This window comes from Corynebacterium sp. HMSC074C04, assembly GCF_001838295.1.
GTDB classification, from domain to species: Bacteria; Actinomycetota; Actinomycetes; order Mycobacteriales; family Mycobacteriaceae; genus Corynebacterium; species Corynebacterium amycolatum.
The window spans coordinates 52,308-94,187 of sequence record NZ_KV836264.1 but is presented as its reverse complement, the minus strand read 5'-3'; the positions used below and the strand labels follow the sequence as shown (position 1 = coordinate 94,187).

Annotated in this window: 36 protein-coding genes; 11 read left to right on the top strand and 25 right to left on the bottom strand. The window is 59.7% G+C overall.

Features of this window, described 5'->3' with window-relative positions; all coding sequences use genetic code 11:
* The coding region (locus HMPREF3011_RS00420; RefSeq protein ID WP_141764733.1) for a MarR family winged helix-turn-helix transcriptional regulator at positions 1–543 on the top strand (543 nt) is incomplete at its 5' end.
* Positions 544–585: 42 nt separating this feature from the next.
* Positions 586–903: a hypothetical protein gene (locus HMPREF3011_RS00415; protein ID WP_172954624.1), complete on the top strand. Its 318-nt coding sequence runs from the start codon at positions 586–588 to the stop codon at positions 901–903.
* 37 nt (positions 904–940) lie between these two features.
* Here the strand turns inward: HMPREF3011_RS00415 and HMPREF3011_RS00410 are convergent, their stop codons facing one another.
* Complete coding sequence (locus HMPREF3011_RS00410) at positions 941–1,444, bottom strand: NUDIX domain-containing protein (protein ID WP_038626710.1); 504 nt, start codon at positions 1,442–1,444, stop codon at positions 941–943.
* 135 nt (positions 1,445–1,579) lie between these two features.
* On the opposite strand from HMPREF3011_RS00410, the gene HMPREF3011_RS00405 reads away from it, so the two are divergent.
* The 4 genes from HMPREF3011_RS00405 (at position 1,580) to HMPREF3011_RS00390 (ending at position 7,741) form a co-directional block, all read left to right on the top strand.
* Complete coding sequence (locus HMPREF3011_RS00405) at positions 1,580–3,238, top strand: hypothetical protein (protein WP_070840966.1); 1,659 nt, start codon at positions 1,580–1,582, stop codon at positions 3,236–3,238.
* Positions 3,235–4,314 (top strand): glutamate ABC transporter substrate-binding protein, encoded by a 1,080-nt coding sequence (locus HMPREF3011_RS00400; RefSeq protein WP_070840965.1) that lies wholly within the window; start codon positions 3,235–3,237, stop codon positions 4,312–4,314. Before HMPREF3011_RS00405 ends, HMPREF3011_RS00400 begins: the two co-directional genes overlap by 4 nt.
* On the top strand, positions 4,311–6,776 hold the full coding sequence (locus HMPREF3011_RS00395; RefSeq protein WP_070840964.1) for a serine/threonine protein kinase: 2,466 nt from the start codon (positions 4,311–4,313) through the stop codon (positions 6,774–6,776). The genes HMPREF3011_RS00400 and HMPREF3011_RS00395 overlap by 4 nt, the downstream gene beginning before the upstream one ends.
* A gap of 113 nt (positions 6,777–6,889) precedes the next feature.
* On the top strand, positions 6,890–7,741 hold the full coding sequence (locus tag HMPREF3011_RS00390) for a L,D-transpeptidase (RefSeq protein ID WP_070840963.1): 852 nt from the start codon (positions 6,890–6,892) through the stop codon (positions 7,739–7,741).
* A 241-nt stretch (positions 7,742–7,982) separates the two neighbouring features.
* On the opposite strand, the gene HMPREF3011_RS00385 is transcribed toward HMPREF3011_RS00390, so the two are convergent.
* Both HMPREF3011_RS00385 and pta read right to left on the bottom strand, forming a co-directional pair.
* Positions 7,983–9,179 carry an acetate kinase gene (locus HMPREF3011_RS00385; RefSeq protein WP_038626720.1) on the bottom strand — a complete coding sequence of 399 codons (1,197 nt, stop codon included), beginning with the start codon at positions 9,177–9,179 and terminating at the stop codon, positions 7,983–7,985.
* Between the two features lie 5 nt (positions 9,180–9,184).
* A complete protein-coding gene (pta, locus tag HMPREF3011_RS00380) occupies positions 9,185–10,510 on the bottom strand; it encodes a phosphate acetyltransferase (RefSeq protein ID WP_235191282.1) in 1,326 nt (441 codons plus the stop codon).
* Between the two features lie 715 nt (positions 10,511–11,225).
* On the opposite strand from pta, the gene HMPREF3011_RS00375 reads away from it, so the two are divergent.
* Entirely contained in the window at positions 11,226–12,614 is a 1,389-nt protein-coding gene (locus HMPREF3011_RS00375; protein ID WP_038626724.1) for an FAD-dependent oxidoreductase, read from the top strand.
* A gap of 33 nt (positions 12,615–12,647) precedes the next feature.
* Here HMPREF3011_RS00375 and HMPREF3011_RS00370 read toward each other — a convergent pair whose 3' ends face one another.
* The 6 genes from HMPREF3011_RS00370 to HMPREF3011_RS00345 form a co-directional block, all read right to left on the bottom strand.
* A complete protein-coding gene (locus HMPREF3011_RS00370) occupies positions 12,648–13,418 on the bottom strand; it encodes a sirohydrochlorin chelatase (protein ID WP_038626726.1) in 771 nt (256 codons plus the stop codon).
* 55 nt (positions 13,419–13,473) lie between these two features.
* Positions 13,474–14,775: a sulfate adenylyltransferase subunit 1 gene (locus tag HMPREF3011_RS00365; protein ID WP_038626728.1), complete on the bottom strand. Its 1,302-nt coding sequence runs from the start codon at positions 14,773–14,775 to the stop codon at positions 13,474–13,476.
* A complete protein-coding gene (gene cysD, locus HMPREF3011_RS00360; protein ID WP_038626730.1) occupies positions 14,775–15,701 on the bottom strand; it encodes a sulfate adenylyltransferase subunit CysD in 927 nt (308 codons plus the stop codon). Before cysD ends, HMPREF3011_RS00365 begins: the two co-directional genes overlap by 1 nt.
* A gap of 152 nt (positions 15,702–15,853) precedes the next feature.
* Positions 15,854–16,618, bottom strand: coding sequence for a phosphoadenylyl-sulfate reductase (locus HMPREF3011_RS00355; RefSeq protein ID WP_038626732.1), 765 nt, complete (start codon positions 16,616–16,618; stop codon positions 15,854–15,856).
* Positions 16,619–16,868: 250 nt separating this feature from the next.
* Complete coding sequence (locus HMPREF3011_RS00350; RefSeq protein ID WP_038626734.1) at positions 16,869–18,575, bottom strand: nitrite/sulfite reductase; 1,707 nt, start codon at positions 18,573–18,575, stop codon at positions 16,869–16,871.
* Positions 18,576–18,748: 173 nt separating this feature from the next.
* Positions 18,749–19,774: a sulfite exporter TauE/SafE family protein gene (locus HMPREF3011_RS00345; RefSeq protein WP_070840962.1), complete on the bottom strand. Its 1,026-nt coding sequence runs from the start codon at positions 19,772–19,774 to the stop codon at positions 18,749–18,751.
* A gap of 252 nt (positions 19,775–20,026) precedes the next feature.
* On the opposite strand from HMPREF3011_RS00345, the gene HMPREF3011_RS00340 reads away from it, so the two are divergent.
* Together HMPREF3011_RS00340 and HMPREF3011_RS00335 are read left to right on the top strand one after the other, a co-directional pair.
* Positions 20,027–21,532, top strand: a complete 1,506-nt coding sequence (locus HMPREF3011_RS00340; RefSeq protein WP_070840961.1) for an FAD-dependent oxidoreductase — start codon at positions 20,027–20,029, stop codon at positions 21,530–21,532.
* Positions 21,533–21,596: 64 nt separating this feature from the next.
* A complete protein-coding gene (locus HMPREF3011_RS00335; RefSeq protein ID WP_038626740.1) occupies positions 21,597–22,100 on the top strand; it encodes a phosphoribosyltransferase in 504 nt (167 codons plus the stop codon).
* 90 nt (positions 22,101–22,190) lie between these two features.
* Here the strand turns inward: HMPREF3011_RS00335 and purT are convergent, their stop codons facing one another.
* The 7 genes from purT to HMPREF3011_RS00305 form a co-directional block, all read right to left on the bottom strand.
* Positions 22,191–23,411, bottom strand: coding sequence for a formate-dependent phosphoribosylglycinamide formyltransferase (gene purT, locus HMPREF3011_RS00330; protein ID WP_049181106.1), 1,221 nt, complete (start codon positions 23,409–23,411; stop codon positions 22,191–22,193).
* A 116-nt stretch (positions 23,412–23,527) separates the two neighbouring features.
* Positions 23,528–24,148, bottom strand: a complete 621-nt coding sequence (locus HMPREF3011_RS11560; protein WP_371440754.1) for a nucleoside hydrolase — start codon at positions 24,146–24,148, stop codon at positions 23,528–23,530.
* A complete protein-coding gene (locus HMPREF3011_RS11555; protein ID WP_256381045.1) occupies positions 24,145–24,558 on the bottom strand; it encodes a nucleoside hydrolase in 414 nt (137 codons plus the stop codon). Before HMPREF3011_RS11555 ends, HMPREF3011_RS11560 begins: the two co-directional genes overlap by 4 nt.
* A 96-nt stretch (positions 24,559–24,654) precedes the next feature.
* Complete coding sequence (locus HMPREF3011_RS00320) at positions 24,655–25,911, bottom strand: glycerophosphodiester phosphodiesterase family protein (protein WP_038626746.1); 1,257 nt, start codon at positions 25,909–25,911, stop codon at positions 24,655–24,657.
* A gap of 192 nt (positions 25,912–26,103) precedes the next feature.
* Positions 26,104–26,742: an LppP/LprE family lipoprotein gene (locus tag HMPREF3011_RS00315; protein ID WP_049181104.1), complete on the bottom strand. Its 639-nt coding sequence runs from the start codon at positions 26,740–26,742 to the stop codon at positions 26,104–26,106.
* 163 nt (positions 26,743–26,905) lie between these two features.
* Positions 26,906–27,490: an LppP/LprE family lipoprotein gene (locus tag HMPREF3011_RS00310; RefSeq protein ID WP_070840998.1), complete on the bottom strand. Its 585-nt coding sequence runs from the start codon at positions 27,488–27,490 to the stop codon at positions 26,906–26,908.
* A 257-nt stretch (positions 27,491–27,747) separates the two neighbouring features.
* Complete coding sequence (locus HMPREF3011_RS00305; RefSeq protein WP_016421542.1) at positions 27,748–29,037, bottom strand: adenylosuccinate synthase; 1,290 nt, start codon at positions 29,035–29,037, stop codon at positions 27,748–27,750.
* Positions 29,038–29,088: 51 nt separating this feature from the next.
* Between HMPREF3011_RS00305 and HMPREF3011_RS00300 the strand changes: the two genes are divergently transcribed.
* Both HMPREF3011_RS00300 and HMPREF3011_RS00295 read left to right on the top strand, forming a co-directional pair.
* Positions 29,089–30,033 (top strand): hypothetical protein, encoded by a 945-nt coding sequence (locus HMPREF3011_RS00300; protein ID WP_246821367.1) that lies wholly within the window; start codon positions 29,089–29,091, stop codon positions 30,031–30,033.
* Positions 30,034–30,162: 129 nt separating this feature from the next.
* Positions 30,163–30,855, top strand: coding sequence for a DUF1707 SHOCT-like domain-containing protein (locus tag HMPREF3011_RS00295; protein WP_038626755.1), 693 nt, complete (start codon positions 30,163–30,165; stop codon positions 30,853–30,855).
* A gap of 87 nt (positions 30,856–30,942) precedes the next feature.
* Here HMPREF3011_RS00295 and HMPREF3011_RS00290 read toward each other — a convergent pair whose 3' ends face one another.
* The 9 genes from HMPREF3011_RS00290 to HMPREF3011_RS00250 all read right to left on the bottom strand — a co-directional run bounded on the left by HMPREF3011_RS00290 (position 30,943) and on the right by HMPREF3011_RS00250 (position 41,555).
* The gene (locus tag HMPREF3011_RS00290) at positions 30,943–32,346 is read right to left on the bottom strand and encodes an FUSC family protein (protein WP_070840996.1); all 1,404 of its coding nucleotides are present in this window, start codon (positions 32,344–32,346) and stop codon (positions 30,943–30,945) included.
* 97 nt (positions 32,347–32,443) lie between these two features.
* Positions 32,444–32,854, bottom strand: a complete 411-nt coding sequence (locus HMPREF3011_RS00285) for a DUF3151 domain-containing protein (RefSeq protein ID WP_038626757.1) — start codon at positions 32,852–32,854, stop codon at positions 32,444–32,446.
* Positions 32,855–32,987: 133 nt separating this feature from the next.
* Positions 32,988–34,205, bottom strand: coding sequence for a glycoside hydrolase family 76 protein (locus HMPREF3011_RS00280; RefSeq protein WP_005510131.1), 1,218 nt, complete (start codon positions 34,203–34,205; stop codon positions 32,988–32,990).
* 70 nt (positions 34,206–34,275) lie between these two features.
* Positions 34,276–34,947 carry a TrmH family RNA methyltransferase gene (locus tag HMPREF3011_RS00275; protein ID WP_038626765.1) on the bottom strand — a complete coding sequence of 224 codons (672 nt, stop codon included), beginning with the start codon at positions 34,945–34,947 and terminating at the stop codon, positions 34,276–34,278.
* Complete coding sequence (locus HMPREF3011_RS00270; protein WP_049181101.1) at positions 34,934–35,779, bottom strand: lysoplasmalogenase family protein; 846 nt, start codon at positions 35,777–35,779, stop codon at positions 34,934–34,936. The genes HMPREF3011_RS00275 and HMPREF3011_RS00270 overlap by 14 nt, the downstream gene beginning before the upstream one ends.
* A gap of 100 nt (positions 35,780–35,879) precedes the next feature.
* On the bottom strand, positions 35,880–36,440 hold the full coding sequence (gene pyrE, locus HMPREF3011_RS00265) for an orotate phosphoribosyltransferase (RefSeq protein ID WP_070560416.1): 561 nt from the start codon (positions 36,438–36,440) through the stop codon (positions 35,880–35,882).
* 51 nt (positions 36,441–36,491) lie between these two features.
* Complete coding sequence (locus HMPREF3011_RS00260; RefSeq protein ID WP_070840960.1) at positions 36,492–38,531, bottom strand: hypothetical protein; 2,040 nt, start codon at positions 38,529–38,531, stop codon at positions 36,492–36,494.
* A gap of 206 nt (positions 38,532–38,737) precedes the next feature.
* Entirely contained in the window at positions 38,738–39,568 is an 831-nt protein-coding gene (locus HMPREF3011_RS00255) for a sulfurtransferase (protein ID WP_070840959.1), read from the bottom strand.
* Positions 39,569–40,016: 448 nt separating this feature from the next.
* A complete protein-coding gene (locus HMPREF3011_RS00250; protein WP_049181098.1) occupies positions 40,017–41,555 on the bottom strand; it encodes an HNH endonuclease signature motif containing protein in 1,539 nt (512 codons plus the stop codon).
* Positions 41,556–41,880 lie beyond the last annotated feature (325 nt).

Sequence of the window (41,880 nt, the reverse complement as noted above, 5' to 3'; positions counted from 1 at the left end):
CAGCGCACCACTACCCCGGAGCCAGCGAGCGGCTTCCCCACCGCGGATGACTCGACTGAGTCCGATGAATCCCTGCGCGAAAGCGTGCAGAAGATTTCCATCGGCCTGTATGACTTCCTTGCGTCGACTCGCCGCCTCGGTGAGCGCCCGAATGCCAGGATGGCCATTTCCCAGTCGGAAATGGAAGTACTGCACTTTATTTCAACCCACCCGGGCTGCGGCGTATCCGACATTGCACGCCTGCGTTTCCTACGCCCATCCAACGTTTCGGCAACAGTTCGCCGTCTACTCGACAACGGACTGATTGAACGCGAGAACAATGCAAAGGATCGCCGTGCGCAGAACCTCTATGTCTCCAGCGATGGCGAGACGCTGCTGGAGCAACTTATCGACCACTGGGGTGCGCTGGTGTACGAAATTGTGCGGACAATGTCGCAAAAGGACGTTCGTGCGCTAATTAAGGCACTGCCTTCGCTACTGAAGCTGGCGGAGCACTCGGAAAGCTATGTTGAGGAGCACCAGCGCCGCCAGGAGCCGTTCTAAAAGCGCGCCGCCAAGCCCTTCTTACTAGGTACGATGATGCTTATGGCTATTACTTTGAAGAAGGCAAAAGACGTAAAGACCGCTCCGCTCGTGGCCACTGGCCTCATCGGCGGCTGGCTCACCGCTCGCGAAACAGGCATTCGTCCGCTCGGTGGCGTCATCTTGGGTGCCGCCGGCGCATACGCAGCACGCACCTGGAACGCAAAGACCGGCGCCCTGGGAGCCGCTGGCCTAGTGGCCGCCTACCTCGGCGCTTTCGGCCTCTCACACCCGCTGGCTAAGAAGATTGGCGCATGGCCGTCCGTCCTAACCGTCACCGCGCTGGCCGCTGGCGCGGCAGCAGTTGCCGACTCCAAGTAGTCGACGCAGGGAGCGCCGGTAGGTGCGAAGCCGACACCTAGTCAAGGGCCTCCAGCAGTTTCTCGAGGTGCGCGCGCACCCGGGGCCACGATTCCACAAAAGGCGGCAGCAGATCGAGGCTGTCGACGTCGTCAAGCGGAACCCAGCGCAACTCTAGGGACTCCTCGTTCGGATTCGTCTCCAGCTCTTCGGCAGCTAGTGCGTAGACCGTGTGGTATTTCCAGCCGCCGGCGAGCTCGGGGCGATCCGGATCGGCCGGGAAGGGACCGGTGGTGACCTGCGTGTCGAGGATGCGAAGCTGATGCTCCAGCAGCCCAGTTTCCTCAGCCGTTTCACGCAGCGCGGTCGCCTCAGGAGTCTCATGAGAATCACAAGCCCCACCAGGAACACCCCACGTTAGGGGGAACGATGTCCAGTCAGCTCGATGCTGCATAAGCACAGTGCGCTGAGGGCTCACAATCAGCAGCCCTGCAGCTCCGAAGCGTCCCCAGCAGCGCGTACCGCTGGGGCCGGCTGCCCAACCATTTCCATCCTGAAGCATGTCTCCACCCTACGCCAGATACCCTTGTGTTTTCCGTCACAAGCCCGAGCGACTAAGATTTGCAAGGAACTAACGTTGCTCTGAGCGGAGAGATTGTCGCAGGCGACTTCGGTCACGTCGGAAGGACACGTGCACATGGGTGAAACCACTTCAAGTGCGCCTCATTCCCGTGCCCACGACAAAAACCGAAACCCATTCCACCGCAAGAATCGTGCTCCACGCCGAACTCGTTTCAGCGGTCGCACCACTCCCGGTGGCGAAAGCTTAGACACACACACTGCAGCTCAGGCGGCAAAGGAATCGAAAGATACTCCCGACACCACCCCGGCTACCGAGAGTGCGGCACCATCAACTGCTCTGGAAACTACAGAGTCCTCGGCTAATGCCCCAGCAACGGCCGCAACCCCAACAGCCCTAGCAGATTCTCCGCGTGATACCGACCTGCGCGTGGATGCCCTGGAAATTGGCCCGCGCAACCGGAGATTGACACGTTTTCTCGGTGAGCGTCTCTATGACAAGCTCGGCCCGTCGGCCACGTATGTGCGCCGGTCAGCGTCATTTTTGATGACGTCGCCGGGCCGATTGACCACAGTCGCCCTCATCCTCATCGTCGCTATTCTGGCCGCCGGCCTATCCATGTGGCAAACAACCTCGCAACGCCAGCAGCAGCTCACCCGAATTTCGCAGCTGAGCGAGCCGATGGCCAATGCCTCGCAGAATCTCTATGCCTCGCTGACGATTGCCGATGCGTCGGCCAACACCGCCTTTTCCCGCGGCACACTCAACAGCAGCCAGGACTTGGTCAGCAACTTCGACGATGTCATCGCACAAGCGTCCATGTCCGCTACCCGCGCAGCTACGGGCATTGAAAACGTCGATGCCCCAGAGATGAAGAATATCGCGACTGTACAGCGGCTGTTGCCGGTCTACACCGGCATGGTCGAGACAGCTCGCGCGAATGCGCGCCAGGGCAATCCCGTCAGTGTCGCGTACCTCGCCTCTGCCTCAAACTTGATGCAGGTCCAGATTCTGCCAGCTGCAAAATCGCTCTACGAACGCACCAGTACCACCACTAATGATGAGCAGCGCCAACTATCAAAGCCGCCTCTTTTTCCGATGTCAGGCCTGGCAGCGGCAATTTTGATGCTGCTAATCACGCAGTGGTGGCTGACTCGCCGCACCGGTCGACTATTCAACGTCGGCCTGTTTGGTGCAACCATGCTGATGGCCATCGCGCTTGTCGGTGTGGGAATTGCCACCACTCAGCCGTGGCAGTCCAACTCTCTCTTCGGAGAGCAGCGCCCGGATGTTCATGCCCTAACCGAAGTGCGCATTGATGCCCAGCAGCTACGCGCCAGCGAAACCCTCGGCTTAGTGCGCCGTCAGCCCGCGGATGCGGAGTCCTTCTCGCAGTCGGTGCGCACCCTGGTCGGCGAGCTGGAAAGAGTGGACGCCAATGCGCCGGACGACGATGTCAGAGCCGCCATCCACGGTATCTACAGCTGGGAGTCCGGTCACAACCTGATGATGGAGCACTTGAGTTCAGGCGACTACGCCGGTGCGGTTCGCATCGCGACCGATGTGGATAATGCCAGCTCGTCGGCGGCTGCGTTCAACCAGGTCGATGAGTCGCTACAGAATTCCATCGCCGAGTCCCGCTTGACCGCCCGTGAGAACCTCGACCGATCCCGTCGCGCTATCGCGGCACTGTCCCTCGCCACGGTTACACTGACCGTCATCGCGGCAGTTCTGGTTGTTTTCGGCTTCCGACACCGGCTTCTGGAGTTCCTATGATCGTTCCGTTCTCCCCATCACTCCGCGGTCTCGCCGGCTGGCGGCGCAGAGCCGTCCTTGGCGCACTCGCCGTCGCGGGCCTCACCGTCTGTGCCTGCGCGACCGATTCGCTTGCCGACGATCCCTACTCGCGCACGATCCTGGAGGCCACCGGTGACTTTCCCCTGCCACCGGGCGCGTTCTACGACAAAGCCTCCTCGAGGAAGCCTGCGACAGAAGCCAACACGCCAGATCTGTCCACACTCGCCCCCGATGACCAAACGCCGGAAGAGCGAATCCCGGAGATTTACCAGCGCGGTCGCATCATCGTTGGTGTTGACCAATCATTGAACCTGCTCAGCTTCCGCGACTTCAGCACCGGAGAGCTTTCGGGGTTTGAGGTATCCCTGGCACAGGAGATTGCCCGGGACATCTTTGACAATCCCGATGCTGTCGAGTTTCGGTTCGTCGACAGCAACGAACGCACCGCCGCACTCGAAGACGGCACCGTCGATGTCGTTTTGCGCACTATGACGGTCACCGATGCCCGGCGCGAAAAGGTGCTGTTCTCCGCACCGTATTTGACAGCACGAGCTGGAGTTCTCGTCTCTTCACCGGGTGGCGATGCTTCCCCCGAGGACGTCAAGGACGGTCGCATCTGCGTCTCCCGGGGATCTACTACCGAGGATTTGATTCGACGGCTCTCGCCGAACAATACGCTGCTGTTGGTCGGCAACTGGTCGGATTGCCTCATTTCACTTCAAAACAGCCAGGCAGAGATTGTCGTTGCCGATGACACCATCCTCGCTGGTATCAACGACCAAGATCCGGCCACCGCGATTGTCCAGCGGGGCTTGAACGAGGAAAGCTACGCGGCCGGTGTATCCCAGGGGAACCCAGGCCTAGTTCGCCAAATCAACGCGACCCTGGAGCGTATGGCAACCGATGGCACCTGGCAGTCCCTCTACGACACCTGGTTCGGCCCCTTCCTACCAAGTGGTACACAGCCATCGCCACAGTACGGCGACGACGAAGACATACTTGGAATCTCCCCCACACCGGAAGCTGCTCCAGAAGGCGAGGTGGATAACCGATGAGCGATGAAAACCAGTACTCCGAGCAAGCCCAGCAAGCCCAGCATCCGCAATACACGCCAGCGCCCCAGGAGGATGCTCACGCAGAGGCAGAGGCAGCTGCCACTCAGGCCGTCGCCTTCGACCCATTCGCCGATGAAGACGACGAACAAGCGCCCGGCACTGCCGCTGTCGCCTTCGACCCTTTTGCGGACGATGATGACGATGACGAAGAGTTCGATATCGCCGAATTGTTGGGGCGCGGGGGCTCGTCGTCAAGCGTGACGACCGAACCCGGCACCCAGGCACCAGATCCGTCGATGGCCTCGCACCGGAAAGCGTTGGAGGACTTTCGCCGGAAGCGATCGACTGCGCCCCGTGGACGCACCGTCGCCGACGGCATGGTGCACCTGCCGTACATCACAACGCAGGATCCGCGCGATGCAGTAATGAGTGATGAGAAGATTCGCGCGACGAATAAGCCGGCGCCGAGCCTGAAACCCGGCGATATCGTGGCGGATCAGTACGAAATTGTGGGCCCGATTGCCCACGGCGGTCTCGGCTGGATTTATCTGGCGATTGACCACAATGTCTCGGATCGCTGGGTCGTGCTCAAGGGCATGATGGCAGCGAAAAATGAGAAGGATTTCGCCGTAGTCCAGGCAGAACGCGAGTTCCTCGCGGAAATCTCGCATCCGGGAATTGTGAAGATCATCAACTTCATCGATGAGACGGACGCCAACAGCGCCACCGGCTTCATTGTGATGGAGTACGTCGGCGGCCCGTCGTTACGCAAACAGCGACGGAGCTACCCAGACGGCGTCATGCCCTGTGACCTGGCAATTGGCTACATCCTGGAGCTGCTACCGGCGCTGGATTACCTGCACTCGCGCGGCGTTGTCTATAACGATTTGAAGCCGGACAACGTGCTGCTCAGCGAAGACCATGTCACGCTTATCGACGTTGGCGCGGTCACCGGCATCGGCGCCTACGGCCATATCTACGGCACGCCCGGATTCCAGGCGCCGGAGATTGCTACGACGGGACCGACGATTGCCAGTGATATCTACACTGTCGGCCGCACGCTGGCCTCGCTGATTCTGAAGTTGCCGGCGACCAACGGCGTCTACGATCCGGGACTGCCCTCACCTGTCGAAGAGCCTCTGTTCCGCCGTTTTTACTCGCTCTACCGCTTTCTACTGCGCGCTTGCCACGAAGATCCGGAGGCTCGCTTCGGTTCTGCCGAAGAGATGAGTGTGCAGCTCATCGGCGTATTGCGCGAGATTCTGGCGGTGCGCGACGGCGTGCAATTCCCACAGGCGGTGTCGAATTTCTCGCCGCAGCGTTCCACGTACGGCACCAAGCACCTGGTGTTCCGCACCGACCAGCTTGTCGACGGCATCACCCGCGGCGTGGAAATCACTCCGCAAGAAGTGACCTTCGCGCTGCCTGTGCCACTGATTAACCCGACAGATCCGGGTGCGCGCATCCTGAGTGCCTCGTCGTTTACGGAACCCAACGAACTAATCGAAACACTGACCAACGCGCTGTCCGAACCCGAGTATGGTTCTTCGGTGGAAATTCCGCTGGGCATCGTGCGTGCGAAACTGGACCTCGGATTAATTGATGAGGCCCGCGACAGCCTCTGCGATGTCTCTGAACGCTTGCAGCGCGATTGGCGTTACCACTGGTACGAGGGCGTGACTTATTTGCTTCTCGACCAATTCAACGATGCCCTCACCTCGTTCCACCACGTGCTGACAATGCTTCCCGGTGAGCCCGCCCCGAAGTTGGCGCTGGCAGCGACTCTCGAGTTGATTCAACAGCGCTTGGGCATCGCCAACGCATCTCTCCTCGAGCCCTCTGTCGCCCGCGCCGCCGCGAACTTGAGCAGCGCGCTGGATAATGTCGCTGCCGATACGCCCGAAATCTTCTCCCCCGCCTGGGCCAGCGAGTCCCTGTCGCCTCAGACGATTCGTTTCAACACCCTGCGTCTCTACGCCGTCGTGTGGGCGGCCAACCCGACGACGGTATCCTCCGCCTTCGGGCTAGCTCGTCAGCTGGCCTCTGAGCGCCAACACGAAATGGCTATCTCCCAGCTTGACCGCGTTCCCGGTAACTCCCGCCACCATCGCATGGCACGTTTGACGACGATTCTGATGCTCACCTCCGGGATGCCCTCCGAGTTGACCGAATCGAGAATTCGCCGTGCTGCGCGTCGCCTGGTGGAGCTACCAACAAATGAACCGCGCATGCCGCAGCTGCGCATCGCCGTGATGGCGTCCGCGCTGAACTGGTTGCGCAGCTCGAACCTCGACCATGCAGCTAGCTCCAATGGTCTTTTCGATGCGCCCTTTACCGTGGCTGGCCTGCGTGAAGGACTGGAAAAAGACTTACGGATGCTGGCGCGCTCTTCACAGTTTCCGCGACACCGCTACAACTTGGTGGATATCGCAAATCTCATTCGGCCACGAACTTGGCGTTAGCTCTGTACCAGCTCTTTACTGAACCTGGTCAAACATGCGGTTGTGGGCGTGAGCGCCACCCCAGAATTGGTGAATAAAGAGAGAATTGCCGTTCGTGGTTTAAGATGTCCTCTATGTTTGCCTCTTCGAAATCCTCTCTCCGCAGCGCTAAGCGTGTCATTATCAGCGCTGCAGCTCTCACCACCGCCTTTGGTATTGGGGCCGGCACTGCCGTTGCCCTGCCGGTTTCCCCGGACCTGCAGTCGCTCAGCCAGAGTGTTCGGGACCTCAAGCTGCCGGAGATCTCGACTCTGAACCCGGGCGACCTTGCTCCTGAGCTCTCTGAGGTTCTGGATTCCTCTTCGGTGAAGCTGCCGGATTCGGTCGTCGCCCTAATCGATGAAAACTTCAAGTTCGCTGAAAATAACAAGCAGGTGGCGGACAAGGTCAAAACTCAGCTGCTGAACGCCATCGACAGCCTGCCGCTGCCAGCTGCGCAGAAGGCCGAAGCCACCCGCGTCGTCAACGAGATTTTCGGTTTGCTGGAGGGCCAAGACAAGCCTTCGCAGCCTGAGCCGGCGCCTGCCCCCGCTCCACAGCCAGAGCAGAAGCCACGCCCTGAACCACGCCCAGAGCCAAACAACCCGTGCCCGCCGAGCGCCCGCGCATGCGTTGACCTGGCTAACCAGAAGACCTGGCTGCAGGAAAACGGCAACATCACCTACGGCCCGGTGCCCATGTCCTCCGGTATGCCAGGTTACGAAACCACCCGTGGACACTTGAGCGTTACCCGCAAGGTCCGCGATGAGTGGTCGGTTCCTTACAACGGTCCGATGCCGTTCTCTGTGTACTTCACCAACGACGGTGAGGCTTTCCACGAGGGTTCGGTCAATCAGATGTCCCACGGCTGCATTCATCTGAATCACGATGATGCCGTGATGTACTTCAACACTCTGCAGGTCGGCGACGGCGTCTACATCTGGTAGTTACCTGCGCTGATGCGTTGAAATAATGACCAGGTGACTGAGCCTATTGAGGCATAGGCGCAGTTTCCCTGGCGGTGAAAAATGAGCTCGCCCCACTAGATTCTTCCAGTTTGGAAGGCAGTGGAGGCGAGCTCATTTTTTGTTGAGTTACAGTCGCGGATTCAACAGGTGAGGTACACGGCAGCCGTCGATTACGGGTTACCGGAACCCTGCCTACTCGTCAGGGTTCCGGAAAAAAAAACTAGTCCACGAAGCTCATTGCGTAGCGGGCAATGGCCAGTTCCTCATTGGTCGGTACCACGAAGACCTTGACCTTCGAGTCATCCGCAGAGATCAGACGTGGGCCGTCATTCGGCTGGGAGTTGCGCTCGTCGTCGATCTTGATGCCAAAGTTCTCGAGCTCAGCCATCGAGTCACGGCGGATACCGACGTGATTCTCGCCGACACCGGCAGTGAAGGTGATAGCGTCGAGGCGACCGAGAATCAGCATGTACGAGCCGATGTAGCGGCGCAGCTGGTGAACGTACATCTGGTATGCAGCCCAAGCATCCGGGTCGTGGTCATCCATGCGCTCCTGCAGGACTCGGAAGTCATTGACACCAGAGACACCCTTCAAACCGGACTGGCGGTTGCACAGATTGTCGATCTCATCGATGCTCATGCCGTTGCGGTAAAGGTGGAAGATGACGCCCGGGTCAATGTCACCGGTACGAGTGCCCATCATCAGACCAGCCAGCGGGGTCAGCCCCATCGAGGTATCCACCGCCTGGCCACCTCGGATAGCCGCACACGACGCACCGTTACCCAGGTGCAGCGTAATCTGGTTGATTTCCCCTGCCGGCTTATTCAGAAGGTCCGGCACCTGCTTGGAAACAAACTCATGCGAGGTGCCGTGGAAGCCGTAACGACGGATATCAAACTTCGATGCGACCTCTGCATTTAGCGGGTACAGAGCAGCAGCTGGTGGCATGGTGTGGAAGAAACCAGTGTCGAAGACGGCGACGTGCGGCACGTCGGGAAGCAGCTTGCGAGACTCTTCGATGCCTACGATATTGGCCGGGTTGTGCAGCGGCGCCAGCGGAATAAGATCGCGGATCATGCCGACGATCTCGTCGGTAATCAGCTCCGGTCCAGAGAACAGGCGACCACCGTGAACGACACGGTGACCGACGGCGGCAATATCCACCGACTCCGGACCAACACCGTGCTCATCCATCAGCTCGAACGCGCGGTCAAGGCCACTGGCGTGGTCAGCGATAGGCTCAGTGATTTCAATCTTCTGTCCGGAGAACTTCAGATTAATAATGCCGTCTTCTTCACCAATGCGCTCCACCAGACCGGAGACATACGGCGGCTGCGTTGAGTCCTTCTCCGGATCTACCAGCTGAAACTTGATAGAGGAGGAACCGGAGTTCAAAACAAGTACGTGACGGGACATAATAATTAGTTTCCTCCAGCCTGAATAGCGGTAATTGCAACCGTGTTGATGATGTCCGGCACCGTGGCACCACGGGAAAGGTCGTTGACCGGCTTGTTCAAGCCCTGCAGAATCGGGCCGATTGCCAATGCACCACCACAGCGCTGGGCAATCTTGTACCCGATGTTACCGGCGTCCAGATCCGGGAACACGAAAACAGTTGCCTTACCCGCAACGGAGGAATCCGGCATCTTCTTCGCAGCCACAGACGGGTCAATAGCAGCATCGAACTGCAGCGGACCATCGACGGCGAGGTCCGGAGCCAGCTCCTTGGCCTTGGCCAGGCCCGCCTTCACACGGTCAACATCCTCACCTGTGCCGGATGCTCCAGTGGAGTAGCTCAGCATGGCAACGCGGGCGTCGATACCGAAGGAAGCTGCAGTCTCGGCGGATACTACCGCGATTTCACCCAGCTGTTCCGGAGCCGGCTTCGGCAGCACCGCACAGTCCGCAAAACCCCACAGCGAGTTGTCCATAACCATGAGAAACAGCGACGACACCGTGGAAGCCGACGGCTTGGTCTTAATGATTTGCAAGGACGGACGAATGGTGTGCGCAGTTGTGTGGGCTGCACCGGACACCATGCCGTCGACAAGCCCGTTGTGAATCATCATCGTCGCAAAGTAGGAGATGTCCTGCATCGTCTCACGGGCCTGCTCCAGCGTGACCCCCTTGGCTTTGCGCATCTCTGCGAACTGTTCCGCGAACTGCTCAACATATTCGGAGGTCTGTGGGTTCCAGAGATGGGCGGCGTCGATGTCAAAACCCAGTTCGGCGGCGCGCGCCTTCATAGGATCCGGGTCACCGAGGATAGTGAGCTCACAGATGTCCTCGCGCAGGAGGTAATCAGCGGCCTCAAGAATGCGGTCATCGTCCCCCTCTGGCAGCACAATGTGGCGCTTATCAGCCTTGGCGCGCTGCAACAGCCACCACTGGAAACGCTGTGGAGTCATCACTGCGGTGACCTCGCGGCTTACGACCTTGCGAAGCCCCTCAGCATCGTCAACGGCAACAACGGGAACGTCGAGCTCGAAAGTCTTAGCAGCCTCGGCTGCTTCCTCCCCTGTGAGAACAACAGCGAGTACCTCGCTGTGACGCTGAGCTGCACTGCTGAGCGCCAAACGAACGCGAGCCTTCGCGGCCTCTGTGTGGCAGCCCTCGCCACCAGCGACAACGATGACACCGGCACCGGCGACGGTGGCAATGCGGAAGTCAAAATCGAGGTTGCCGGAGCCGGTCAGAACAGCCGCCCCCTCGTTAGCAGCGCGGTCAGCCTCAACAGCACTGACGATGGTGTCAAGCGCGGATTCCGGATCCACAACAACCTGATCCACAGTGGCGCCGTGAGCCCCACCGACAGTGTGGAGGCAACGTGCCCCACCCAGTGCCTCAGACAATGCCGTAATGACATCCTGTAGATCGTCCGCGCGGTCCACTGAAGTAATCAGGACTGCGGAGTTGTTGGTGGACGCTTGGGCGTTCTTATCGCTCACCGACGTTCCTTTCTCGCACTGCGCTTAATCGTTGACTTATTTGAACGTTGACTTGGCTCGAGCCATTGGACTGCCGGAGGCTCAAGATCATGCTGAGCTTCCAATCCCGCTGAGTCCCAAATCATTATTTTCATCTTATTGTGAGTCACCTTACATCTCACGACGGACTCAAACCTCTTTGGTTACCCCTGGTAGCCACACTTTTCCCCACAGATTCCAACAGTTTTCCCGCATAATCGCGGCTTTTATGCGGTTTTTCTAGTGAACTAGCCCAAATTCCCACATTGGGCGTGACTAAGGTCACATTTAGTTTTGTCTGCCTTCAAAAGCATCTCGCCGATGATGTGATGCTCGCCTCTCGATTTTTCGTAAGTTATCGCTACGATTGGGGGCGCTACCATTGGGAATGTCGAATAAACCAATAACTCCTTTCCCCACGAGGTCACCGCTGGCAGCTACTTACGCCGCGGCCTCGTGGCCGTCGTAAAGCATTAGAGAAAGAAGGACACGCTTCATGAATCGCCCGCTCCGCGTTGCCGTAATTGGCTCTGGCCCGGCCGGTGTTTATGCTTCCGATGCACTGATGAAATCCAGTACTGACGTGGAAGTCGATCTGTTTGAAAAGATGCCGGCTCCATTTGGTCTAATCCGCTACGGTGTCGCCCCCGACCACCCACGTATCAAGGGCATCATTATGGCCTTACACCGTGTGATGGAAAAGCCGGAGCTGCGCCTGTTTTCCAACGTTGAGTTCGGCAAGGACATCACGCTCGACGAATTAAAGGAGCATTACGACGCCGTCATCTTCGCCACCGGTGCCGTCGGCGACCGCGCACTGCCGACTCCGGGAGCAGACCTGCCGGAGCACTTCGGCGCAGGTGAATTCGTGGGCTTCTACGACGGCAATCCGCTCTTTGAGCGCACCTGGGATCTCTCGGCGGAGTCCGTGGCCGTCGTTGGCGTAGGCAACGTCGCGCTGGATGTCTCTCGAATCCTGGCGAAGACCGGTGAGGAACTGCACGTCACAGAGATCCCGGACAATGTTTACGAAGTTCTGAAGACAAATAAGGCCAAGGAAGTCCACGTCTTCGGCCGCCGTGGCCCGGCACAGGCAAAGTTCACTCCGCTGGAGCTCAAGGAACTCGACTACTCACCGAACGTCGAGGTCGTTGTCGATCCGCGCGACATTGACTACGACTCCGCATCCGAGATTATGCGTCGCAACTCCAAGATTACTGACCAGGTCTGCACCATCTTGGAGAACTACGCCATCCGTGAACCGAAGAACGCACCGCACAAGCTCTACATTCACTTCTTCGAGTCGCCAGTGGAAATCCTCAGCGAGGAGGGTGCCGACGGCCAGCAGCATGTGGTCGGCTTGCGCACTCAGCGCATGGAATACGACGGTGCTGGCGGACTGCGGCCGACCGGCGAGACTACCGACTGGAAGGTCGGCGCTGTCTACTCCGCCGTGGGCTACCGCTCTGATGCACTGCCGGGTATCCCGTTCGACAACGTGAAGAATGTCATTTCCAACGTCGGTGGTCGAGTCATCGAATCCGACAACACCGAGGATGAAGCAGCCGAGGCCATCACTGGCCTCTACACCACCGGTTGGGTTCGCCGCGGGCCGGTCGGTCTGATTGGTAATACCAAAGGCGATGCCAACGAGGCCGTGGCCAATCTGCTGGCCGATGCCGCAGAGGGCAAGAAATTCACCCCGTCGAAGCCGGAGTTGTCCGCTGTCAACGAGCTGCTGGAGTCAAAGGGCATCGACTACCTGGACTGGGAGGGCTGGCACAAGCTCGATGCTGCCGAACGCACCGCCGGCGAGGCCGAGGGCCGCGAACGCAAGAAGTATGTCGAATGGGATGAGATGGTCACCCACTCCAAGGGCGAGTAACGGCGAGTAACGAGGGCGGATAGAAAGCGCCGGCTACGCCACTACCTGCACATCCGTGTACGCAGCGCGCGAGTCCCAGCGGCAGCACACGATCGGCGCCAACAGCTCGGCCAATGGCTCACCGAAAGCCACCTGGCCAGCACCGGCGGCAGCGCCCGCATCGAGGACTCGATCCCACAGTAGGCCCGGCGCGGTAAACAGCGGCACCACTACGAGTCCGCGACCGCGCTTGGCCGCGCGCTCCTGTGCCACGGCCACAGCATCGGATCCCTTAATCTTCTCAGGACCGACCACGAATGCTGCACTCACATGTCCCGGCAGCATCCCGCCAAGATTTGCCGCAAATTGGTGCACCGCCGCATTGGCCTCCTCATCAGAGGAGCCGACCCCCATCACCAGCGCATCGACCGGCCAGGAAAAAGATGCATTCTCCGCCGCTTCAATGATTCGCTTCACGACGGCGCGCTTCGTGCCGTCGCCAAGCCCGAGTCCTTCAGCCACTGTGATGTCAACACCATGCCGATTGCAGAGTCGAACCTGCTCGGGAACATCGACTCGCGAGTGGAACGCATCAGTGAACAGCAGCGGTACGGCCAGTGCGCGAGTCTCGCCGGCAGCGGCGAGGTCGGCACAGACGGCATCTAGCGAGGGCTCGTCGAGGTCCAGCCAGGCGAGGCGAATCTGAGAGGGAGCGTCCAGACGGGTGAGCGGCATCTTCTCGCGCACGAGTGCGACCACCTCTTCGAGCACCGGTTTGGTCTCTGGGTGCCGGGAACCGTGCGCAAGCAGAATCAGTGCGGTCATCAATGGTCTCCTCAGGCTCGCTAGCTGTGCTTTCTGGTTTTTCTACCTGGCAGCTCTACTGGGCAGCGCCACGCACGAGGCCAGCGGTGAGAGTGTCACCGGTGCCCGGCTCAATAAGCAGGAAGGCACCGACACGACCACCGACGCGGTAGGCATCGACCGGGAGCGGCTGCGCGACCTCGATGGTCACCTCAGCGACATCATTGACCGCTAGCTGGTCGGCAACGCCGGTGGGCTCACCGGTCTCGATGTCGATAAGGGCATCGACGGAAGCGATACGCCCACGCACCAGCGCGGCACCGTAGCGCACCTCAACGACACGACCGACTGCCAGCGGCTTGTCCGCAAGGTGGACAGCCACGGCGGAGAAACGGCGGACGTCCTCCGGACGGGTGCCACTGATGAGATCACCACGGGCGAGGTCGAACTCGGCATCCAAGCTGATGGCAACCGACTGACCGGCCACGGCCTCAGTGACATCCTCGGCTGCCACGGTGATCTTCGTGACAGTAGCCTGACGGTTGGCGTCTACGGAGACAACATCGCCCACGCGCACGCTACCTGCGGCGATACGGCCGGCGTAACCACGGTATTCAGTGGCGTGATCACGAATGACGTAGTCGATGGGCAGGCGTAGGTCGGCCTCGGCATCGGTTTCCAGGTCGGCACCGATGTTGAGGTTTTCCAGCAGCTCCAACACAGTCGGCCCCTCGTACCACGGGGTATGCTCAGAAGGATCGACAATGTTGTCGCCGACCAAAGCCGACACTGGAACAACGAAGGTGTTCTGCAGACCCAAGCGCTCTGCCAGCACTGCTACATCCGACTCAATCTTGCGGAAGGCTTCTTCGCTGTAGTCCAGCAGGTCGATCTTGTTGACGGCAAAGATTACGTGGCGAACACCCAGCAGACCGGCCACAGTTGCGTGTCGCTTGGTCTGCGTCACGACGCCGTTACGTGCGTCGATAAGCAAAACGACGGCCTCAGCGGTGGACATACCAGTGATGGTGTTTCGGGTGTACTGCTCGTGACCAGGGCAGTCGGCCAAGATGAACGAGCGGACGTCGGTGGCGAAGTAGCGGTAGGCAACGTCGATCGTGATGCCCTGCTCACGCTCGGCCCGCAGACCATCAACCAGCAACGAGAGGTCAGGATTTTCCTGACCGCGCGCCTGCGAGGAGGCGACGACGGCCTCGTACTGGTCAGCGAGGATGTTCTTCGTGTCGTGCAGCAAACGCCCGACAAAGGTCGACTTACCGTCGTCGACGGAGCCAGCGGTGCACAGGCGAAGAGTGCGACGAGCGCGAGTGGCGCGGTCGGCGGTAATCAGGGTAGCTGGGGAATTTGGCTGGCTCATCAGAAGTAACCTTCCTTCTTGCGGTCTTCCATGGAGGATTCGGACAACTTGTCATCTGCGCGGGTAGCGCCGCGCTCGGTGAGCTTGGATGTGCGAAGTTCCTCCATGACCTCCGCAATAGTGGTGGCAGTCGATTCGACAGCGCCGGTACAGCTCATGTCACCGACAGTGCGATAGCGGACAGTGCGAACCTCTAGGGTCTCACCGTCGCGGGGTCCACCCCACTCGCCCGGTGCCAACCACATGCCGCCGCGGTTGAACACCTCACGCTCATGGGCAAAGTAGATGGGTGGCAGCTCGATGTCACGGGCTTCGATGTAGGCCCAGACGTCGGCCTCGGTCCAGTTCGAGATTGGGAAAACGCGAACGTTCTCTCCAGCGGCGTGGCGACCGTTGTAGAGCCCCCACAGCTCCGGCCGCTGACGGCGTGGATCCCAACCGCCGAAGGAGTCGCGGACGGAGAACACGCGCTCCTTGGCGCGGGCCTTCTCCTCATCGCGGCGGGCGCCACCGAGGACGGCGTCGTAACCACGGTTGGCAATGGTCTCCACCAGTGGCACGGTCTGCAAGGGGTTGCGGGTGCCGTCAGCACGCTCGGTGAGCACACCGCTATCAATCCAGTCTTGGACCTTGGCTACGTGCAGCTTAATGCCCGGCTGAGCGGCAATCTTGTCGCGGAATTCAATAACTTCGGGGAAGTTGTGGCCGGTGTCGACGTGGAGCAGCTCCAGCGGGATACCCGCCGGTGCGAAGGCGCGCTTGGCCAACTCGAGCACGACGACGGAGTCCTTTCCGCCGGAGAAAAGCAGTGCCGGACGGTCAAACTGGCCGGCGGTTTGGCGGATAATGTCGATGGCCTCGGCTTCCAGTTCGGCAAGCCGCGGGTCGAGGCGGTTTTGTACGGAAACGGTGGTTGAGCTTGTCATGGGGTTCTTTCTGTTGTGGCTGTGTTAGCTGTGTTAGCTTGTCGGCTGTTTTAAAAAACTGTCTGTATAAGCTGCGGGTCGCAGCTAGCCATGAGCGGCAATTGGCTAGTAGCTAGTGGCTGTCGGTATCGTCTAGCAGCCAGCCGCTCAAACTAGAGGTGCAATCCGCACTCTGTCTTCTCGCTGCCCGCCCAGCGGCCCGAGCGCGGATCCGCACCCTCTGCCACTCGCGCGGTGCATGTCGCGCAGCCAATCGACGGGAACCCCTGTTGTGTCAGCGGATGCACAATGAGGTCGTTATCCTCGATGTACTGGGCAATGTCCTCATCCGTCCAGGTGGCCAGCGGGTTGAGCTTGATGCGACCGGTCTTATCGATTTCCAGTACCGGCGTGTGTGCGCGGGTCGGCGCGTCGACGCGCTTCAGACCTGTGACCCAACCCTCGTAGGGGCGCTTCACAGCTGACAGCGGCTCGACCTTCCGCAGTGCGCAGCATCGCGTCGGGTCGGTCTTGTACAGATCTACGCCCTCTTCAGCATCCTGCTCGGCGCGGGTGCGCTTCGGCTCAATCGACAGCAGTCGGTTGTCGTAGCGCTGTGCGACCTGTTCTGCCACGTCGAGGGTCTCCGGGAAGTGGTAACCCGTATCCAGGAAAACCAGGTCGGCTTCCGGCGCGTGCCGAGCAGCCAGCTCCGCCAATACCGTGTCCTGCATCGACAGGGTCACAGCCAGTGGCGTGTGCAGGTGCTCCGCACCCCATTCCAGTACTTCCCCGGCAGTGGCAGTCTCCAGCTTGGAGCCCCACTCCAGTGCAAGCTCAATCAGACGGCGAGCAGTTTCCGGATTGTCCAGCACATCCTCACGCGCGAGCGCCTCCTGAGTCTTAATGACTTCAGCGGTTTTCAGTCCCGTGCTCATGACGCCACCTTCCTATCAATATGACCATGCAGTTTCACTGTGAATACCCGGCAACATTCGCGGCATTGCCAGGCGTAGTCGGTTTCCACATCGGGCCACAGATCATCACCGCCGCAGTAAGGGCAATGCATCACCGCACCCCGGTTCGGATTGGGGTGTGCGCTTCGGCCACCGATCCCCAGTCGCGCTGGCGCCTCGTCTTTTTCGCTTGCCGACGGCCCCTGCGACCGAACCTCGTTGGAAGATTCACTCACTTCAGGTCCTCCTCATCAGCGCGGACAATCCACTCGTGGAACTGTTCACCCTCGTGGCGCTGCTCCTTGAAATGATTGACGACGCGCTCGATGTAGTCACCCAGTTCTGCCGAGGTGACCTTGTGTCCGCGAACCTTGCGGCCGAAGTTGGCATCGAGCCCCAGCGAACCACCGAGGTGAACCTGGAAACCCTCGACACGGTTACCCTCATCGTCGGTGACAATCTGACCCTTGAGTCCAATATCGGCAATCTGTGTGCGGGCACAGGCATTCGGGCAGCCGTTGAGCGCAATGGTGATTGGGACATCGAGGTCGCCGAGACGTTCCTCCAAGTCGCCCACCAGATCGATTGCGCGCTGGCGCGTGGTGACAAGTGCGAGTTTGCAGAACTCCAGGCCAGTGCAGGCTAGGATGCCCCGCCGGAATGCGGAAGGCTTGGCAGACAGGCCAATTTCGTCGAGCTCAGCGAGCAGGGAGTCGACCTGGTCGTCGGCGACGTCGAGGAGAATGAGCTCCTTCATGACAGTGGTACGGACGCGGGAAACACCGTGGCGCTCGGCGATGTCGGCGAGCTTGACCAGGTCAGAGCCCGGAACACGGCCAACAGCGGGCTTCACACCGACGTAGTTGAGACCGTCGGCCTGCTTGTGCACACCGATGTGGTCACGGTCGCCCTCGAAAGGCTCGGGCGCGGGGCCGTCGATAAGCTTGCGGTTGAGGTAGTCGTCTTCGAGTACCTGGCGGAACTTCTCCGCACCCCACTCGGCAACGAGGAACTTCAGACGCGCGCGATTGCGCAGGCGACGGTAGCCGTAGTCACGGAAGATGCGGCACACGCCCGCCCATACCTCGGGAACCTCGTCCTCTGGGATCCAGGCGCCGAGACGCTGCGCGAGCATTGGGTTGGTGGAGAGACCGCCGCCGACCCAAACGTCGAAACCGGGGCCGTGCTCTGGGTGATTGACACCGACAAAGGCGACGTCCTGGACCTCGTGGGTGACATCGAGACGCGGGGAACCGGAAACTGCGGACTTAAACTTGCGCGGTAGGTTGGAGAACTCGTCGCCGGAGAGGTACTCGTCCTTGATGCGGCGAATAGCATTGGTGCCGTCGACGATTTCATCGGCAGCAACGCCGGCAACCGGGCTACCTAGGATAACGCGGGGAACGTCGCCGCAGCCAAAGTTGGTGTCGAGACCAACCCGCTCAAGGCGGTCCCAAATCTCCGGCATGTCCTCGACGCGGATCCAGTGCAGCTGGACGTTCTGACGGTCGGAGAAGTCCGCGGTGTCACGAGCGAAGTCGCGGGAAATCTCCCCGATGGTGCGAATACCCTCGGTGGTGGTCTGGCCACCATCGAGACGAACGCGGAGCATAAAGTACTTGTCCTGCAACTCGGCGTTAGTCTTCACACCGGTGTGCTCACCGCTAAGCCCCTGCTTGCGCTGGGTGTAGAGGCCAATCCACTTAAAGCGCGGAGCTAGGTCTTCCGCAGGGATAGAGTCAAACCCCTGCTTGGAGTAGATGTCGATAACACGCTGCTTAACGGCAAAGCCAGCATCTTCTTTCTTGATGCGTTCGTCGTCGTTAAGTGGCTCGCGGCCGTCGATAAGCCACTGTCCCTGCGGCTTCGGTGCACGCTTCTTACGTCGGGTAGCCGCTGCGGAAGCCGGACGCTCGGCGGTTTTCGTAGGAGAGCTCATGGGAATCTACCGAATCACTTTCGTTTTTGTTCTCGTTGACCGAATCAGAGTTGCTTGAATCAGCCCTGAACGAATTAGTTGCTAATTTTTATAGACCGGACGGTCTATGCAGTATTGCAGGCAACATTAGACCGACCAGTCTGGCTAGTGCAAGCCGGGGTATGCTCGGATACCTAGCGAACCCCCGCTTCGCCCACGTGGACACCGTTTTCTGCGCCCCCTTTGACACCTCCAGAAGCATCCCCAGCCCCGCCATCAACCGAAGCCGGTGATGGAGATCCAGAACTAGACACATCAGCCGAGGAAGACTGAGAAGTCGACTCAAGTTGGACCCGCTGACGCAGACGCGGAAGAGTGTCATGCGACCGCGCCCACAGCACCAGTGCGACAACGCCAAAAGCCCAGACAAGCAGCACTGTTGCCAACACGCCGCCAGAAACCAGCGGCGAAAACAGTGTTCGAATATTCAGCCCGACCAACACGCCGCCGATCACAATTCCAAGCAGGCGCGGATTAATACGCCCCACCAGGTATGCAGCCAAAGGTGCAGCAATCACACCACCGCACAGCAAACCAATTACCGGCGCGGCATGCTGAGTAAACTCCTCCCGCAGCTTTGGCAAAAAGCCCAGCACAGAAGCTAGAGCGACAAGAAATTCCGCCGCCGAGACAGTACCGATAATCTTGCGCGGCTGATCAGCCTCAGCACCCAACAAAGTAGAGGTGGTAACAGGCCCCCAACCGCCGCCACCAGTGGAATCGAGCAGACCACCAAAGAGCCCCAGCGGAGCGAGCTTCTTCGCTCCCCAGGTCTTTTTCTTGCGCTTAACATTAGCCAGGAAGGCGAAGCGGATAATCACCCACAGGCCGAGAAAAAGCAAAATTGTCGAGGTCACAGGCGTCGCGGCATCACTATCCAGATTGGACAAAAAGGTCGCACCAACAAAGGCACCGATAGCGCCCGGCACACCAAGGCTCAGTGCGCGCCGCCAGTCGACATTGCCGAATCGCCAGTGCGAAATACCAGAGGCCAGCGTCGTGCCCACCTCCGCTACGTGAACTACCGCCGACGCAGTGGCAGCACTACTACCAGCAACAATAAAAAGTGAAGTGGCAGTGACACCGAATGCCATCCCCAGAGTGCCATCGACTAATTGCGCGCCAAGGCCGATTAGCACGAAGACTATGAGTTTTTCCATGACAAGCCCTTCCCCGCTTACCCAACCAGAGCCTGCCGTTGCCACGACGTCCGCACGACAAGCTCTTTTAGACCTCGTTCAGCAGAAGCAATACGCAGCAAAACCCTCTCAAGCCAAAGCAGTGATTCTTGCGGTGTTTTGTGTTTGCTTTTTGTAGACCAGTTTGTCTATATTCTGTTTCAGCAAGCATAGACCGATTGGTCTACGATAAGCAATCGCGACAAAGAAAACGTAGAAAAAGGATTCCACTCAATGACCAACGACCAGACTGCAGCCCAGAACGCGGCCGCTTCCTCACTGCCCAATCTCGCCAACTCCACCACGCCACTGCGTGTAGCCGTGGTCGGCTCGGGCCCGGCCGGTATCTACGCCTCCGACGCACTGATGAAGTCCGGCCGCGACGTCGCCATCGACCTCTACGAGCGCCTTCCAGTGCCGTTCGGTCTCATCCGCTACGGCGTTGCGCCAGACCACCCGCGAATCAAGGGCATCATTAAGTCCCCCCACCGAGTGCTGGACAAGCCGCAGGTCCGACTTCTGGGCAACGTGGACGTCGGTAAGCAGGTCAGCGTCGATGAACTGCGCCAGTTCTACGACGCCATCATCTTCGCCACTGGCGCGACCGGCGACCGCGATCTGAATATCCCGGGCGCCGACCTGCCGGAGCACTACGGCGCGGGTGAGTTCGTAGGTTTCTACGACTCCCACCCGGAGTTCGCCCGCGATTGGGAGCTCTCCGCTGAGTCCGTGGCCGTGGTCGGTGTCGGCAACGTGGGCCTCGACGTCGCCCGCATTCTCGCCAAGACTGCCGATGAGCTGCACGTCACCGAAATCGCCGACAACGTCTACGCTGGCCTGGCAAAGAATGCCGCCCGCGAAATTCACGTCTTCGGCCGCCGCGGCCCGGCCCAGGCAAAGTTCACTCCACTGGAGCTGAAGGAATTGGACCACTCCGACACCATTGAGGTTGTCGTGAATCCGGAGGACATCCAGTACGATGCCGCCTCCGAAACGTCCCGTCGTGAGTCCAAGATCACCGATCAGGTCTGTACGATTCTGGAAAACTACGCCATCCGCGAGCCAAAGGGCGCCCCGCACAAGCTCTTCATCCACTTCTTCGAGTCCCCGGTCGAAATCATCGGCGAGACCGGCGAGGATGGAGTACAGCACGTCAGCGCTATCCGCACCGAACGCACTGAACTCGACGGCGAGGGTGGCGTCCGTGGCACCGGCACGTTCACCGAATGGCCGGTCGGTGCGGTCTACCGTGCAGTCGGCTACCGCTCCGACGCAGTCACCGGCGTACCGTTCGACACCGGCACCCACACCATCCCAGATGCCGGCGGACGCGTGCTTGACGACGTCGACGGCAACCACATCCAGGGTCTGTACACCACCGGCTGGATTCGCCGTGGCCCGGTCGGCCTAATCGGTAACACCAAGGGCGACGCCAACGAAACCGTCGGCAACCTCATCGCCGACTGGGAGGCAGGCCGCCTGGTCGCACCTGCAAAACCCACGTATAACGACGTCGACGAGTTCCTGGCCAACAAGGGCCTCCAGGTCACCACCTGGGAGGGCTGGCACGCACTCGACGCCGCCGAACGTGCAGCGGGCGAAGCCGAAGGCCGCGAGCGCAAGAAGCTGGTCGAGTGGGCCGATATGGTTGCGGCCTCCACAGTCGTCGCAAAGCAGCCAGATGCCGATGACGTGGCCGAAGCTGTACACGAAGCGGTTGTGGAGACTGTCGCCAGCTAGCGTGTCGGGTCTAACCGGGCAGTTGATTGTGCACGTCAGTCGGTCTTCGGATTAGAGTTAATACATGGCTTATCATGCAGACTCATCCAACCTGGACGTCAAGGAAGTTCTGACCTGGGAAGGCTTCGGCGTCGCCTCCCGTGAACTGGCACAGCAGATTGTCGATTCGGGCTACGAGCCGGAGATCATTATCGCCGTGGCCCGCGGTGGTCTTCTACCTGCAGGTGCACTCAGCTACACCATGGGCGTCAAGCTCTCTGACGCCATTAACGTCGAGTTCTACACCGACGTGGCGGAGACCCTGCCGGATCCGGTTCTGCTGGAGCCGCTGCTGGACATCGAATCGATTTCTGAGCGCCGTCTGCTGGTCGTTGACGATGTCGCAGACTCCGGTCGCACGCTGCACCTGGTGCTCGATTTGCTTAAGACCCACGGTGCGGAAGTACGCTCCGCTGTGCTCTACGGCAAGTCCCGCTCGGAGATTGCACCGGACTATGTCTGGAAGCACACCGATGACTGGATCGTCTTCCCCTGGTCGGCCGAGCCACCGGTACAGAAGTCCAAGTAGATCAAGTAGCTTACGCACCATAGCGGGCAAACAAAAAGTGCGCTGCGGGGCCGGTTACGGCCGTACCGCAGCGCACACTACGTCGTCGAACTAGCCCAGTTCGACGACCTTAATCTTTGATGCCGCCTCCGATGCACGCTCACGGGCAGCATCGACAGAATCCGCGGTTGAAACAGCAACGCCCATGCGGCGACGCGGGCCAGCGACCGGCTTACCAAAGATACGAATATCAGTCTCCGGAATAGCCATGGCCTCCGTCAGCCCGGTGTAGCCCGGCTGCTCGATGTCAGCACCGCCGTAGACCACAGCGGAGGCTCCCGGGGACACCAGCGTGACGTCGATAGGCAGACCCAACACTGCACGCGCGTGCAGCTCGAACTCAGAGAAACGCTGGGTGCCCATGGTGACCATGCCGGTGTCGTGCGGACGCGGGCTGACCTCGGAGAACCACACCTCATCGCCGCGAACAAACAGCTCGACGCCGAAGATACCGCGACCGCCCAGCGCGTTGGTGATGCGCGCGGCGACAGAGCGCGCATTGTCCAGGGCGTTTTCACTCATGGCAGCCGGCTGCCATGACTCAACGTAGTCGCCGTCCTGCTGACGGTGCCCAATGGGCTCACAGAACCACGTTGCCCCCTCGCCGGTCTCCGGATCAACGGAGCGCACGGTCAGCAGCGTGATCTCGTAGTCGAAATCGACGAAGCCCTCCACGATGACGCGGCCGGACTCGACGCGGCCGCCACTCATGGCGTAATCCCACGCGGCCTGGACATCCTCCGGCGAACGCAGCGTGGACTGCCCCTTGCCCGAGGAACTCATGACCGGCTTGACCACACACGGGAAGCCAATCTCATCAACAGCTGCGGTGAACTCATCAAAGCTGGAGGCGAAGTGATAGCGGGAAGTCGGCAGCCCAACCTCTTCCGCAGCCAGACGGCGAATACCCTCTCGGTTCATGGTCAGCTGAGTCGCCCGTGCGGTTGGAATAACGGTGACGTCCAGCGTCTCGTCTTCCTCAACCTCTTCCAGCACCTCGGTTGCCAGGGCCTCGATCTCGGGGACGATGAAGTGGGGCTTGACCTCGAGAATCAGGTCCCGCAGTGCACTGGGGTCCGACATATTCAAGACGTAGGCGTGGTGAGCTACCTGGTGTGCCGGTGCATGCTCGTAGCGATCGGCAGCGTGCACCTCAACGCCAAGACGTTGGAAAGCAATGGTCACCTCCTTGCCGAGCTCGCCAGAGCCGAGCAGCAGAACTCGCGTCGCTCCCGGCTGGTACGGGGTTCCGGTGACTTCAGGGGTGAACATCGAGATAAACTCGCTTTCGTCTACGGCACGTACGCTGCACAACCAGCAGCTGTGAAATTGATTGTCTCCAGCATACGACAGCGAGCGGATTCACCGCGGCGGGCACGGGCGGGAACCTAGCGCGGGAACACCCGCTCAAACTCGACCAGCGCCGCACTCCGGTCAGCAGCCAAGACAACGTTCGCCTCAGCACCGGCAGAGTCTGCCACCACTTGACCGCGGCGTCCTGGCTCATCTGCAAAGGTTCGCTTATCGACGCCCACGAGACGCATCTTCTCCACTTCCCCTGTCACCGCACCGACGGCCACCATCGCAGCAAAGAGGTCATGGACCTGCGCCTTGTAACCGACCCCCACACCCTGGTGGAACTCAAAGTAGAACTTCAGCGAACGGCGCAGAACACGCAGCAGCTCCGGGTTCATACCGGCATCGCGCCAGGACTCAATTTCAACATCGCTGATAGTGATGGTCTCGGTGACATTGAGTGGAACCAACGTCGGCACCGGCGCACCTGCGGCGGTGGCGATACTGCGCACGGCATCCTCCGGGCGCTCGACTGCCACAGCGCCCGCGGTGCCGAAGACCTCGGTGACCGCGGTGGGGTCGACCCAGAAGTTCCATTCCGCAAACTCGGTAACGTTACCGTGGTACTCCACAGCACCGCCCATAATGGTTACGCCGTCGAGCTCCCGCATGAGTTCTGGGTACTTCTTCAAAGCGGCCACGTAGGTAGTCATAGGGCCAGTGACCAGCAGGTGCACCTTCTCCCCCGTCGACCGCGCCTGCTCGATGACCTGGCGCCACAGCGCCAGCGGATCCGTCGCTCCTCCGCGCCCGGCTCGTAGATGACGGCCGGTGGCGCCAGGTTGTAGCCCAGCCCGTACGGGCCATGAGTCTCAGGCGTGGTAGTCAGCTCACGGTCAGCGGGCCCCTCGAAACCGCTGACAACCGGGACCTCCGGACAACCGCAGAGATTCAACATGTATTTTGTGTTGCGAGCGGACCATGCCGCAGTGGTGTTACCACCTGCGCAGGTCACACCCACCAGCTCAATCTCGCCTGCGGTATGCAACCCCGCGAGGTAGACGAGAGCAAGACTGTCATCGATACCCGTGTCAACGTCGGCAAGCACTTTCAAACGCGTCATAAGGTCAAGTGTGACACGAAACACGCTCGGCTCGCAGAGCTAAACCCGGGCAAAACAGGAATACAGACAAGTTTTCGCGGGTGCTAGCCGGATTTACTAGTTCGTCGCCATCCCTGCATCACCCACCGGAGCGGACTCCGGCAGCGGCATAGCCAGCTCGGTCAAGACCTCGCGCAGACGCGTCGGGTAGTCGGTAATGATGCCATCGACACCAGCGGCAATCTGCTCGCGCATGGTCTCCTTTTCATTCACCGTCCACGGCACCACCTTCATGCCAGCCTCGTGTGCGCGGGAAATCAGCTCCGGCGTGGCGACCGGGTGGTAGTCAGAATCCGACGGTGTCTTGCCGTAAGGAATGCTGTGCGTCGGTGAGAGCACCTGCACGCCGAGCTGCTTGGCGGCCTCGATAATGTCGCCATCGACCTCGTCGTAATTGACATCGCCGATCCAAGGAGAATCCTTCTTCCAGGTGGTCTCGTCCCACAGCATGACCAGTGGAATCTCCGGGTTCCGTTCCGCGACCAGCGGCAGCGAGCGCCAATCGAAGGACTGAATCATCACTCGATCAGCCACACCCGCGCGGTCAATCTCGTCGAGAATCACATCGACGAACTCCTGTGGTTCTGCCGAGTCAGCGCGCTTTTCGCCCTCAATCTTGGTCTCAATGTTGAAGTGGATGTCCTGGTTGTCCTTAGTTAGCTCGAACAGCTCCGGCAGGGTCATCATCCTGTTGCCCTTGATTGGCTCCGCATCCGGGAAGTCCTCGAGCTTCTTGTCGCAGACCAGGGTTTGTACCTGCTCATAGGTGAGGTCATGCACGAGCTTGCCGACGTACGGGTACTGCGGATCCCCCTCCGTCACTGGCTCGGTGTCCGAGCACTTATCGTCTTGGATCTCCGGATCGTGCCAGACCATAGGCACGCCATCCTTCGTCAGAACGATGTCCAGCTCCAACGTCGTAACGCCCAGCTCCAGCGAGTTGGCCATCGCCTGCTTGGACTCCTCCGTCCACTCACCGCGACCACCACGGTGCGACTGCAGATCAAAACCCTCCGGCAACTTAGCCATCGCAGCCGGCCGCACATTCGCGGACGCATTCAGCTCAGCGACCTGCTGCTTTTCAAAGGTCTTCTCTTCGCTCGCCGTAGTGCTAACCGCGCTTGTACTGCTTGACGACGACACCGCGTCGTTGTCCGCATCATTGCTGCAGGCTGCAATAGGAGAAATAGCAAACGCACCCATAGCAATGGCCGCAATTGCGCGGCGTGTGCCGTGAGCACGTGAGTTCTGTGGCTGCTCTCTCTGCTCGGTCCGTTCGTCAAGGATGGAGTCAGATGAGTTGTGAGAAGACATGGCCGGTGATTTTCCTCTTTGGGCTTAGTATTAGCGACTTCATAGCGACGGCATAGTACCGACAACACAGTGTCGACAAACTACCGTCGGAGATTTTACGGAACACAGAAATCTACGTGAAATCTGTGTGTTGCGCCACTACTTTAAAACGGCTTGCCAGCACTCGCATCTGGAGAGAGCACGGGTTAGAGATTAATTTCCCTCTGCCTTTGGAATCTCACCTTCTTGAGCAACTTCTACCCCATCCCAGGAGTACGTAACGGGAGCGTTGTACTGGTCTTTAAAGGCGAAGGCACCGCCGTCTTCAATCATTTTATTGACATCGAAGAAATTGACGGTCACAGTTTTGCCATCGCCTTCGACCGAGTTGATTGTCTGCGGACCACCGGCGGTACCCACGTACTCGCCCTTATGAAACAGCAGCACTGCACCAGAGGTAGTTGAGTGGGTAATTTCATTCTGTACTGCTGAGGCAAAGGTCAACTCGCTGGTGGTATCCCAGTTCGTATTGTCCGTGACTGTCCAACCGCTGCCATTGCCACCTTCCATTGAGTTCAGGTCGGCAACCGCTTCTTCGAAAGACTCTTCCTGGATTGGCGCAGAAGAACCCCCATCGGTGTCGTTATCATCGACATCCGGATTGGGGGTATCTGCACTTTCACTGTCATCCTCGACAGTGGTGGTCGTAGTGATGGTGGTCGTTTCTTCATCTACCTGAGGAGCAGAGGTCGGTGCTGCAGTCTCATCAGTGGAGCAACCGGACAAAGCCACTACACCTGCGACCGCCGCGCTAACCAGCATCGACCCGCGACGAACTGAACGACCACTCATGGCTGGAACCTCTTCTGTTCTCTCAAGTTTTCTCAAGCACCTAGCTACGGCGGAGCATTACTTTTCTCATGTCCGACTCTGAATTGAGTTTACTTGGAAAAATTCAAGAGTCCCCGAGAGTGCCCAAGAATTCTCGAAAGCTCTCGAGAGTTCTCGGGAGCCGTTAGGAAGCGGGCTTCGCGCCGCCGGGAATCTTCCCCTCGTGGACGACGTGATCGCCGTTCCAGAAGAAGTGAACATTAGAGGTGAACTCCGCCGCATCAGCGTTCGGCGCACCTGCGGCCTCCTGGGCCTCCCAGTCGTGGTAGATGACTGAAATGTTCTTACCATCAGGGGTCGGCGTCACCTTGTTGATGTGCTGAGGCCGGTCAGAGTCCGTACCAATGAACTCACCCTTGTGGAACATCAACAACACAGTGGAGGACTGAGCGTTGCCCTGCTTGGCCTGATCTGCGAGAGCAAAGCTCAAATCGCTACACGGGCTGAAGTTGGAGGTGCCAGTGTACTTCCACCCATCATGGTTGTTCGGACGCTCCCTGTTGACCTTATCCAGGGCCGCCTGGATTTCAGGTGCAGCCGGGTTCGGGGTACAGCTATCCACCTGCGCCGGAGCTGGAGCCGGTGCTGGAGCCGGTTTCGCCTGAGCCGCAGGAGCTGCAACTGCTCCACCTACTGCGGAGAAAACCATCGCGCCGGAAAGCACGGCGGAACTTGCCAGTCGTTGTACTCGGTGTCCTGTGTTTTGCATGAAAACCACACGCCTTCTGTCGTTTGGACTTCTGTCGTTGGACCACGCGGTGAGGCCTACGATACAAAAATGACTCTGAGATGCCAGGGTCAACTGACAATTCCCAGAGCCTTCTCGTGGTTAGCAAATGTTCTTTTTTACAGCAGCCAGCAGTTTCGGCACCGAAGATTTTTTATCTAACAGTTCGATAAAGCCGGGTCGAAAGCGGGACTATTTTCCGGTTAGTTCGCCACTGCCTCCAGATTAAGTGTCCAGCGCTAGTTGTCCAGCACGTCGTGAACAACGATGGTCTGGTCACGACCCGGGCCAACACCGATGTAAGAAATGCGAGCGCCGGAGAGCTCCTCCAGGCGGTTCAGGTAATCCTTGGCCTTGTCCGGCAGCTCATCGAAGGTGCGGCAGCCAGTGATGTCTTCGTCCCACGCAGGCATGGTCTCGTAAATCGGGACAGCGTGGTGGAACTCCGACTGGGTGAGTGGCATTTCGTCGTGGCGCACGCCATCAACGTCGTAAGCGACACAAATCGGAATCTCGCCGATACCGGTCAGGACGTCCAGCTTGGTGATGAACAGATCCGTGAAACCGTTGACGCGCGCGGCGTAGCGAGCCAGCACCGAGTCGTACCAACCACAGCGGCGCTTACGGCCGGTGTTGACCCCGACCTCACCGCCGGTGGTCTGCAGGTACTCACCCCACTTGTCGAACAGCTCCGTCGGGAACGGGCCAGCACCGACGCGGGTGGTGTAGGCCTTCATGATGCCCAGCACCGAAGTGATCTTCGTCGGGCCGATACCGGTGCCCACGCAAGCACCACCAGCGGTTGGGTTCGAGGAGGTCACGAACGGGTAGGTGCCGTGGTCGACGTCGAGCATGGTGGCCTGGCCGCCCTCCATGAGGACGTGCTTGCCGGCATCCAAAGCCTGATTGAGCTCAAACTCCGAGTCGATAATCATCGGACGCAGGCGGTCGGCGAAGCCCATGAAGTAATCAAAGACCTCATCCGGATCGATGGCGCGACGGTTGTACAGCTTGACCAGAATCTGGTTCTTCTGAGCCAGCGAAGACTCAATCTTCTGGCGCAGAATCGACTCATCCAGAATGTCCTGGACACGCAAGCCCGTACGGCCGACCTTGTCGGCGTACGTCGGGCCAATACCGCGGCCAGTGGTGCCGATAGCGCGCTTACCCAGGAAGCGCTCGGTCACCCGGTCCAGCGTCTGGTGGTACGGAGCAACCATGTGGGCATTGCCGGAAACGCGCAGGCGGGAGGCCTTTGCACCGCGAGCTTCAAGGCCATCAATCTCGTCGAAAAGCGCCTCGAGGTTGACCACACAGCCATTACCGATAATCGGCACAGCGTTTTCCGACAGCACACCCGCCGGAAGCAGCTTCAGCTCGTACTTCTCACCGCCGACGACAACGGTGTGGCCGGCGTTATTGCCACCGTTGGGCTTGACGACGTAGTCAACGCGGCCACCGAGAATATCGGTTGCCTTGCCCTTGCCCTCGTCGCCCCACTGGGCACCGACGATAATGATTGCGGCCATAGTCCTACTTCAACTCCTGGGATTGCAGACGACGCATTAGAGTGTAGTCCTATGCGTATTGTTGTGCTGCAGTGTGGCCCCGATGTACCCGCGTTTTCCCAATTGCTCCGCCAATCATGGTCTATATCAGCACCGTCCGCACCATCAGCACCAGCTACTCCGGCACTACCCGCCTATGCGCTTCACGACGTCGCGATGATCCCCGCCCGCAAGGAGCTGGCTTTCATCGACGACCTGGCCAAGGACGTACTGCCTATCGATACAGCACCGACGCCGGAGGAAATCTCCAAGCAGAAAAAGGTCGACCACTTAGGCGTTCCGCAACCCGCTCCGCAAAAGCCGAGCGAGCCGTTGCGAATTGTGGTCGTTGGCACCGACGCGGCACTGGCTGCCGTGGCAACCTACCTGATGCGCAAGAACCTCCTGTGGATTGAACTGGCACATGTCCCCACCGCCCCCTCGACCGCGGCCAAAAACTGGGGCATCGAAGGAGGAGAAGGACTCGATGCGACGGCCGCGCTCACACGCCCGACGATGCCAGTGCCACTGATCCGCGATGACACCGGGCACGCAATTGTTGGTTACGCCCTACTGACAGAGCCAGGAATTACCGGAGTGTCCTCGGAAAACGGGTTTACTGGCGAGGTCTATGTCGACGAGCATCAGATGTTCTCCGGCACATCCACCGGCCTGCAGATTCGCCCTACCCCCGACGCCCCGGGCATCGTTGCGGCCGAAGTTCCGGCGCCGGACGCGGAAGTCGGTAACGAGGATGGAGGCAACAAAGGCCTGCTGAGCCGACTCGGATTGGGTCGCGGTGGCCGTCGTAAAGCGAAAGAAGCCCCGTCCCGCGAGCTGCACCGCCCGATGACGGGTCGGGCAGTTCAAGTTGGTGGCCTGAGCTTCCGTTACGTACGCGATGGCGTAGAGTCGCGAAAGCCGCGCGAGAAAACAACTCTGTCCCGACACCTCCGCGACTTGCAGATTGTGCACTAACTGCGTCGGGGGGGGGCAATAGCCACGGTCTGTCTGCGAGAAAGTGGCCTGCATGAAAGTGGCCTGCGCGATAGTTCGAGTACAGATAACATTTGAATGTTAAAGCCACTGCCTCGATAGGACAGCATCATGACTGACAACACCCCACGGTTACGCGCTGGCGACCAAGCCCGCCACACTGCGCTGGAACGCTTGGAATGGGCATTCCGCGATGGCCAGATTGACTTTGCGGAACTGCAGGAGCGCACCGAGAAAGCCCAAAAGGCAACGTACATTGATGAGTTGCCCGCATTGACACAGGACTTGTCGCTGCCCGCGAACCTGGCCGAGCCGACTCCACATGCGCACCCAACCCCTAACCTGCGCCCGAACCTGCACAGCGTCCCGGACGAGCACCATTCAGTGGCACCGAATGCAGCCAACGATCATCAGCCAGCTCGGATTGATAGCTCCGCCGCGGCAACCGGTTCGAAGCTCTCCATCGGCATCTTCGGCGGCACCGACAAGAGAGGCCCTTGGACGTGCGCTCCCACGCACACCACGGTGGCGGCCTTCGGCGGGACTGGCTTGGATTTCCGCGAGGCCATCCTGACCGCGGAAACCACTGTCGTCAACATTGGCTGCGCCTTCGGTGGAGTCGACGTCATTGTCCCCGACCACTACCAGGTTGATGTCGACGTGCTCCCCATCTTTGGCGGCACGGATGTTACTGGAAAACCGGGACGCAACCTACCCGCTCCTGGCGCCGGACAGGCTCCGAAAATTATTGTGCGCGGCTTTGTCGCTTTCGGTGGCGTCGAGGTCAAGCGCGTACCGCAGTAGAGCAGGTTGCAGTAGCACGGGGCAGTAGAGCGTACCGCAGTAACCGACTGACGCCTAGCGAGCCGCTACTCGCCCACTCCTCACCGGCTACTCGTCCCATACCTCCGGCGGCATTGCTGGGAACGGCGTCGTCGGCGGCAGCGTTGCCACGGCTGAACGTCTGGACAGGCCACACACCTGCAACAGGTCCACCACCAATGAGCGGGACTGCGCAAACACGACCTGCTCCGATAGCGTTGCGTCCTCGATGACGCGCGGGTGCATTTTCGCTGCTAGACGACGCAAGTACCGAACCACATCTTCAAGCTTGACCTCTCCGGATCCCTCGGAAAGCTGGACGATAGCGATGTCGCCGGATTCGAAAGGCAACTCGCCCCACTCTGGGATTCGGCGCACGGCGGCTTCGTCGTCAAGCACATGACTGACCAGGCGCGTGCCTTCAGATACGCCGAGAACAAGCCCACACAGTTCGGGCGAGAAGTCGATGTGGTCCTCCCGGGCTGTGATAGCGCGACGCGCGAGCACACGGATGTTGCGCATGGCGTTGTCGACAGGATGAACCATGCGTGACAGCGAGTGGATTCGATCCCGGGAGCGCCAGAGCAACGGGGAGATGCGGACCTGCTCGCCCGCGTCGGCAACGGTGCGGTCCATCAGCGAGACCTGCGCCTGCATGGAGCGAACCACGCTCAGTGCGGTGCGGATGCGATCGGTGTCGCCCTCTTTCATGCCGATGCCGATGTCATAAAGTACGTCTGCACCCATGTCGAGGACCTTGGCCACCTTGCGGCGAGCACCCGCCAGCGGGCTTCGCGGCAATACCATGAGCACAATAATGCCCACCACACCACCGACGAGAGCATCGATCATTCGGTAATAAGAACCAGCGGTGCCCGGCGGAATAATGGTGGCGATGAGCACGGCTGAAGATGCCGCTTGGTTCACCACAAGCGGGCCTCGACCGACAAACACGCCGATGATCATGGCGACAAACACACCGACGGTCAGCTGCCAAATACCCGAGCCGAGGATGGAGATAATCACATCACCAATGCCGACTCCCAGCGAGGCACCGAGCACCAACTCAACAGAGTGCTTCAGGCGAGGACCTGCGGTCATCACATTGAGGCTGATGAAAGCGGCCATCGGCGCGAAGAACGGGTTGGGGTGCCCCAGTACCTCAAGCGCGAACCAGTAGGCCAACCCGGCGGCTAGCGTCGCCTGGACAATAAGCATCCAGCGGGAGCGCACACGGGCAACGGCATGGAGGAAACGCGTGCGGGGCCTCACTTTCTGACGCAGCTTGTTTGCTGCGCGGGAGGCCGGATGTAGGTACGTATTGCGAAAATCTTGGAAATCCGGGCGCGGATTATCCTCGACGAATTGCGTTTCCTTAGCTTCGACGAGATCGCCGACATGCGCGGGAGCAATGTCCACAAGATCCCTGGCAGCTGCGGCATCCTTATCTTCCCCACCAGCGATGCCAGCCATGCCGAAGTCACCATCCTCATATGAAAAACTGTGCACTTTTTATGTACCCGATGTGCTGTTGTGCACTTTTATGCGCTCGCTGAATCTCTGTGCACGATTAAAGACCCAACTCTGGCAGCGCGGATTCATCACTGTCACGCAGCAACGCCATCATGCGACCGAATTCATCATCCTCGCCGATAGCCTTAGCAGCCTTAGCCAACGCCGCGAAGGCGCGGAGCACACCACGATTGGGCTCGTGCTCCCATGGAATCGCTCCGAACCCCTTCCAGCCGTTTCCGCGCAGCAGGTCCAGACCGCGGTGGTAACCAGTGCGGGCGAAGGCATAGGCCTGAATCTCCTGACCTTCGGACAAGGCACTTTCAGCCAAGTCTGCCCACGCCTGGGAATCGCGCGGGCATGCGCGAACCACGGCCTCCGGGCTTGCGCCACCGTTGCGGGCAGCAACGGCCTCGTCAAGAACGGGGAGCTTCACGGGAGCAGGAGCCATCATGTCATTGAGTTTCATGCGTCCTATTGTGCCAGGCATGACGTGCCGATGGCAGGATCTAGGCATGCGACTCTCTGTTGGTAAGGGGCGGGCACAGCGTGGTGGTACAAAGTCGGCAAGCGTCAGATGACGACGAACTAGCGTTCCCCGACTACTCCGGGCAGCTCGGCTTCGTCGAATCCAACGACTCACCATTTTCCAGCTTGGTCGCAACAAAATCGGCCACTCGGGCACATGCTTCCATCAGCATCCAACCCGACAGCTGGACAGAGAGGTCACGCTCCTTAATCGCCGAACCGCGAACCGCGCCACCGACTGATTGCGCAACCGAACCGCCCTGTGGGAACTGAGCATTGTCGTTCCAATCTGCGGGGAAAAGCGGCAGGCCATCGACCTCGAGGCGGTGGTACCAGCACTTTTCCCCCGACGCCAGAACCAGTCGGCGAGCAATGCGGGCTGCCGCGCGATTCATGCGATTGTCTCCAGGCAAACGCACCGCCGCATCGGCGAGGTATCGCACGAGGATGCCGTTGAACAGACCACCATCGCCGCCACCGGCACCGGCGATGACATTGTCGGTGGTCGCCAAATCCTTTGCCACCGCGTGGATGAGGTTTTGCACGCGCGTGAAATACTTCGTCGCCTGTTCCCGCTGGCCGTGCGCCCGAAGCGCAAGTCCCACTTCAAGGCAAGCGCCAATCATGACACCCTGGTTGTACGTAAACATGCCCTTCTGCACCACGGCACCTGCCATGGACAAGCGAATGCCGTCGTAGAGCAGACCTGAGTCCGCCAAAAGGTTGGCGTAAACCCAGTCGATAAGTTCCTCTGCCTCCTTGATACGACCAGCCCGGGCCAGAGCGATGGCTGCAGGACCGTTCGAGGGGACGTTGAAAAAGAGGTCCTGCTCACGCCACGGCAGCACACCCGTGGACTCCTGTCGACCATCGCCCAAGCATGAAATCAGCCGCGCTGTCGTCTTCTTGGGCACCGATGCGCCGAGGACAGCGTCGGCACGCCCGAGCGCCAACGCCATCCACGCGCGATCGTCATAGTACTTGTTCTTGGTCAGCAGCGTGAGGTTGCGAATGCGGATACCCCGAGTGGTCTGGCGGATAGCGCGGTACTTCTCCTTAGAGGGCACGCGCTTGGCTGCGTCTACCAGACAGTCGAGATACTGCGCCTGCCACCAGTAATGCCAGTTGATGAAGACCTTATGTCGCAGCGGCGCGGGCCAGGAAGCCATTGCCAGATTCGTGCCCGGAAGACCCCACAGCTTCGCCGCATGACGGTTGCGAATCGCCTGCTCAGCCACGTCCGCGCGATAGGCCCACGTTTCGGCCTCCGGACGCGACATTTTTAGAACCACTGGCTCTCCTTAAAACGGCTGTGAAACAGCTCTAAAACAGCCTTTCGAAATAAAACACCTAAGCAGACAATTACCAGGCCGCGGTGATGTCTGCATGAGTACGAATCCAAGAGTGCATGGCAATACCCGCCGCTACCCCCGCATTTATCGAACGCGTCGATCCAAATTGGGCAATCGACACCGTCAGGTCCGCCGCCTGCTGTGCTTCTTCAGTCACTCCCGGCCCCTCCTGGCCGAAGAGCAAAAGACAACGCTCGGGCAACTCAACGGTTTCGATGGGTACGGAGCCCGGCACGTTGTCCACGGCCACCACAGCCAGGTCATGCTCGCGCGCCCAGCTAATGACCTCCGACACCGTCTCGTGGTGCAGCAAGTGCTGGTAGCGGTCAGTCACCATCGCGCCGCGACGATTCCAACGCTTGCGCCCCACGATGTGCACGGCCTCCACCAGGAAGGCATTTGCGGTGCGTACCACGGTGCCGATGTTGGAGTCATTCTCAAAATTCTCGATGGCGATGTGCAACGGATGACGACGCTTATCCAGCTCCGCGACGATAGCCTCCATCGTCCAGTAGCGGTAAGCATCGACGACATTGCGTCGGTCGCCCTCATCCAAAAGCTGCTCATCGTATTCTGGGCCGGTCGGCCGAGGTTCGTTCGGGTGCTCCTGCTCCCACGGCCCCACCCCGACACGAGCCTCAAACCACTCCGTCGGCCCCTTCCCGGGCTCAGGCGCGGTCAAGAGTCAACAGCCCCTCGACCAGGAACAACTGCGCCATGGTGTAGGTGTCCATCACTGCAGCATTCAGAAGCTTGCCGACGACGCCCTCCTCCGCAAACATCTTTCGAGCCATCAGTAGCGTGTCGGAGATAAGGAACAGGTTGCCACCGTGACCTAGGCCGTAGGTGGCATCGGCAATCGGCAGGCCGGTCTGCTCATCAGTTCCGACAGCACCGGCCCCCTCCAGCAGTACCGGGTCATCGGCCAGTGCAGAAGTCACGGCCAGCAGCGGACCGTATCCAACTGCAGCGGGCAGCGCCTCTGGCTTTACAGCACCGACCAGCGGTACCGAACCAGCCCACAGTGGGAAGCGAATGGCAGCACGCAGCGCGCTAATGCGAGCTCCGGCACGCCACAGCAGCACGTGGTAGGCAACCTGGTTAACTGCGAACGGCACAGAACCGCGGTTCAGGTTCGGCTTGTTCGGCATGAGAATCAAGTCGCCCAACCAACCGCCGGCGAGGCCGATGAGCAGGGTGGTCGTCGTGAAGCGAGACGTCTCGTGGCGACGGCGCCAAACATTGGCCGCTAACAGTGGCATGAGGACAGTCTTGGAAACTCGACGTGGAGTCTCCCAGCCGAAGGCGCTGGAGACAACGTTGACCGCACTGGCGGCAATGTAGCCGGCGCGTTCCGGGGCACGGCGGGTGTCGGAGCTCGCGCTGGCGATACCGGTGAGTGCGCCGAGGCCCTCGCCCGTGCGACGCACAAACATGTCAGCGACGGTTTCCTTGGTGCCGGGGAGTTTGGTCGTAGTGAGCTTGGACAAGAGTCCTGCACGCTTGGTAGTCATGGGGATGTTCCTCTTTTCGTGGGACTGCGTTGGGGCGGGTGAGCTGGGTGAGGCTCAGTGAGTTGAGTGAGGCTCGGTAAAAGCTCTAGCGCTCAGATTCTTAGGCCAGGCCCAAGTCATCCAAACCGAGCAGGTAACGGTACTCCAGGCCTTCACCCTTGATGACCTCGTCGGCGCCCGTCGCGCGGTCAACCACAGTGGCTACACCGACAACCTCGGCGTCGGCCTCGCGTAGGGCAGCTACGGCCGTCAGCGGCGAGTTGCCCGTCGTAGTGGTGTCCTCAACAACCAGGACCTTCTTGCCCACAATGTCCGGCCCCTCAATGCGGCGCTGCATGCCGTGCTTCTTGGCTTCCTTGCGTACTACGAAGGCATCAATCGGACGTCCTTCGGCGTGCATGACAGAGGTGGCCACCGGGTCCGCGCCAAGCGTCAGACCACCGACGTGCGCGTAGTCCCAGTCGGCAGTGAGCTCCCGTAGCAGGGAACCAATCAGGCGCGAGGCCTCATGATGTAGGGTGGCGCGGCGCAGGTCAACGTAGTAGTCAGCCTCACGTCCAGACGACAGCGTGACCTTGCCATGGACAACCGCCAGCTCCTTGACCAGCTCGGCCAAACGCTGCAGCTTCTCCTGATTGACATTGCTCGTGTGGGTGCTCATCTGAGGTTGTCTCCTAAATAAACGACTGTGTGCTCAAGGATATGTCTGGTTCTACTCGTCCGCGGAATCAGGGGTTGCGCCTTTGTCCTCGGATACAGATTCGGTGGGGTTGTCGCTGCTGTCGAGGTCTGGGGCGGCGTCGGTAAAAATACTGGCGGGCTTCACATTTGATCGCACTACACGTCCCCGGCTCGAGCGCATTCGGCTATGTTCGGGATCCTCACCAAGCGCAGGAATCTGCTGGCCAGAATCCCCAATGTCCTCCGACTCACCAACGTTTGCCCCCATCTTTCGTGCCGTTGACCGCGAAGGCAGCGCCGTCGGATCAAGCGGTATATCCCGCGTAGGGCGCCACGACGAGCCGTCAATCGCCTGCACCACCGTGGGTTGTGCATTGCTTTGCGACGACCACTGCGAATCATCCGTGGTTGCATCCACGGTGGCAGCAGACGAGGACGAAGGAGAATCTGCGTAAACAATTTCCTCAACGTCCAGCGGCTCTTCGCCCTTGCTATTCTGCGCGCTGTGACTCTGGGCATGCCCGTTCTGTGAGCTGAGATCCTGCGATTCGTGGTTAGCAGAACCGTTGCGACGCTGGTCTGGTACCGCGTGCAAGTGCCCACGCCCGGTTCCATCCGAAATCAAGGAACCAGAGTCAACGGACTGCTCGGTGAGCTGCAAACGAGTGGGATCCCACTGATTTGTGTCCGGAGCGACAGTTTCGCCTTCCGCCGGTGGCAACCTGCGCGCAATGTCGGAGAAGTCCGACAGCGATGCCAGTGCACCGTCCCAGTCCTCTGGCACTGAATTATCAATCAGCTGAGCCAAGGACCAGGAGTTTTCGGACCACATGCGGGTAATGGCCGGGTGCACGTCGGCAAGTATGCGGGTTGCACGGTCGTCGAAGATGCGATGAATGAGCTCTGGGTCGGTAGCTGCGACTACCAGGCCGGCTTCGGTGGCTACGTGAGGCAGCGTCGTGCCGCCGCTGCGGCGCAGCTCGAAAACCTCATCGCTGGATACAGAGCGGCGGATGGCGATGGTGGTGATGCCACCGACATCGGCGAGGTGCATTTCCCGGCCAAAGGCGAAACCGGAGACCACGGCCTTGGCATCGCCGTCTGGCGTGCGCTGCCAGTACGACGGCAGCTCATGGTCCACACGGTTGTAGACAGAATTACGTTCCTGCGCCCAGGCCTTCCGCAAGTGACGCACCCGGCGACCGCTGATACGTCGACGGACAGGAACCACTGACTTCTGCTGGGCGCGCTGCGGTTGCGCGGGCTGGGTGGGCTCTGTGGGCTGGGCGGGTTGGGTGACCTGAGTGGCCTGGGCGTGCGCCGCAAAATCGGATGATTGCGGCACTTCGCCGGTCTCGGTATTTTCGACCGACGCAGCCTGGAATTCTGTACCGTCAACAGTTCCAGTGCGAGCGTCAGCAGCGGTGGTGCTGTTGGCCTCTGTGGCACTGGTGTCGCCCACTAAACCTGTCTCGGGCTCATCCACGGTATCAGTATCTTCGGCAGTCACTGACTCGGCTGACTCCGCGCCAGACCCTGTGCCAAACTCCGCGCCGGACTCCGCGTCACTTCGGAGAGTCCCGTCCGTTCCCGCATTCAGGTCAGCTGCTGTTCCCGATGTTTCGGAAGCCCCCGAGTTTTCTGTTGCTTCGGACATTTCGGCAGGGGCCGCCGGTTCGATTCCCGAGACAGATTCAGGCTCCGCCGGCATCATTTGCCCAGCTGAAGTACCCAGTTCTGTCGTCGAAAACTCAGTTTCAGGGTCAACTTCAGCGGCACCATCAGTCTCAGCGACAACCTCAGAGTCAGCATCAGCTGCGACATTCGGTCTCACCACAGAAGCTGTCTCAGAGCTGCCCTGCTCTGAAGAATCCGGCTGTTCGGGCACAACATCTTCTGCCGCCACACCGGTTACTTCGCCGGCGGAGTCCGAGGGCTCGTCGTAAAGCGATGGCGACGAAGGAGACGCCACAGCAGTCTCACTTGTGCTGCGACGGCGGCGGTCGACAACGAACAGCGCGACTGCGGCGATGATGAGGATCGCTGCGAGGGTGAATACTAGGGGAATCATTAATCTCCTAGCTTAAGCCAGAAGCCGTTCTATTTGGTCAGCGACAATATGCCGTCCCCCGTCTGGCGCAATGCCAATGCCCGAGGCGAGAGCGTACAGGACTCTCTAGAACCGTAAGGGCGAGGGGAAATATCCACATGGACGACACATCAGGGGTTCCCTGGGGGCGGTCGCCCTGCCCCGGACGCATGCGAGTCCGGCGCCGCTTAGAAACGGACGATAGGCAGGCTCGGATCGCCAGCCCACTGGGACCAGCCTCCGACATACAGCGAGGCGTCAGTAATGCCCGCTTCTTCCATGGCCTGAATGAACAGTGAGGAATGAAGACCGGAACCGGAGTAGACCGCTACATTACGACCGGCTTCGATACCGACGGAGGCAAAGCGCTCACGGAGCTGCTCAACAGGCAGGAAGGAGCCGTCGGCATTTTGCAGACTGCGAGCCGCCAGGTTCACGGCACCCGGGATGTGACCTGCCTGCAGATCGACGCGCTCACTGCGGCCTTCAAAGCGGCTGGGCTCACGCGCATCCACCAAAATTCCACGTTCAGACCAGGTGCGTACGTCGTCGAGGCTGGCAACAGACATATTGCCCTCGCTCACCGCAATCGTTCCAGGCTGCGGCAGATTGCCGGGACCGAAGGCAGTCTCGTTTCCATCTGCTTCCCAAGCAGCTAACCCGCCGGTGAGGACACGCACATTCTCCAGACCCGCCCAGCGCAGAATCCACCAAGCACGTGACGCGAACAGCCCATCGCCCGCGTCGTAGACGATCACCAGATGCTCCGAGCGGACTCCCCAACGACGGACGGCATCGCGCACACGCTCGATATCCGGCAGCGGGTTGCGACCAGCTTCTCGGCTGGGAACACCCGCTAGATCCAACTCGGGATCACAAAACACGGCCAGAGGGATGTGAGCCGTAGCGTAGGAGTCATATGGTTTTTTAGTGCGCGACCAGCGTGCGTCAACGACGACGATGCGACCGCCACCGGCAATCTTGTCACGAAGCTCTTGTACCGAGATGGATGTTGTCATAATCCTGGATTCTAAATCGATTGACTTGGTAGCGCGATATGTACGTTATTAAAACTAGGAGCTCGGGAAGATGTCTGAAGATGCTGCCCACCTGGCCGTTTTCATCTCAAACGCAGGCCATGGAATCGGCCGTGCCACCGCAGAAAAACTGCTTTCCTGCGGCTAAACCGTCGGAGTTGTTGACGTCTCTGCTCGAAAATGTCAGCACTGACGGCACCAAGCGCATGGGTATTCGCATCACACCAGCTGATGTCGCCAACGCAATCGTCGACTGCATCAACCAGAAACAGGGACGATTACTAAGGCTGACTTCCCCGTCAGCCTGCCGACAAAACTGCTGCACTATGCCGCCAGCGTCGGTGCCCCTTTCCTCAACCGCTTCATTAATGCAAAGCTGACTACGAAACGGAAGATCAGCCTCTAAGCCAGGACCCCGCTCCCTACCCGACTACCCACCGGGATCCTGTCCCGTCTCGCCATTGCCATCCGCTGTGTCCCCCGCCCGTTTCTCTCGCGCTTTACGACGCAACCAGCGCCCCGGACTATCGAACGTATCGGGGTCCTCATTGGATTCCGCTTTTCGGTTTCCTTCCTTGCCTTTCGGGGCCACCCAGACCACACGATTAGTAGAGGCCGGCTCGCACTCCCCACTACCCTCGTCCCCTTCGTCAGTTCCTAGAATCTCCGGCACCTCATCCGGCCGAAGCGTCCACCAAGCATTTTCATCACATCGAGCATCATCGATCTTTCGATGCGTACCCGGATCAACCAACGTGAGATTATCCAGATCAGTGCCACCACCGGAAGACCACGACTTCACATGGTGAACATCACACATAGCTCCCGGAGTGCCCATGCCCGGCGCGGAGGAGCCTCCTTCCTCTCCAAGAAGGGCCAGATACTGTGGCAAAGTCCCCAGCCTGCGGGACCGACCAAAGTACAAGGTCTGTCCCTCATTCCCCAAGACTTGGAGGAACGAATTTCTATCAACCATCTGTTGCACGGCCTGACTAATGGAAATTCGCACTCCCGCATCAGAGACCGCTTTGCCCGATCCAGGAAGTACAAAATCTTTCCCATCAGGCAAGGAGACTCCAGCTAGCGCTGCCACATCTGCGATATGCGCGACGGTGACCACCGATGTCGTCCCCCGCGCCGGCTGAAGGTCACCGCCTGGTTGAAAACCCCCATTCACCGCCGCTTCCACGGCATCATGAAAACGCTGCTCCGGATTCCTCTGGTCATCGGCACCTTCTTCGAGTAACCCGCCAGGGCTCGCATGATCCGCCTGCAGCCTTTTGAGCACCGCTGCAAACGAAGGCGTAACCACACCGCTCAACCGGCTCATGCCGTCCGGCCCCTGAGCACCGATTTTTAGGCTTCGTTTCCGAGCGCGGTCCTCATCCGTATACGGGTCATCAACCCCCAACATCGCTCGCAGGCGGTTCGGCAATTTATTGAGATCATCAACACGGATTTTGTCCACTAAATCTGCAATGTGCTTGTCCAGCAGCCTAGACAGCTGTGCATGCTCCGTTGCCGGCAGCTCACGAACGGCTTTGTCAATCTTCGAAACAGCATCCGCACCGACAACACCTTCCTCAACTTTCTGACGAAGGTTCGGCATTCGCACATCCTCATTCGCCGGAGCAAACGGATCAACATTCCTACTCAGGCGCCCTACAACGTTGATACGCTGCCTCGCTTCTGCTCGCGAGATTCGCATCTCCTGCGCTAGCCACGCAATCTTTCGATGCTCCGCGCTGGGCATCCGCCCCTTCATGGTCTCCACATAAGTCGCATCAATTACTGCGAGTCGTTTTCGCGCTTTCTCAATCGACTTATATGCATCGTGCGCATGATCCGGCGCAAGTACTTCGAAGTTCTCTACGATGACTGTCGACAGAGCTTCAAACTGCGCAACCGCATCTAAAACCTGAGATGTCGAAAGCGGTCCACTGCCATTTGGCACCGATGGTGTAGACATTTCCCCCACCCCCTTTTTAAAACGCTAGCAATCCGAATCCCCAAATGGACTAACTAATTTCCCTCCCCCACATTATCGCACACCCATTCGGCACCCCACAACCCCTCAGCCAACTTTTTCGAATCTTTTTCCGAAACACTGCCGCGCTTCCAGAGCTTGAATACCCCACCATCCGCCCTAAAAACCCGACCAACCCGCCCCCCCCAAAAAAAAGAACTGCACCCGAAAGCCTAAAACCACACCACCATCACATCGTGGTCCGGGAAGCTCGAGCGCCCCACTAGCTCAAACCCCGCCTTCACATAAGCTTTCGCCGCCCGCGGGT

Excerpts from the sequence above, each read along its gene's own strand:
- HMPREF3011_RS00415 (WP_172954624.1), top strand. The coding sequence starts at position 586 with ATGGCTATTACTTTGAAGAAGGCAAAAGACGTAAAGACCGCTCCGCTC.
- HMPREF3011_RS00410 (WP_038626710.1), bottom strand. The coding sequence starts at position 1,444 with ATGCTTCAGGATGGAAATGGTTGGGCAGCCGGCCCCAGCGGTACGCGC.
- HMPREF3011_RS00405 (WP_070840966.1), top strand. The coding sequence starts at position 1,580 with ATGGGTGAAACCACTTCAAGTGCGCCTCATTCCCGTGCCCACGACAAA.
- HMPREF3011_RS00400 (WP_070840965.1), top strand. The coding sequence starts at position 3,235 with ATGATCGTTCCGTTCTCCCCATCACTCCGCGGTCTCGCCGGCTGGCGG.
- HMPREF3011_RS00395 (WP_070840964.1), top strand. The coding sequence starts at position 4,311 with ATGAGCGATGAAAACCAGTACTCCGAGCAAGCCCAGCAAGCCCAGCAT.
- HMPREF3011_RS00390 (WP_070840963.1), top strand. The coding sequence starts at position 6,890 with ATGTTTGCCTCTTCGAAATCCTCTCTCCGCAGCGCTAAGCGTGTCATT.
- HMPREF3011_RS00385 (WP_038626720.1), bottom strand. The coding sequence starts at position 9,179 with ATGTCCCGTCACGTACTTGTTTTGAACTCCGGTTCCTCCTCTATCAAG.
- HMPREF3011_RS00375 (WP_038626724.1), top strand. The coding sequence starts at position 11,226 with ATGAATCGCCCGCTCCGCGTTGCCGTAATTGGCTCTGGCCCGGCCGGT.
- HMPREF3011_RS00370 (WP_038626726.1), bottom strand. The coding sequence starts at position 13,418 with ATGACCGCACTGATTCTGCTTGCGCACGGTTCCCGGCACCCAGAGACC.
- HMPREF3011_RS00365 (WP_038626728.1), bottom strand. The coding sequence starts at position 14,775 with ATGAGCCAGCCAAATTCCCCAGCTACCCTGATTACCGCCGACCGCGCC.
- cysD (WP_038626730.1), bottom strand. The coding sequence starts at position 15,701 with ATGACAAGCTCAACCACCGTTTCCGTACAAAACCGCCTCGACCCGCGG.
- HMPREF3011_RS00355 (WP_038626732.1), bottom strand. The coding sequence starts at position 16,618 with ATGAGCACGGGACTGAAAACCGCTGAAGTCATTAAGACTCAGGAGGCG.
- HMPREF3011_RS00350 (WP_038626734.1), bottom strand. The coding sequence starts at position 18,575 with ATGAGCTCTCCTACGAAAACCGCCGAGCGTCCGGCTTCCGCAGCGGCT.
- HMPREF3011_RS00345 (WP_070840962.1), bottom strand. The coding sequence starts at position 19,774 with ATGGAAAAACTCATAGTCTTCGTGCTAATCGGCCTTGGCGCGCAATTA.
- HMPREF3011_RS00340 (WP_070840961.1), top strand. The coding sequence starts at position 20,027 with ATGACCAACGACCAGACTGCAGCCCAGAACGCGGCCGCTTCCTCACTG.
- HMPREF3011_RS00335 (WP_038626740.1), top strand. The coding sequence starts at position 21,597 with ATGGCTTATCATGCAGACTCATCCAACCTGGACGTCAAGGAAGTTCTG.
- purT (WP_049181106.1), bottom strand. The coding sequence starts at position 23,411 with ATGTTCACCCCTGAAGTCACCGGAACCCCGTACCAGCCGGGAGCGACG.
- HMPREF3011_RS11560 (WP_371440754.1), bottom strand. The coding sequence starts at position 24,148 with ATGACTACCTACGTGGCCGCTTTGAAGAAGTACCCAGAACTCATGCGG.
- HMPREF3011_RS11555 (WP_256381045.1), bottom strand. The coding sequence starts at position 24,558 with ATGACGCGTTTGAAAGTGCTTGCCGACGTTGACACGGGTATCGATGAC.
- HMPREF3011_RS00320 (WP_038626746.1), bottom strand. The coding sequence starts at position 25,911 with ATGTCTTCTCACAACTCATCTGACTCCATCCTTGACGAACGGACCGAG.
- HMPREF3011_RS00315 (WP_049181104.1), bottom strand. The coding sequence starts at position 26,742 with ATGAGTGGTCGTTCAGTTCGTCGCGGGTCGATGCTGGTTAGCGCGGCG.
- HMPREF3011_RS00310 (WP_070840998.1), bottom strand. The coding sequence starts at position 27,490 with ATGCAAAACACAGGACACCGAGTACAACGACTGGCAAGTTCCGCCGTG.
- HMPREF3011_RS00305 (WP_016421542.1), bottom strand. The coding sequence starts at position 29,037 with ATGGCCGCAATCATTATCGTCGGTGCCCAGTGGGGCGACGAGGGCAAG.
- HMPREF3011_RS00300 (WP_246821367.1), top strand. The coding sequence starts at position 29,089 with ATGCGTATTGTTGTGCTGCAGTGTGGCCCCGATGTACCCGCGTTTTCC.
- HMPREF3011_RS00295 (WP_038626755.1), top strand. The coding sequence starts at position 30,163 with ATGACTGACAACACCCCACGGTTACGCGCTGGCGACCAAGCCCGCCAC.
- HMPREF3011_RS00290 (WP_070840996.1), bottom strand. The coding sequence starts at position 32,346 with ATGGCTGGCATCGCTGGTGGGGAAGATAAGGATGCCGCAGCTGCCAGG.
- HMPREF3011_RS00285 (WP_038626757.1), bottom strand. The coding sequence starts at position 32,854 with ATGAAACTCAATGACATGATGGCTCCTGCTCCCGTGAAGCTCCCCGTT.
- HMPREF3011_RS00270 (WP_049181101.1), bottom strand. The coding sequence starts at position 35,779 with ATGACTACCAAGCGTGCAGGACTCTTGTCCAAGCTCACTACGACCAAA.
- pyrE (WP_070560416.1), bottom strand. The coding sequence starts at position 36,440 with ATGAGCACCCACACGAGCAATGTCAATCAGGAGAAGCTGCAGCGTTTG.
- HMPREF3011_RS00260 (WP_070840960.1), bottom strand. The coding sequence starts at position 38,531 with ATGATTCCCCTAGTATTCACCCTCGCAGCGATCCTCATCATCGCCGCA.
- HMPREF3011_RS00255 (WP_070840959.1), bottom strand. The coding sequence starts at position 39,568 with ATGACAACATCCATCTCGGTACAAGAGCTTCGTGACAAGATTGCCGGT.
- HMPREF3011_RS00250 (WP_049181098.1), bottom strand. The coding sequence starts at position 41,555 with ATGTCTACACCATCGGTGCCAAATGGCAGTGGACCGCTTTCGACATCT.